The sequence below is a fragment of the Streptomyces sp. NPDC047515 genome (assembly GCF_040643055.1).
Lineage (GTDB): Bacteria > Actinomycetota > Actinomycetes > Streptomycetales > Streptomycetaceae > Streptomyces.
In genome coordinates, this window is sequence record NZ_JBEYTM010000054.1 from 1 (window position 1) to 55,842 (window position 55,842).

The following is a 55,842-nucleotide window of genomic DNA, read 5'->3' on the forward strand; positions in this document are numbered from 1 at the left end:
TGCGGTGGAGCCATGAATCCCACCGCAAGACCGCACGAGCCAACACCGTCGAGGACTACATCGCAGCGTAATCAACCGGCCACCCGACAGGCTCTCAGCCGGCCAGCGCACCGAAATCCACCATTGCAGGCCCCGGTCGGCCAACCGGCCTGAAGAACAAGCACCGTGCACGCATTCACCCAGGTCAACGGGCGAGGGCGCAGCCCCTCGACCACCGGGTCCACCTCGTGGTCGACGGGCACTCCGCACACCGCTCGAAGGCGGTCCGTGCATGGTTGACCGACCAGGCTGACTGGATCGAGCTGCACCCCCGCGGCAGATCACCACGGTCACCATGACGGCGACGGGCTGAATCGCCCTGCCCGCCGTGGTGCTCGCCACGGCGCTGGGGGGTGCCCCTGGCCCGCTGGCTGATCGACGCCCAGGGCCGAACCAGCGGGATCGGCGCCGGGATCGCCCCGGGCGCCGTCCCCCGCCCTGCTGCTGCTTTTCGGCGCCGCCCCCAGCACGGCGGCGGCCACCTCGCCGCGCACGCGGCGCGGCGACGGCTCGCGGACACGCTCAGCGCCGTCGCCTGCCCCCGTTATGTTCTTCGCGGTCCTGCAAGAGGGCCGCTGGCCTCCGGGCCCGGCATGACTGTTCCCCCTGCCGAACGGATGACCTGGGGGGTGGTGTCAGTGCGCCGTGAGGCGCTGTGAACTCGTGCGGAGGTGAGAGACCGTCGCCATCATCCCTGTCGCAGCAGGGTGATGAAGCTGGGAGCAGCCTGATCCGGGAGATGCCGGTGAGGGTGAGAGCGGCCCCGACAAAGCCGGGACGGGCCAGAACTGCCAGATGGCTTGGGCCCGGCAAGCGTGATGGAGAGGAGTACGAGAGGAACCAGCGTTTACGTCTCTCAACCCCCCGCCGGCTCAAACCTGTGCAGATATGGGCCGGGTGCGGTGCGTCCTCGAACCGGGTGACTGGAACGGGGAACTCCTGGGCGGGCTTTGACATGTCTGTCGGGAGGCCACGGTGAATTGCTGCGGGGTAGCCGTGGCGATGCCGCAGGGACAGAGCTGGGCTCCTACTTCGTCGAGCGAGTTGCAGTGAACACGGGAACCGTTCCGGCTCACGCCCTCTGTCAGGGATCCGTCCTGGTGGACGGGCTGGGTTCATCGTCAGCCGATCGGGCCGGGACGGGGCGGAGCCGCCGTAGTACTTCGAGCGCGCGAGAGGCGCGTACATGGGGAAGGGCGGCAGCGGTATCGAGAAGGGAAGGAGGCTGCAATGCCGAAAGGCGCACCGCTGAACGGCGGTGCCCCAACGGTCGAGGACCCGGAAGAGTCTGGTGGGCGGGTATCGGGGATGCAGGCCAAGCTTCACCGTTGGGCGGCGGCCGATCCTGGCCGCAGGTTCGACGACCTGTTCAATTTCGTGAACGACCCGATGACGCTGCGATACGCGTTCTACCGGGTCGTAGGTAACAAGGGGGCCCGGACTGCGGGCATGGACGGCGTCACCGTCGCCCATGTCGAAGAGCAGATCGGGGTCCACCGGTTTCTGGACGACCTGCGGACCAGTCTCAAGGATGGTTCGTTCCGGCCCCAGCCAGTGCGGGAACGCAAGATCCCCAAGCCGGGCGGTTCCGGAAAGGTCCGCAGCCTCGGTATTCCGACGGTGGCGGACCGGGTTGTCCAGGCGGCGCTGAAGCTGGTGCTGGAACCAATCTTCGAGGCCGACTTTGAGCCGGTCTCCTACGGGTTCCGGCCCGAGCGGCGTGCTCACGACGCGATCGCCGAGATTCAGTTGTTCGGCTCCAAGGGCTACCGCTGGGTGCTGGATGCTGACGCCGAAGCGGCCTTCGACACCGTTTCACATTCCGCTCTCCTCGAACGGGTGCGTAAACGGGTCAAGGACAAGCGAGTCGTGGCCCTGGTGAAGGCGTTCCTCAAGGCTGGAGTTCTCACCGAACTCGGAAACCAGAGGGCCTCTGACGCTGGGACTCCGCAAGGAGGCATCCTGTCCCCGTTGCTGTTCAACATAGCCATGTCGGCGCTCGATGAGCGCCTGCAAGAGCCGTGGAAGGACAGCGGGACGATGGGAACCGCTGCCCGACGCGCCCGACGCCGGGCGAAGGGCCTGCCGAACTGGAAGGTCTGCCGCTATGCGGACGATCTTGTGGTGCTCGTGCATGGCTCCCGGGCCGACGTCGAGGACCTGAAGCACGAGGTCACTGAAGTGCTCGAACCACTCGGGTTGCGGCTGTCACCAGCCAAGACCCGGATCGTGCACATGAGTGAAGCGTTCGACTTCCTTGGGTTCCGCATCCAGTGGAAACGCAAGCGAGGAACGGACAAGTGGTACGTCTACACGTTCATCGGAGACCGGCCCATCCGGTCGCTGAAGGACAGGATTCGTGCCCCGCTCCGACATCCGGCACACCGTCCGATCCCACGAGCGCGTCATGCACCCCGGTCTGCAGCCAGTCAGCCTGGTTGCCGTCAGCCTCGGCAACCGCGAGAGCAATGAGCCTCACGGCGGCCACCGTCCCCACCCGGGTCAGGGCGTCTGCCGTCTGTCGAGTCACCGCCGTGTCCTCGACGTCCAGCAGTAACCCCACCAGCACTTCCGCAGCCTCAGGAACATCAGCCAAGGAAGCAAGATCACGCCCGGCACGAACACGTTGCGTCCACGAAGGAGAAGACGCCTCAGCCAAGGCCACCGCCAACCCACTCATCATCTCCGGCACGACCAGACACTCTCATGCCCCACGAAGAGAATCGAACCTCGGACCGAACCTGCCCACACGCTTGCCAAAGAACATAGGCACCCCCCGCCCGCGGGGACCGGGGCCGGCGACCAGGTGTGATCACCGCGCTTGCCTACCGGTACTTGACGACCAGGGCCCTCATCGACTCGTCGAGACGCGGCATCTCGGTGCCTTCGGTCAGCGCGGGCTCGACGCGCTTGGCCAGGGCCTTGCCGCGCTCGATTCGCTGGAAGGTCAACTGAAACCGACACCGCATCCTGCGCTGGAGCCGACAATTGGCTGGTGCGCCTTCGGGGTGCGGTCCCGACGCGGCTGTCACACCGCATTGCGGGAGGTGGCCCACACCTGGACCGGGACGTCCTGGCCACGCCGCGGCCCTGGCCAGCCACGCCCTGCGCCCCGCCGCCGTACAACTGCACTGCGCCCAGCCGGGGTTCAGACCGGCGCAGCGCCGTAGCTATCTACGAGACCCCCCAACTGGGGGTGGTGCGCGGCCTGCTGTGGCAGTTCTGTGGCCCACAGCTCCGTGGCTGGGGGCTTCCCCGTGGCCCTGCCCCCAGCCACGGCGGCCCGGTGAGGCTCCTTCCGCCGCGCCCCCTCACCACCTGTGCGGAATTCTTCGACGCCTGGTTCGGCGCCGCAAGGACTGGCGCGGTCATGGTGCCCACCAATCCCCTGTCCACGCCGGACAAACTCGCCTACATACTCGGCCACTCGGACTGCCGGTCGAGCCTGACCCTGCCGGACCTGCTCGCCACCGTCCAAGAGGCGGCGAAGACCACGCCGGGGTACGCAAGGCCGCTGGTCCCCGGCATCGATGAGTTCCCCTCCGCCCGTGATGCCGCAACGCCACCCGACGCTCCGAGGCCCGACAACGCGGGGGTGCCGCACAGCGCTCTGTACACCTCCGGTACTCCCAGTCGCCCGAAGGGTGTACTGGTGACACACGCGGCGCATCTGCACTCGGTTGTCGGGCTGGTGACCTGCGCGCCAATCGCGCTGGTCCCGCGGTTCAGCGCCTCGCGGTGGGCCGCACAGGCGGCAGCGCTGGAGGCGACCGGCGGTCAGCGCCCCCGTCCCGACTTCGAGCAGCTGCACTTCGACAGCTCCTGGGGCAACGGCATCCGCCGCGACCCCGCCGTCGTCGACGAGCTGACCGCTGCGGGCGTGTTCCAGAGGCCGGCGCCGCTGCCGCACCGCAGGGCTGGGGTTCACCGACGGCGACCATGCGCGCCGTGGGGGCGTGTGGTGGCCGGCCTCGTGGCGGGCGGCCACCACACGCCGTACGCCGATCGTCCGGCGAGCCGTCCTACGAGCCGCCGTCGAATGGACGGCGGCCCCAGACGCTGACCATCAGCGGTCCGAAGCCGGTGCAGTAGCCCGCCCGCCACAGGTCGTGGAGGGCGTCGAGGTCGCCCCGGGTGAGCAGCCCGCGGCTGAGCAGGCGGGGCGCCAACTGGTCGGCGAGCTGCTCCCAGGCAGGCTGGCCGTGCTGGGGGCCGGACGGCAGCGGCGTCGAGACGGCCCGAATGCCCATGTCGGTGAGCCCTGCCTCCCTCAGGAGCCGCGGCAGCTTCCTGCCGTAGTCGGGTTGGTACGGAGTTGGTGGTGAACAGCGCCTGGCAGGCCGAGATGACCCGCTCGTGGGCATCGGCGGGCGGTCTACGGCGAGCGCGGCGGCCCGGTCCAGGTCCTCCACCACGACCGAGCCGCCCGGCCGGGCCGTGCCCTCATGGCGCGGAGCACGGCTTCGGATGCGGGAAGGTGCTCGAGGAGCAGCCTCGCGTGGACGAGGACGAGGCGCCCCTGGGGCAGCGGCTCCACGGTGACGTCCGATGACAGGACCGTGATCGTGTCGTCCGCGAGCTGTTCCAGGAAGCGGGTGTCGGCGTCGACGGCGAGCACCTCGCCCTGGGAGCCGACCCATTCGGCGAACATCCTGGCCACGCTGCCGGTGCCGGGCCCATGTCCAGGCAGCGTCGGCCCGGGCCGCGGCCGGGCTGTTCGCAGATGGCCGTGGTGCCCGGGTCGTACAGGGCGCAGAGGTTCTCCAGTCGGCTGAGCTCGACGTGCCAGGCCGGGTCCAGGACGTAACTGCTCATGTCGGTTCTCCGCGTTCGAAGGTGATGGCCGGCCAGGGGCAGGAGGACTCGGCCTCCGCCATGTGTTCGGGGTCGGCTGCGGCGAGGTCCGGGCCGTCGGCCGGCCAAGCCATGCGGCTTTCGACGCGGAAGACGTCCGGGGCGATCTCCTGGCAGCGGCCGGTGCCGCTGCACAGTGCATGGTCAACCGTCAGGCGCCTTTTCTCGTCATGGAGTTGGGTGGTCTTCATGCCGCGTCCGTCCGGGGCCGGACCGGGCCGTCGTACGTCATCTCCAGAGCGCCCCAGGCCCGCATGATCGGGCCGGGGACCTGCACCGGCTGAAAGCCGGGCCGGATCCGCAGTCCGGGCAGACGCCGGTAGAGAGTGGCGAGCGCCACCTCCGCCTGCAGCCGGCCGAGGTTCATGCCGAGGCAGTGGTGCACGCCGTAGCCGAAGGCCAGGTGCGAGGGCAGGTTCTTCCAGTCACGGTCGATAATGAACTCGTCCGGGCGGTCGTAGACCTCGGGGTCGTGGTTCGCGGCTCCGAGGGAGAAATAGATGCGGTCACCGGGGCGGGCCGTGACGCCGTGCCCGATTTCCGCTTCCTTGAGCGTCATGCGGTACAGCCCGAAGATCGGTCCGTCGTAGCGGAGCCCCTCCTCCACCAGTGACGAGGTGAGGCCGTCGATGTCGCCGGTGTACTTTGTCTTCTGCTCGCGGTGCTGCTCCAGGGTGCAGGCGATGTTGACGACGGCCGAGGCGGTGGAGGACGTCCCGGCGATCAGCCCCATGATGATGAGCGCGATCTCGTTCCCGTCGAAGCGGTCGCCGTCCTCCTCCTCGGCGAAACACAGCTGGGTGATCAGGTCGTCGTTCTCCGGGCCGGCCTCACGGCGGGAGCGCACTTCGTCGAGGAGGTGGCGCCGCCACTCTTCCATTGCCGCGCTCGCGATGCCCTCGCGGTTGATCGTTGCCGTGCTCTCCTGGAAGCGGTGGGACATGCGCAGGAAGTACGCCCGGTCGTCCTCGGGGATGCCGAGCAGTTCGGTGATGTGCGCCTCGCTCATCGGCACGGCGAACTCGGCGCCCAGGTCGAAGGCGCCCCCCTGACCGGCGATGGCGTCGATCAGGTCGTTGACCACGCGTTCGGTGAACGGCCGCATGCGCGCGACACGCGAGGCCGACAGCGCCTTGACGACCAGGCGGCGCTGGCGGGTGTGCCGGGGCGGGTCGCTGAGGATGAAGACCTGCATCTCCTCGGGCACCGGCTCCTCCAGCGGCCAGGCCGCGCTGTAGGTGGAGGAGAATGCCCCGTGGTTGCGGTTCACCTCCTTCACAGCCTCGTACTCCGTGACCTGGATCGACTCCAGGAACTTGGAGTGGGCCACCGGACAGCGGGCGCGGTCCCGGGCCAGCTCCTCCCAGGGGGAGTCGGCCTTGCCTTCGTACGGCTTGAAGGAGGGCTGGGCCTCTTCGGCCGACGACTGGGCTGTATTCTGCGGCATTTCGGTCTCTTTCCTCGGAGTGGGAAGGTGCGGTGAGAACCGGGTCAGTTGACGGCCCGGTCGAGCTCGGTCCAGAAGCGGTCGCGCAGGACACGGCGGAGGATCTTGCCGCTGGGGTTGCGCGGGACCTTGTCGATGAACTCGTACTTGGTGGGGATCTTGAAAGTGGCGAGCCGGTCACCGAGGAAGGCCCTGAGCTGGTGGGGCGCGACGGAGGCATCCGGGCGCAGTACGACAAAGGCGTGCACCGCCTCGCCCCAGCGGTCGTCCGGGACGCCGATCACGGCCACATCCAGGACCGCCGAGTGGGCGCTGATCGCGTTCTCCACCTCGGCCGGGTAGATGTTCTCGCCGGCCCGGATGATCATTTCCTTGATGCGGTCCTGAATGAACAGGTATCCGGACTCGTCCGTGCACCCGGCGTCGCCGGTGTGGACCCAGCCGTCGACGAGGGTCTTGCCGGTGGCCTCCGGCAGGTTCCAGTACTCCAGCATCCGGGCGGGGGTCTTCAGGCACACCTCCCCCACCTCCCCGGGCGGCAGCGGCAGCCCATCCACATCGATGATCTTGAGTTCGATACCAGGGTAGGGCCGCCCGGCCGCCCGCAGCCGGGGGCTTCCCAGTACGTGGTCGGCGGGCGGCAGGCACACCGCGGTATTCCCGGTCTCGGTCAGACCGTAAATCTGCGCGAGGTCGCACTTCATGACCTCCATGCACCGCTGGAGCAGCGTCTCAGAGATCGGCGACCCGCCATAGATGGTCTTGCGCAGGGTGACGAAATCGGCACTGGAGGCGCCCGGTTCGGACAGCAGCATCAGCAGCATCGCCGGAACCATGAACGCCGTGGTGATGCCGGCCGTCCGGATCAGTCCCAGTACGTCCTTGGCGCTGAAGGACCGTACGGCAATGTTGGTGACGCCCGCGTTGAACCCCTGGGTGGCCCACCACAGCCCGCCGATGTGCGAGCCGGAGATCCCGATGAGACTCTTGTCGTCCGGCCGCCAGTCGATCCAGTCCAGCCCGGAAGAGCCAGGGCGCGTTCTGCTCGTTGCTCACGACGCGGTGCTCGCGGTGCTGTTCAGCGAGTCGAAGAACGAGGCCGTCCAGAGGTGCGGGTAGCTGCAGCGGGATCCGTTGGAGCTTGATCGAGACGCCCTCGTCGTCCTGGATGACATGGGTGGTCAGGTGGCAGATGGTGGCGGCCTTCTGGGCGTAGAGCAGCACCATCAGTCCAGCGATCCGGTCTTTGAGGTCGACGGAGTCATCGTGCAGCGGGCGGCGGGCGATGGCCCGCCGTTCGTCGGAATCGAGGGTGGGCTCGCGAACGACCTTCGGGCGTGCTGGGACCCTGATTCGGCTGGCGTGCTTGTTCTTGACTGCCCAGACGACGAACGGGTGGACGCTGTAGTTGCCTTGGTCGTCGTGGTCGGTGAGCCAGAGGTCGACCAGCGCCTGTCGGCATGTCCCCAGGGTCTCGCCGTGCTCCTTGACGAAGGAGAGGTAGGCTACGGCCTTGAACGTCGAGACGCGCACGTAGTCGACCTGGGTGGAACGGATCGGCTTGCCGCGGGCTCGCCGGCGGAGTCCGCTGATCAGCGGCCAGCGGACGAATGCGGCTACCAGGTTGCGGTGGTCCGGGTCCTCGATGGTCACGATCTTCTGCTCGACCCATCGCTCGGTGCGGGCGAGGTGCTCGTCCCGGGCCGTCAGGGCGCCAGCGGCGACCAGGACGGCCCACAGGAAGTCGTTGGCCAGGCTGCCGTCTTCGTCAGTGCGACGGTCGAGGGCTTCGTGGCTGAGTTCGCAGGTGCCGTCTGCAAGGCTTTCCCGGAAGGCGGCCGCGGCGGATTCCCGGAGCCAGAGCAGGGTCCGCACGCGGCAGCGTTCCAGCGGCGCGGCCTTGACCCGGTCAAGTTCTGGCTGGTGTATGCCGTCCGGGGGTGTCAGGGAGTGCCGCAGCTGTTGCCCGCAGGCGCATCGGTTGCAGAGGCCGTGATGAAGAGCCGTTCGACGGTGCCGCACTGCTCGCAGGCTTTGCGGGACTGAGGGTCCTTTTCCCAGCAGTTCTCCTACCGGGGTGCGGGCGACGACGACCTTGTCGTGCTGGCAGCTGCTGCAGGGCTCAAGCTTGCGCGAGCAGGGTCGGCAGCGGGGCTGCCCGGTGGTCCGGACGCGGGTGAAGCAAGGGCAGATGGTGCCGCAGAAAGCGCACTTGAGGATGGTCGTCTTGTTGTACTTGTCGCAGAACGGCCCGTCCTTGGTGGTGCGGGCGACCGGTTTGAACTCCCCGCAGCCGAAGTACGCCCGCCGGTGGGCGAGCTCCTTGGCTCGGCAGCGCCCAGATGGCGGGGCTGTCGGTGTACGGGTTGTCTCACGTGTACGCCGACACGGGGCCACCGAGGGTGCCCAGCAGAGCTGATGGAGCCGGCCGTGGTTCGCCGCTGTCGTGTGCCGGACGAGGCCGGCGCACAGCGCCGACCTCGTCCTGGGCGTCAGCCGACGTTCTCGTCCGGGGCGGCTGGGTTCTTGAGCTGGTTGATGATGCCGAGCAGGTCGAAGGAAAACCAGATCTCCTTCATGGTCTTCTTGTCCTCATCCCAGTACGCCATCGTCAGTCCCGTGACGAACATCCGTTTCCCGGCAGGTTTGATGCCCATGAACTCCACGCCGTCATGTGTCGCTTCCTGGTCCCAGCGGACTATGGTTCGGTTCTCGAAGACCACGAAGTCCCGCGCCTCCATGGTCTGCTTCGGGAAGACCGCCAGGTACCCTTTGAAGAAGTCTTTGGCCGCCGCTCGTCCGTGAACGTCGCCGAGCGGGGTGTGGACCACGAGGTCCTCGTCCATCACCTCGTCGATCACGTCGTAGTTCGGGGCATTCTTCGGATACCAGATTTCGTCGATGAACCGACGGTGGTTTACCTCGAGAGCTGATGTCATCTGTTCTTCCTATCTTCTGGGATCGGATACGACACTCTCGGCGCCGCTCGGCGCCGCAGCACCGGGACCAGCCCGGCCTGCGCGATCAGATTCCGGTCATCGAACACAGCGGAGACCACCGCCGACGTATGGGAATCTTGCACCTCGGAAGTGCCTTGCTGATTGTGCGTGCTGGCAGCCTCAAGAACTCCCATCATCACAGGTCACAAGGTATTTCCTCGTTTCAGAAGCGTTATCCAGAGACATCGAATCGGTGGATCAAGGCTGCGTTCTGCGGTATTTCGGTGTCTTTCCTCGGAGTGGGAAGGTGCGGTGAGAACCGGGTCAGTTGACGGCCCGGTCGAGCTCGGTCCAGAAGCGGTCGCGCAGGACACGGCGGAGGATCTTGCCGCTGGGGTTGCGCGGGACCTTGTCGATGAACTCGTACTTGGTGGGGATCTTGAAAGTGGCGAGCCGGTCACCGAGGAAGGCCCTGAGCTGGTGGGGCGCGACGGAGGCATCCGGGCGCAGTACGACAAAGGCGTGCACCGCCTCGCCCCAGCGGTCGTCCGGGACGCCGATCACGGCCACATCCAGGACCGCCGAGTGGGCGCTGATCGCGTTCTCCACCTCGGCCGGGTAGATGTTCTCGCCGGCCCGGATGATCATTTCCTTGATGCGGTCCTGAATGAACAGGTATCCGGACTCGTCCGTGCACCCGGCGTCGCCGGTGTGGACCCAGCCGTCGACGAGGGTCTTGCCGGTGGCCTCCGGCAGGTTCCAGTACTCCAGCATCCGGGCGGGGGTCTTCAGGCACACCTCCCCCACCTCCCCGGGCGGCAGCGGCAGCCCATCCACATCGATGATCTTGAGTTCGATACCAGGGTAGGGCCGCCCGGCCGCCCGCAGCCGGGGGCTTCCCAGTACGTGGTCGGCGGGCGGCAGGCACACCGCGGTATTCCCGGTCTCGGTCAGACCGTAAATCTGCGCGAGGTCGCACTTCATGACCTCCATGCACCGCTGGAGCAGCGTCTCAGAGATCGGCGACCCGCCATAGATGGTCTTGCGCAGGGTGACGAAATCGGCACTGGAGGCGCCCGGTTCGGACAGCAGCATCAGCAGCATCGCCGGAACCATGAACGCCGTGGTGATGCCGGCCGTCCGGATCAGTCCCAGTACGTCCTTGGCGCTGAAGGACCGTACGGCAATGTTGGTGACGCCCGCGTTGAACCCCTGGGTGGCCCACCACAGCCCGCCGATGTGCGAGCCGGAGATCCCGATGAGACTCTTGTCGTCCGGCCGCCAGTCGATCCAGTCCAGCCCCTGCGCGGCCAGCAGGTCACGGACCGCGAAGAAGCTGCGGTGGGCCAGGACCACACCCTTGGGAAATCCCGTCGTGCCGCTGGTGTACATCTGGGCGAGCGGGTCGTCGGTGTGGGACGGCGCCGGTACGGCCTCGCCCGACCCGGCACGCTGCCACTCGGGGAACGCCACCCCGTCCGTCCCCGCGCAGTCCAGAAGCACCAGTTCCCGCACATCCGTTAGCTGCGGACGCAACTGACGGACCGTCGGGAGGAACTCCTCCTCCACGAAGAGCAGTTCGGCGACCGAGTCGCGCAGGATGTACGCCACTTCCTCGGGCGCAAGCCGCCAGTTCACGGGTACGAGCACCACACCGCTCATGGCGCAGGCGAAGAGGAGTTCGTAGAACCGCACCGACTCCTTGCCCAAGTAGGCGATTCGGGTCCCTCTTTCCGCGCCCGACGCCAGCAGCGCGGCAGCGCTCGCGGTGCTCTCCCGGCGCAGCTCCCCGTAACTGAGCTGGGCGCCCTCGCAGCAGATGGCGGTGCGGTCCGGCTGCTGCTCGGCGTGGAAGGCGAGCGTGGCGTCAAGCGTCCGCAGGTCCGGCGGAGGTGCGATGTGAGCGGTCATGGTTCACCCATTCCTCTGGAATCGTGTGGCCCGGAGCCAGTAGCGCCGACGCTGGAAGGCGTACGTGGGCAGGTCTACGAGGCGGGCGCCGGAACCGGAGAAGAGGTCGGCCCAGTCCACGGACTCGCCCTGGCAGTGGGCCTCGACCCGGGCGCGAAGGTCGGCCGGTGCTGATGCGCCGATGACTCCGGGCTCCGCGCGTCCCTCAGCAAGCGCGGCCAGGCCCTCCAGGAAGCCGTCGCGGTCGGCCGCCAGCACGGCAGCGCGGTGCTGGAGACCGGCACGGCTCGCAGCCAGCGAACGGGCCACGTCCCGGTCCTCCAGCTCGGGGTGTTCGGCCAGGTGGGCGTGGAGGCGGGCGGCCTGCGCGCGCAGCGCCGGCACGGACGCGGCGGACAGCAACCACGGCACGGGCGGCCGGAGGGCGGGGTCGGTGGCCGTCGTCCGGTCGGGAGAGTCCGCAGGCGGCGACTGGTCGAGCGGGCCGGGCGGCGGTGCCTGCTCGATGATGGCGTGGACGTTGGTGCCGCTGACTCCGTAGGAGGAGATGCCCGCGCGGCGCGGCCGGTCCCGCTCCGGCCACGGCACCGGCTCGGCCAGCAGCCGGACCGTACCCGCGGACCAGTCCACCATCGACGTCGGCTGCTCGGCGTGCAGCGACCTCGGCAGCAGGCCGTTCCGCATGGCCATCACCAACTTGATGATGCCGCCGATGCCGCCCGCCGCCTGCGTGTGCCCGATGTTCGACTTCAGGGTCCCCAGCCACAGGGGCTGCTCCGGCGGGCGCTCGGCACCGTAGGTGTCCATCAGCGCCTGCACCTCGATCGAGTCACCCAAAGGTGTGCCCGTACCGTGCGCCTCCACCGCGTCGATGTCCGCGGGTCCCAGCCGGGCGGCGTCGAGCGCCTCGCGGATCATCCGCCGGTGCGCCTGCCCGTTGGGCGCGGTGAGCCAATGGGACACACCGTCTTGGACGACTGCGGAACCCCGCACCACCGCGAGGATCGTACGGCCGTTGCGCCGGGCGTCCGACAGCCGTTCCAGGGCGAGCATCCCGGCGCCCTCGGACATCCCCATACCGTCCATGGCCGCGGAGAAGGACTTGCAGCGTCCGTCCGGGGCCAGCGCACGCGACCGGCTGAAGGTCACCAGCGGGCTCGGGGTCGCCATCACCGTGGCCCCGCCCACCAGCGCCAGCGAGGACTCTCCGCTGCGCAGCGACTGGATCGCCAGATGCAGCGACACGAGCGCCGAGGAACACGCCGTGTCCACCGTCACGGCCGGTCCATGGAGCCCGAACGCGTACGCGATCCGGCCCGAGGCCACACTCCCCAGGCTGCCTACCGCCAGGTCGCCCTCGAACCCCTCGGGCGGCCGGGGCACGTTTCCGCCGTAATCGTTGTAGATGACGCCGGCGAACACACCGGTCCGGCTCTCCCGCAAGGACATGGGGTCGATACCCGCCCGCTCCAGCGCCTCCCAGGCCGTCTCCAGGAGCAGCCGCTGCTGCGGGTCGACGGCCAGTGCCTCTTGCTCGGAGATCCGGAAGGGATCCGGGTCGAAGTCCGCGGCATCGTGCAGGAAGCCGCCCTCCCGGGTGTAACAGGTGCCCGGCCGGTCAGGGTCGGGATCGTAGAGGTCCTCGTCCCAGTCCCGGTCGGACGGGAACTTCGAGATGGCGTCCTCGCCGTTCTCCAGCAGCCGCCACAGGTCCTCCGGGGTCTGCACACCGCCCGGGAACCGGCAGGCCATGCCGACGATGGCCACCGGCTCGCTCTGCCGCTCCGCCGCCTCGGAGAGGTCCGCCAATTCCCGCTTGGCACGCCGGAGATCGAGCGTCACACGTTTGAGGTAGTCCCGCAGCTGGGTCTCGTTTGCCATGAGCGAGGGGAGCCTTCCCTTGAGGTCGGTCGAGGTCCGGGTCGGGCGGATCGGCGGATCGGCGGATGTCATTCCGCTCACCGGTCGGCGGCGCCGAGTTCTTCGTCGATCAGCTGCAAGAGCTGCTCGTCGGTGGCGTCCGCGATGTCGGCATCGTCGACCGCGTCGGCGTCGGAGGCGGCTGCGGGCGATGCGGACGATGCCTCTTCGGACGGGGCAGTCGCCGTCGCGCCGAAGAGCCGGGCGCCGATGTAGCGCGCCAACGCGGCCGGTGTGGGGTGGTCGAAGACGAGCGTGGCGGGCAGCCGCAGGCCGGTGGCCTCGTCGAGGACGTTTCGGAGTTGGGTCGCGGTGAGCGAGTCGAAGCCCAAATCGGCCAGGTAGTGCTCGGGCGGAATGCCGCCCGCCTCGGAGTACCTCAGCACACCGGCGATCCGGGCCCGCACCAGGTCCAGCAGCTCAGCCGCCCGCTCCGGCTCCGGCAGCCCGGCCAGCCGCGTCCGCAGACCGTCCGTGTCGGCAGATCCCGTACGCAGCGCACCGTCCTGCGGTCCGGCGGGGACCAAGGCACTCAGGAGCGGCGGCACCGATGCGCCCGAAGCGCGCAGTGCGCTCATGTCCAGCCGCGCCGTCATCAGCACCGGCGCTTCGGTGTTCGCCACCGAGTCGAAGAGGGCGAGGCCCTGTTCGGCATCCAAAGGCAGCACCCCGGTGCGGCGGAGCTGCGCGGCCAGACCGTCCCGGTCCAGCTCGCCCACCATCCCGCTGTCCGTGTCCCAGTAACCCCACGCCAGCGCGGTGCCCGGCAGCCCGGCGGCCCCGCGGTGCCACGCCAACGCCTCCAGCAGCGCGTTGGCGGCCGCGTAGTTGGCCTGCCCTGGCGCGCCGAGCGTCGCCGCCGCCGAGGAGAAGAGCACGAACCTCCGCAGGTCCAGGCCCAGTTCGCCGGCCAGTTCGTGGAGGTGGAGTGCGGCGTCGGCCTTCGGCCGGAACGCCCTGGCGATCCGGTCGGGCCCGAGCGAGCCGATCACCCCGTCGTCGAGCGCGCCGGCCGCGTGCACGACCGCGGTCAGCGGGCGCTCCGGCGACACGGTCGCCAGCAACCGCGCCAGCGCACCGCGGTCCCCGGCGTCGCACGCGGTGACGGACACCGTTGCCGCACCCAGCTCGTACAGCTCGCGCTCCAGGTCCGACGCGCCCGGCGCCTGCGCACCCTGACGGCTTATCAGCAGCAGGTGCCGTACGCCGTGCCCGCTCACCAGGCGGCGGGCGACCAGGCCGCCCAGCGCCCCGGTGCCACCGGTGATCAGCACCGTACCGTCGGGGTCCCCGAAGGTCGCGCGGTCCGGGCCACCGGGCGCGGCCGGGTCTCCTTCCGGGACATCGGCACGCACCAGGCGCGGCGCCAGGGCCTGTCCCGCCCGCACCGCCAGCTGGGGCTCGCGGGTGGCCACCGCGCCGGGAATCGCGCGGAGCGACGCACTGTCATCGTCGGTGTCCAGCAGCACGAACCGGTCCGGGTTCTCGCTCTGCGCCGAGCGCACCAGCCCCCACGACGCGGCGTGCGCCAGATCGGGCACACGCTCGTCCGCACCCGCGGCGACCGCGCCCCGCGTCACCAGCACCAGTCGGCTCTGGTTCAGCCGCTCCTGCCCCAGCCATTCCTGCAAAAGCGCCAACGCTCGGCAGGTCGCCTCGCGGGCCCGGTCGGCGAGCGCGCCCTCCCGTGTGTCCTGGGCCTGCGCCGCGAAGTGGGGTACGAGCAGCACATCCGGTGCGGAGGCGCCCTCATCCAACGCCACCAGCAGCGCGGACAGATCGTCGTAACGCTCGGCACCGGGCACGTTCAGGCCGTCCCCGAGCACCGCCCACGATCCGCTGGCACCGGCCGGCGGCACCGGCTGCCACTCGGTGCGGAAAGGCGCGTCGCGGCGGCTGTCCCTGGCCGCGGTGATCTGTTCCGTATCCACCGTAAGAAGCGTGAGCGCCTCCACCGCAGCCACCGGCCGGCCGTCGGTACCGCTCACCGTCAACGACACGGAATCGGGGCCGCCGGGCACCAGGTGGACCCGCAGTTCGGATACGCCCGCGGCCTCCCGGGTCACCTTCCGCCAGGCGGAGGGCAGCCGCAGCTCGGTGGCGTCCAGACCGAGCGGGTGCAGGGCCGCGTCGAGCAGCGCGGGGTGCACGAGGAACGAACCGGGCTTCCAGGTCGACGCCGACGGGCCGTCCATGGGGAGCTGCGGCAGGCGCACCTCGGCGAACAGTTCCTCGCCGCGCCGCCACACCGCGTGCAGTCCCCGGAACGCCGGTCCGTGCTCCGCGCCTAGAGACGTGAGCCGCTCGTACAGCCCCTCGACGGGCACCGGCTCGGCTCCCGGCGGCGGCCAGACGCCGGGGCCCTCGGGCGCCCGGCCGTCGCCGGTGGCGAGCGCCCCCCTGGCATGGCAGGTCCAGGGCTGTCCCGGTGGCGTGTCATCCGTACGGGAGTACACGGACACCGGCCGGTGTCCGGAGTCGTCCGGCTCGCCGACCGTCACCTGCACGCGGACATTGCCCTGTTCCGGCAGCACGAGCGGCGCCTCCAGCACCAGCTCGGCCAGCTCGTCGCAGCCCACCTCCTCGCCGGCACGCAGCGCCATCTCCACGAACGCCGTTCCCGGTAGCAGCACCGACCCCGCCACGGCGTGATCGGCCAGCCAAGGATGGGACTCCAGGGACAGACGCCCCGTCAGCAGTACCTCACCGGTCTCCGCCGACTCCACCGCCGCACCCAGCAGCGGATGACCGGCCGCCGCCAGCCCGAGCCCCGCCGCATCACCGGCGGCGGGCGCCACGGATGCGGGCCAGAACCGCTCCTGCTGGAACGCGTACGTCGGCAGTGCCACCCGGGCCGGGCCGGTCCCCAGAACCGCTTCCCAGTCCAGCCCGATCCCCTGCACATACGCCTGTCCCAGCGCGGTGACGAACTGCTCCAGCTCCCCCTGGTCCCGACGCAGCGACCCCAGCGCCGCCCCTTCGTGCGGCGACGCCTCCAGCACCTGCTCCACCGCGGCCGTCAGCACCGGATGCGCACTGGCCTCCACGAACACCCGGTGACCCACTGCCAGCAGCGCCTCCACACCCCGCTGGAACTCCACCGGCTCCCGCAGATTCCGGTACCAATACCCCGCATCCAGACCAGCGGTGTCGATCACCTCACCCGCCAACGTGGAGCAGAAGACAACATCGGATACCGACCGCGGCTCGATGTCCGCCAGCAGTTCCCTCAGGCGCTCCTCGACCACCTCGACATGCGCCGAATGAGACGCATAGTCGACCGGGACGCGGCGAGCCCAGATGCCCTCGGCCGCCAGGCCGTCCAGCAGCTGGTCCATCGCGTCGGCATCACCCGACACCACCGTGGACGCAGGCGAGTTGGCCACAGCAACGGACAACCTGCCGTCCCAGGCGGCCAGGCGCTCCTCGACCGCGGCCCGGCCCAGCATGACCGAGGCCATGCCGCCCTTCCCGGCCAGCTCCTTCAGCAACTGGCTGCGCAGCGCCACGATCCGTGCGGCGTCCTCCAGCGACAACGCGCCTGCCACGTAGGCCGCCGCGATCTCGCCCTGGGAGTGGCCCACCACCGCCGCCGGGGTCACACCGTAGTGACGCCACAGCTCGGCCAACCCCGTCATCACGGTGAACAGGGCCGGCTGCACGACCTCGGCGACCTGATCCAGCGAGGCCGTGCCCTCCTCTCCTCGCAACACCGCACGCAACGACCAGTCCAGATACGGCGCGAAGGCCCGCTCGCACCGGTCGACCCACTCCGCGAACACCGGGGACGAATCCAGGAGCGCCCGGCCCATGCCCACCCACTGCGACCCCTGACCAGGGAAGACCAGCACCACTCCCGGGCCTTCCGTTTCCCGGCCCGTGGCCACGTCCGGGACGGACACCCCGGCCGCCAGCGCTTCCAGCCCGGCGATCGCCGCCGTGCGGTCCTGCGCAACGACCGCGCCGCGATGCTCGAAGGCCGTACGGTGCCGGGCCAGCGCCACCGCCATCCCGGCGTCCGCGACCTCGGGTTCCGTCGTCGTGCGCAGGAAGTCCGCCAGCCGTCCCGCCTGCTCCCGCAGCGCTGCCTCCGACCGGCCGGAAACCGGCCACAGCACCCCTCCCGCGGCCGAGCCCGGCGCGACAGCTTCTTCCGCCAGCGCCCCTTCCTGCTCCTGCGGCGCCTCCTCCAAGATGAGGTGGGCGTTGGTCCCGCTGATGCCGAACGAGGAGATACCGGCCCTACGAGCCCGACCGGTCTCGGGCCACGGCACCTGCTCCGTCACCAACTCCACCGCACCGGACGACCAGTCGACGTGCGGCGAGGGCGCATCCACATGCAGCGTCGCGGGCACCACACCGTGCTGCAACGCCAGCACCGACTTGATCACACCGGCAACACCCGCCGCCGCCTGCGTATGGCCGACGTTCGACTTCATCGACCCCAGCAACAGCGGAGCGGCCTTCGGATCACGCTGACCGTACGTCGCCAGCAACGCCTGCGCCTCGATCGGATCACCCAGCGACGTCCCCGTACCGTGCGCCTCCACCACATCCACATCGCCCACCGACAGATCCGCCGCGGCCAACGCCTGCCGGATCACCCGCTGCTGCGACGGACCATTCGGAGCCGTCAGGCCATTCGACGCACCGTCCTGATTCACCGCACTGCCCCGCACCACCGCCAGCACCCGGTGCCCGTTGCGGCGCGCATCCGACAGCCGCTCCAGCACGACCATCCCCACACCCTCGCTCATAGCGGTGCCGTCGGCGGCCGCGGCGAAGGGCTTGCAGCGGCCCTCGGGTGACAGCGCCCGCTGTCGGCAGAACTCGATGTAGACGGTGGGCGTGGGAATCGCCGTCACGCCGCCCGCCAGCGCCATCGAGCACTCGCCCTGGCGCAGCGCCTGCGCCGCCAGGTGGATCGTCACCAGCGACGACGAGCACGCCGTGTCGACCGCGACCGCGGGGCCTTCGGCGCCCAGCACGTACGCCACCCGGCCCGCGGCGACACTGGTCGTGGTGCCCAGGTCGAAGTACCCCTCGACCTGGTCGAAGATCGGCTTGAGGAGCAGCGAGTAGTTCGACGGGAAGGCCCCGGTGAACACACCCGTGCGGCTGCCCCTGACCGAGCCCGGGTCGATGCCGGCCTGCTCCAGCGCCTCCCACGACGTCTCCAGCAGCAGCCGCTGCTGCGGATCCATCGCCAGCGCCTCCCGCGGCGAGATACCGAAGAACGCCGCGTCGAACTCCACGGACTCCCTGAGGAATCCGCCGTCCCGCACGTAACTCGTCCCCTGTCCCTCGGGGTCCGGGTCGTACAGCGCCTCAAGATCCCAGCCCCGGTCGTCAGGGAACGGGCCGAGCCCTTCCCCGCCGGAGGACAGCATCTCCCACAGGTCCTCCGGGGACTCCACACCGCCCGGGAAGCGACACGCCATCCCCACGATCGCGATCGGCTCCGATGCCGTGTCGCGCAGCTTCTGATTCTCCGCCCGCAACTGCTGGACCTCGGTCAGCGATGCCCGCAGGGCGCTGATGACCTTCTCGTTGGGTGCATCCATCTCGAACTCGAACCTCGCTCTTCGGTGCTTTGTGGTCAGGAGTGGTGATCGTCAAGCGCCAGTCGGACCAACTCGTCCACGTCCATCGCAGCGATGGCATCCGCCTCGGCGGTACGAGACGGCTCCTCGTTCCCGGGTCCGGCCGTCGCGGCCGCTTCGGGGAGCAGCCGCTCACGCAGGTAGCGGGCGAGCTCGGCGGGGGTGGGATAGTCGAACACCAGCGTGGCGGGCAGCCGCTGCCCGGTTGCCCGGGAAAGTCGGTTGCGCAGCTCGACGGTGGTGAGCGAGTCGAATCCGAGGTCGATGAAGCGGTGTTCCGGCCGCACGCCTTCGGGACTCACGGAACCGAGCACCGCGGCCACCTCGGCCTGTACGAGGCCGCGCAGCATCCGGTCCTGCTCGGCCTCCGTGTCGGCGGCCAGCAGATTCTGGACGAGTCCGGAGGCTGCGGTCTCCTCTCCGCTCGCCGCAGCCCGGCGACGCCGGGGCACGCGGACCAGCCCCCGCAGCAGCAGCGGCACGGCACCCGCGCCGGACCGCAGGGCGACGGTGTCCAGTGGGGTGGCCACCAGAGCGGGGTCCGCGGTGGCCGTCGCGGTGTCGAAGAGGGCGAGGCCCTGTTCGGTCTCCAGCGGCAGCACACCGATCCGGCGGAGCCGTGCCAGCATGCCGTCCCGGTCGAGGTGCCCGGTCATCCCTGTGGCCTGGTCCCAGAAACCCCAGGCCAGTGAGGTGGCGGCAAGGCCCTGTGCCCTGCGGTGTGTGGCCAGGCCGTCCAGGAAGGCGTTGGCCGCGGCGTAGTTCGCCTGCCCGGCAGTGCCGAGAATGCCGGCAACGGAGGAGAACAGCACGAACAGGGACAGGTCGTGGCCGCGGGTGAGTTCATGGAGGTTCCAGGCCGCCCGTACCTTCGGGGCCATGACGCGGGCGAGCTGCTCGGTGGTCAGCGAGGGGATGACGCCGTCGTCCAGGATGCCCGCCGCGTGGACCACAGCCGTCAGCGGATGGTCGCCGGGGATGGCGTCCAGGACTCCGGTCAGTGCCGCTCGGTCGGCGGCGTCGCACGCCGCGATGGTCACCTTGGTGCCCAGCGCCGCCAGCTCCGCTTCCAGTTCCGCCGTACCGGGGGCCTGCCGGCCGCTGCGGCTGGTCAGCACCACGTGCGCGAAGCGGTGCGTACGGACCAGGTGCCGCGCGACCAGGCCGCCCAGGGTGCCGGTGCCGCCGGTCACGAGCAGGGTGCCGGGCCGGTCCGATACATCCGGTACGTCTGGTACGAGCGCGGGCGTGTCCTGAACGTGGGGCGCCAGCCGGGGCACGAGCGCCCGCCCGCCGCGCAGCGCGATCTGAGGCTCTTCAGCCGCGATCGCCGCCGTGAGTGCGGCGGGCAACGCCGCCCAGGACGACGGGTCATCATCCATGTCCACGAGCAGGAACCGGCCGGGGTTCTCGGTCTCCGCCGAGCGCATCAGCCCCCATACCGGGGCGCAGGCCAGGCCGGTGACATCCGCGCCGGGCTCGGTAGCCACCGCACTGCTGGTGAGCACAGCCAGCCGGGAGCCGGCCCAGTGGTCGTCGGCGAGCCACTGCTGTACGAGCCCCAGCACGTCCGCCGTAACCGCCGCCGCCGACTGCGGTACGTCCACGCCGGCGGCCACGCCCGAATACGGCGCCAGTACCACGCCGGGCACACGGTCTCCGAGGGCAGCCAGGTCCGGATAGACCCCGGCTCGCACGGCCTCTCCGGCACGGGCGGCGACGTCCCGCGCGCCCAGGTCCGCACCGGCATCGATGACCGCGTACGTGTCCGTGGCCGCGACAGCCTTCGCCTCGGGCAGCGGCTGCCAGGCCAGACGGAAGAGCGCCTGCCCCGCGCCGTCACGGGCCTGGCGCAACTGCTCGACCGAGACCGGCCGGGTCACCAGCTCACGCGCCGACGCCACCGGCCGGCCCGTAAGATCGGCCAGCTCGACGGCCACTGTGCCGGTGCCCCGGGGCAGCAACCGGACCCGCAGCCCCTCGGCGCCCGTGGCGTGCAACCGGACGGCGTTCCAGGAGAACGGGAGCCAAGGCCCCTCGCCGGAGTCGTCAAGACCGCCGTTGAGCAGCATCGGGTGGAGAGCAGTGTCCAGCAGGGCAGGGTGCAGGCCGAATGCACCAGCAGCCGGACCGCCCCCGCGCGGTGCGCCGGCGGATGCCTGCGGCAGGCGCACCTCGGCGAACAGTTCCTCGCCGCGCCGCCACACCGCGTGCAGTCCCTGGAACACCGGGCCGTAGTCGTAACCGCGCCGCGCCGCCCGTGCGTAGAAGTCCTCGACCGCCACCGGCTGTGCGCCGGCCGGCGGCCACGACGCGTCGGCATCCCGTACCTCATCCGAAACCGCATCGCCGGAACCGGGCGTCACGGCCTCGACGACCAGACCGCCCGCATGCCGGGTCCACGGGTCTCCAGGGCCCGCCGACTCGTCCCGGGAGTACACGGACACCGGCCGGTGACCGGAGTCGTCCGGCTCGCCGACCGTCACCTGCACGCGGACATTGCCCTGTTCCGGCAGCACGAGCGGCGCCTCCAGCACCAGCTCGGCCAGCTCGTCGCAGCCCACCTCCTCACCGGCACGCAGCGCCATCTCCACGAACGCCGTTCCCGGCAGCAGCACCGACCCCGCCACAGCGTGATCGGCCAGCCAAGGATGAGACTCCAGAGACAGACGCCCCGTCAGCAGCACCTCACCGGTCTCCGCCGACTCCACCGCCGCACCCAGCAGCGGATGACCGGCCGCCGCCAGCCCGAGCCCCGCCACATCACCGGCAGCGGCCACCACGGATGCGGGCCAGAACCGCTCCCGCTGGAACGCGTACGTCGGCAGTGCCACCCGGGCCGGGCCGGTCCCCAAAACCGCTTCCCAGTCCAGCCCGACCCCCCGCACATACGCCTGTCCCAGCGCGGTGACGAACTGCTCCAGCTCCCCCTGGTCCCGACGCAGCGACCCCAGCGCCGCGCCCTCGTATGACGATGCCTCCAGGACCTGCTCCACCGCCGCCGTCAGCACCGGATGCGCACTGGCCTCCACAAACACCCGGTGACCCACCGCCAGCAGCGCTTCCACACCCCGCTGGAACTCCACCGGCTCCCGCAGGTTCCGGTACCAATACCCCGCATCCAGAGCAGCGGTGTCGATCACTTCACCCGCCACCGTGGAGCAGAAAACGACACCGGATGCCGACCGCGGCTCGATGTCCGCCAGCAGCTCCCTCAAGCGCTCCTCGACCACCTCGACATGCGCCGAGTGGGACGCGTAGTCGATGGGGACGCGGCGGGCCCAGATGCCCTCGGTTGCCAGACCGTCCAGCAGCTGGTCCATCGCGTCCGCATCACCCGACACCACCGTGGACGCAGGCGAGTTGGCCACAGCGACCGACAACCTGCCGTCCCAGGCGGCCAGGCGCTCCTCGACCGCGGCCCGGCCCAGCATGACCGAGGCCATGCCGCCCTTCCCGGCCAGCTCCTTCAGCAACTGGCTGCGCAGCGCCACGATCCGTACGGCGTCCTCCAGCGACAACGCACCTGCCACATAGGCCGCCGCGATCTCGCCCTGGGAGTGGCCCACCACCGCCGCCGGGGTCACACCGTAGTGACGCCACAGCTCGGCCAACCCCGTCATCACGGTGAACAGGGCCGGCTGCACGACCTCGTCACCCTGATCCAGCGAGGCCGTACCCTCCTCTCCTCGCAACACCGCACGCAACGACCAGTCCAGATACGGCGCGAAGGCCCGCTCGCACCGGTCGACCCACTCCGCGAACACCGGGGACGAATCCAGGAGCGCCCGGCCCATGCCCACCCACTGCGACCCCTGACCAGGGAAAACCAGCACCACTCCCCGGCCCGACGGCACCACGCGATCGGTCACCACCCCGGCCGACTCCGTCCCGCCCGCGAGTGCTTCCAAGCCCGCCATGGCCTCGGACCGGTCCCATGCCACCACCACGCCGCGATACTCAAAGGCCGTACGGTGCCGGGCCAACGCCACCGCGATGCCCGCGTCAGTCACTTCGGGGCCCTCGTCGTCGGATCCCACGCCGATCTGTCCCGTGCGCAGGAAGTCCGCCAGCCGTCCCGCCTGCTCCCGCAGCGCTGCCTCCGACCGGCCGGAAACCGGCCACAGCACCCCTCCCGCGGCCAGGCCCCCCTCGCCCGGCGCAACAGCTTCCGCCTGCGACTCTTCCTGCTCCTGCGGCGCCTGCTCCAAAATGACGTGGGCGTTCGTCCCGCTGATACCGAACGAGGAGATCCCGGCCCTACGAGCCCGACCGGTCTCGGGCCACGGCACCTGCTCCGTCACCAACTCCACCGCGCCGGACGACCAGTCCACGTGCGGCGAGGGCGCATCCACGTGCAGCGTCGCGGGCACCACACCGTGCTGCAACGCCAGCACCGACTTGATCACACCCGCCACGCCCGCCGCCGCCTGCGTATGACCGATGTTCGACTTCATCGATCCCAGCAACAGCGGAGCGGCCTTCGGATCACGCTGACCGTACGTCGCCAGCAACGCCTGCGCCTCGATCGGATCACCCAGCGACGTCCCCGTACCGTGCGCCTCCACCACATCCACATCGCCCACGGACAAGTCCGCCGCGGCCAACGCCTGCCGGATCACCCGCTGCTGCGACGGACCATTCGGAGCCGTCAGGCCATTCGACGCACCGTCCTGATTCACCGCACTGCCCCGCACCACCGCCAGCACCCGGTGCCCGTTGCGGCGCGCATCCGACAGCCGCTCCAGCACCACCATCCCCACACCCTCGGCGGGTCCGAAGCCGTCCGCGCTCGCGGCGAAGGAGCGGCAGCGCCCGTCGGGCGACAGCGCCCGCTGCCGGCAAAAGCCCAGGTAGACGCTGGGGCCGGAGAGCACGGTCGCCCCGCCGGCCAGTGCCAGGGAGCACTCGCCCTGGCGCAGCGCCTGCGCCGCCAGGTGGATCGTCACCAGCGACGACGAGCACGCCGTGTCGACGGTCAGCGCGGCGCCTTCCAGGCCCAGGGCGTAGGCCACCCGGCCGGAGGCCACGCTGCTGTGGGTGCCGGTCGTGTAGTACATGTCGCTCTCGGGCACGGACTTGGCGATCAGCGGGTAGTCGAAGTTGGCCACACCTGCGTACACCGCGGTCTGTGATCCCCTCAGTGACGCGGGGTCGATGCCGACCTGCTCCAGCGCCTCCCACGACGTCTCCAGCAGCAGCCGCTGCTGCGGATCCATCGCCAACGCCTCCCGCGGCGAGATACCGAAGAACGCCGCGTCAAACTCCAGGGCATGGTCGAGGAATCCGCCTTCTCGCACGTAACTCGTCCCCTGCTGATCGGGGTCCGGGTCGTACAGCGCCTCAAGATCCCAGCCCCGGTCGTCAGGGAACGGGCCGTGTCCCTCCGCGCCGGAGGAGACCAGCTCCCACAGGTCCTCCGGGGACTCCACACCGCCCGGGAAGCGGCAGGCCATCGCGACGATCGCGATCGGCTCATCGCTCACCCCCGTGGCCGTCGGCTCGGGTTCCGCAGACGCCACCGGCTCAGATTCGCCGGCGAGTTGAGTGTCGAGGAACTCGGCCAGCAGCGTCGGCGTCGGGTGGTCGAAGACCATGGTGGACGGCAGGCTCGCGCCACTGAGACCGTCGAGCCGGTCGCGCAGTTCGACCGCGATGAGCGAGTCCACGCCCAGGTCCAGGAACGTGACATCGGCCGCTATGTCCTCCGGGCCGGGGTATCCCAGCAACTCGGCCACCTGGCCGCGTACCACCTGGAGCAGGACATGAGTCCGTTCGCCGCCCGAGAGGCCGACGAGTCGCTGGGCGAGCGCCGAAGCAGAATTCATGAGATCGCACCTTCAAAATCCGCGCAAGGGAGCGCCCACGCCACTGGGCGGCGGGGAGAACCAACGAATCACAGGGAAATCCGGGCGGAATTTCCGTTGCCAACCAACAATCTGGCCCGCAGGCCGGGGTTGATACTCGTCGCGCACCGTCCCGGCCGCAAGCCTCACACGTCCTCGCGAAGCCTGCTGCGCCGCCCCCTCCGCGGCCGGTACGGCGCCGCCGGAACCGCGGTTCCGGCCGGTACGGCGCCGCCGGAACCGCGGTTCCGCAGCACATAACTGCAGCTCACGGGCGTCTCCCCAAAGGGAGGTCCAGCGAAGTCGCCACCTGGCCACGAATGCCGCGGCCAGGCTTTAGAGCGGCCTTAGACCTGCTTCAGGGATCCCGTCCATTATTGACATCGCGGTCTTTGTGCTTTTTCGTTGAAGGCGCCTCTACCGCTGACAGCGTATGGACGAAATACTTTATGCGCGTCCTGCGGATGGCATTCCCCCCAAGCGTTTTCCCTGTTTTTACAGAGGTGTCGTCGTGAGCGATTTCGGAAGACCACCCGATTCCCCCGGTTTCGAGCCGTCCATACCCGCCGATCCGTTCGGTGTGCCAGCCGGGCGGGCCGCGGTGCTATGCGGTGTCGGTGGCTGGGTCCCGCCGCGGGTCGTCACCAACGAAGAGCTCGCCGGGCGCCTCGACACCACAGACGAGTGGATCACCACCCGGACGGGAATCCGGCGGCGCCATGCCGTCGAGCCCGGGCAGGCCACCTCCGATCTCGCGGTGGAAGCCGGCCGCCGGGCGCTGAGCTCGGCCGGCGGCCCGGCCCCGGACACCGTCCTGCTCGCCACCACGACACCCGACCGCCCGTGCCCGGCCACCGCTCCCCTGGTCGCCTCCCGGCTCGGGCTGCGGGAGGCCGCCGCCTTCGACGTCTCGGCGGTCTGCACGGGGTTCGTCTACGCCCTGGCCACCGCGGCCGGTCTGATCGCGTCCGGGATCTCCGAGCGGGTCCTGGTGATCGGCGCCGATGTGTACTCCTCCATCGTCGACCCGGAAGACCGCACCAACGCCATCATCTTCGGCGATGGTGCGGGCGCCGTGGTCCTGCGCGCCGGGGACCCGGCCGAACCGGGCGCACTGGACCACTTCGACCTGGGCAGCGACGGCGCGTCGGAAGAGCTGATCATGGTGGCGGCCGGGGGCTCCCGGCAGTGGGCCGAATCCCGCCCGCCGACCCGCGGCGAACAGCACTTCGCGATGCGCGGCAAAGAGGTGTACCGGCACGCCGTCACGCGCATAGCGACCTCGGCCCGGGCCGCGCTCGCCGCCGCGGGCTGGAAGCCGGGCGACGTGGACTACTTCGTCCCGCACCAGGCCAATGTGCGCATCCTGCACTCCGTGGCCGACGACCTCGGGATCGAACGGTCCCGCTGCGCCAGCCATCTCGTCGACGTGGGCAACACCGGTGCCGCGTCGATTCCGCTGGCGCTGGCCCACGCCCACACCGAGGGCGCGCTCAAGCCCGGCCATCGGGTAGTGCTCACCGGCTTCGGCGGAGGCCTGACCTGGGGCTCCTGCGTACTGCGATGGCCCGACATCAGCCAAGGAGAGGACCGACGATGAGTAACCCCACGCACGAGCAGTTGTACGACCGACTGGTCGCTGTCCTGCAATATCTGCACGACGCACCAGCCGAGCAGCTGACGCCGGACGCGACGTACGCCGGCCTCGGTGTCGACTCGCTCACGATGGTCGAGATCTCGATGCGGCTGGAACGCGAGTTGGGCGTCGAGGTCGCCGACGACGAGCTGTCCCAGGATCTCTCCCTCGCGGAGACCGTGCGGCTGATCGAGTCCAAGCTCTCCGCCGACGGGCCGCTACACCCGACCACCGCGTAACACCATCAACCGGCAAACCGGCCAAAAGATCCGGCCGGTGAATCGCATCCGGGACATCCGACCGGGAAAGAGGACTGACACGATGCAGATCACACCGCAGACCGACGGGCACATGGGCGTGACGGTGGCGGACTTCGACCACACCGCCGCGTCGGACGCGGACATCGAAGCGCTCAAGCAGGCCGTCTACAAGCACAAGATCGCGGTACTGAAGGACCAGGACCTCACACCGACGGCCTTCCACGACCTCGGGAAGCGGCTGGGACGCCCGGAGGGGTACTACGAGCCGATGTACCGCCACCCGGACCACCCCGAGGTCTTCGTCTCCTCCAACGTCCCGGAGAACGGCAAGCAGATCGGCGTACCGAAGACCGGCAAGTTCTGGCACGCGGACTACCAGTTCATGCCGGACCCGTTCGGGATCACCCTGATCTACCCGCAGGTCATCCCCGAGCGGAATCGCGGGACGTGCTTCATCGACATGGGCGAGGCATACCGCAAGCTGCCCGAGGAGCTGAAGGAGGCGGTGTCGGGGACGTCCTGCCGGCACAGCGTCCGCAAGTACTTCAAGATCCGTCCGCAGGACATCTACCGGCCGATCTCGGAGATCCTCACGGAGGTCGACACGAAGACGCCGCCGGTGGTCCACCCCACGGTCTTCGTCCACCCGATGACCGGCGAGAAGGTGCTGTACATCAGCGAGGGGTTCACCGTCGGCATCGAGGACGCCGACGGCAACGCGCTGGACGAGGAGCTGCTCAAGCGCCTCTTCGACGCCACCGGCCAGCTCGACGAGGACCAAACCCACGAGAACATCCACCTGCAGGAGTTCGAGAAGGGTGACCTGCTCGTCTGGGACAACCGCAGCCTGATCCACCGGGCCCGGCACACCACCACGCCCGAGCCCACCGTCTCCTACCGGGTCACCGTGCACGACACCCGGAAGCTGTACGAGACCGGGGCGTAGCCGTGACAGGCGCACACGCCACGGGCGCGCACAGCATCCACGAGCACGCCACTGACGAGCAGCTCCTGGCGCGCGTACTCCAGCCGTACAAGGATCACTGCAAGTATCTGAAGTCGGCACGCGTCACCGCAGAGGGCACCGCAGGCACGGGCGTCACCGCGCACTGCACGTTCGAGATCCCCGAGTCGTGCTACATCGACGACACCGGACATCTCAACGCGGTCGAAATCACCATCTGTTACAACCAGATGATGTATTACACCGTCGCCGCTGCGATCCAGTGGGGAATCCTGGAAGCGTTTGAAGGCTGGACGATGGACGACTTCTGGAAGCGTCAGCTCCCCGACATCCTCATCGCCCGGTTCGCCAGCAAGTTCCGGCGGCCTGTCACTCCTCGCTCCTTCTCCGGCGCCATCGAGTTCCGGTCGGTGCAGCACAGATCGCCAGGCGGCGCCGCGCCCCTGCTGATCGCCGAGACGGCGTACCGCTATCACGATGCCGAGGGCGGCCGATGCGACGGTGAGGCGACGCTCGCCTTCACCGGCCTGCCAGGATGACCCGACCGCGTGCGTCGGCTCCGGTTCCGCGTTCGTGCGGAGCCGGAGCCGGCGCATGCGGCGACCGCCCCGCCGACGGCAGGAAGGAACCCAGCATGTGCATCGCCCAGGCCGGTGAGAAACCCCAATGACCGCACACCCGAACGCGTCTTCCGATGTGAGCAACCCATGGATCCGGCGGTTCGCGCCGTACGGCGATCCGTCGCCGAGCCGGGCGCGGCTGGTGTGTTTTCCGCACGCCGGAGGGGCCGCGAGCTACTACTTCCCGCTGTCCCGGCAGCTCGCGCCCACGGTGGAGACCTGGGCCATCCAGTATCCGGGGCGTCAAGACCGGCGCAAGGAGCCGTTGCTTACCAGCCTTTCCGACATGGCGGACGCCGCCTTCGAGGCGCTGCGGCCCCACATGCGGCCTCCGTACTCCTTCTTCGGGCACAGCATGGGCGCCCTTCTGGCGTTCGAGGTGGCCCACCGGTTCGAACGTCTCGGCCAGGACGGTCCGGTCCAGGTCTTCGTCTCCGGCCGCCGCGCGCCCTCAGCCGACGGCCGCGAGCGCGTGCCTCCGCGGACCGACGCCGAAGTGCTGGCGAACATCAAGGAGTTGGGCGGCACTGCACCGGGTGCGCTGGACGACGAGGGGCTGCGCACCCTGATCCTCCCCGTCATCCGGGCGGACTACCGGGCTGTCGAGACGTACGTGTGCGAGGCGGGGCGAACGCTGCGCTGCCCGCTGACCGTGCTCGTCGGCGACGAAGATCCGATGGTGACGGTCGCCGAGGCGGCTCAGTGGCGAGCCCACTCGACGGGCGCCTTCGCCCTGTCGGTGTACCCCGGCAGCCACTTCTATCTGGCCGACCAACTCGTCGATGTGGCCCGGGACATCAGCGCCTCTCTCACCGCCGCGGTCCATGCTGGTCCACTCCCCGCAGAAGCACAGCCCCGCGTGAGGCGCGGGTGATCGAGGGGTTGCTTCCGCTGTCGGTGGCCACGGTCGGGATGTACCACGACCGCGGCCGTCCGGCGCAGGTCCCAATCGAGGAACGGCTGGTGCCCACGCCTGCCGGGAGCGGCGCGAGGAGTTCGGCACGGGCCGGAAGTGTGCCCGCCGCGCGCTGACTTCGACGAGGCGGTGGTCACCGTCGACCTGGACGCGGGTTCCTTCCAGGTGCAGTTGCTATCGACCGGGCCGCTGGTGGAGGGCAGGCGGAGCGAGTGGTTCAGCGGCCGCGACGGATCCGCAACGGGCTAGTGATCACGGCGGTCACCCTGTCGCGTGCGGAAACGGGCACGGGGACGCCTGCGGGAACGGGTCGGCGTCCCGCACTGGCCCGCCACGCAGGGGCGTCGGGCCAGACCCTCCACATGGGGGTGGCGGGGCCGATGGGACGGCCAGCATCCTGTCGGTGCGCGGCCGGTCACGGAACGTATCCGTGCTCGGGGTCGATGGCGCCTTGGCCTGAGGGAGAAAGCGTCCGTGATGGGCAGTCAGTTACCTGAGAGGTACGTGTGGATGCCGGCCGACGGGACGGTTCTGGACCGTCTCACCGACCGTGAGCTCCAAGTCCTCCTGCTGCTGACGCAAGGCATGTCGAACGCGGAGATCGCGGACCATCTGGTCGTCACCGAGGCCACCGTCAAGACCCACGTCGGTCGGATGCTGGCGAAGCTCGGGCTGCGGGACCGGGTCCAGGCGGTGGTCTTCGCCTACGAGACCGGGCTGGTACGTGCCGGCCAGGACCGGTCCGGCGCGTCCGGCACGCGTGACGCCGCGCGTCTTTCCTGACGTCGCAAGCACGTCCCGGGTGACATCGGCCGCGGGACACGGACAAAGGAGATACCCCTGCACCGCAACGCACGGCGGGTCGTTCACCGGGCCCCGTCCATTCCGGCCTGCACAGCCCTTGTGCCGACGGCAGTCGGTTGTTCATCCTGCGGCTCGGACCACTCGCCACCCCCGGACCGACGAACGAGCCCCGCCCGGAAGCGGCGGGCGGTCCGACGCCGCAGGCCGACCATATCCACTCCTCGCCCGCCGCGCAGGTGCCGGAGCTGGGCTCCGATGACACCGGCTCCGACACGGCGCGGGCAACGTTGCCGCCCTGGGAGGCGGCAGCGGTCAGTGATGAGAGAGACCCCGGGCGTCCCCCGTGGGCCCCTCTCCCCAAGCGTCCCACGCCGCCAGTCACACGCCCACCGGCTCCGGCTCCTCCTCTTCCGCCCGCAGGATGGTCTGCTGCAGTTCGCGCAGCGCCCGGCACGGCTCCAGCCCCAGCTCGCGACGGATCGTCTCGCGGACGCCCCGGTACGTCGTGAGCGCCTCGGCCCGGCGTCCGGACCGGGACATGCACAGGATCAGCTGCTGATAGAACGTCTCGTGCAAGGGATAGTCGACGACGAGGGACCGCAGCAGCCCGATCATCTCCTGATAGCGGCCAAGGGCCATGCTGGACTCGACGAACAGCTCGGCGCATTCGATACGAGCCTCGTCCAGCCACTTGACGAATCCGCCGATGACCGGTCCGTCCGACACCTCGCTGAGCGTAGTCCCCCGGGGGAGCGCGAACGCGGACCCCAGCACGGTAACCGCCTTGTCGTACCGCCTCGCCCGAACACTGACCCGCCCCTCGTGGAGCAGCCGCTGGAAGAGATGCAGGTCCGACTCGCCGGGGCCGACCCGCAGGAGATAGCCAGGCAACTTGGTGATGAGCGGGCCCTGGTCATGCCCGGATCCACCGTCGTGCCCCGCCCCGCTCAGGAACTTGCGCAGCTGCGATACGTACACGTGCAGGGCCGCCGTCGCCCGGCGCGGTGGCGTACCGCCCCAGAGCTCGTTGACCAGCGCTTCACGGGAGACGACATGATTCGCCCGGATGAGCAAGGTGGCCAGCAGAATCTGCATTTTCGGCGCGGTGATCGCGGAAATCCGGTTGTTATCGGTCACGCTCAAGGGCCCGAGAATTTCGTATCGCACCAACGGCTCCTCAAACTCCAACAGCACTTTTCCTGCCTTCACTTCGGGTGTACGGGCCGTCGCCGCGCTCGACTCGTATCCGCCCCGCCAGGCGTAGACCTGGAAACCGCGTCCCTGACTTCTTTCCCAGCAGCCCGCCTTCGACCATGCGCGGACAACAGGGCGTTGACCAGAAATTCCGCGCGGTCGGGCGACTTGATGACGGTTTTCCCCAGCCGCGTCCGGGCCGATGACCTGGTACGGGCGGTCGTGGCGCGTGGCGTAACCGCCCTCCTTCGCCCTCGGCGCGTACATGGGCCACCATGTACGCGCTCGGCAGTTCGAGCCTTTCGAGCTCTTCTGGTTCGGCGCCGCCCAGCACCCCCTCGGCAAGGGATCCATGTTCTTCTTCGCCTCCCCTGAAGAGCCACTTTCCTTGCCTCTTACGCTATGCAGGGCGACCGGGCCACTCAAGCCCGCCCAACCCCTAACAACCCCTATCTCGGGCCCCACAAGGGAGGGGAGACCGCCTGGCCACGCCCCCAGGGCCGTTGCGTGATCGAGATGTGTCTGGGTTTGCCAGGCTGAGGCCGAGGGCTGACATGGGCCGCTGGTAGTCGCGGGCGGTGCGCCGGAGGGCAGCGTGCGGCGTCTAACGGCCTGATCCACTCTCTCTCGTACACCAGGCCGTAAGGCCGTCGTCCCGCCCCCGTGGCGGGGAGCGGGACGATGCGGGCTGTCAGGCTGAGCGACCGGTCAGGCGCTGCACTCGAGGCTGATGGCCGCGGCGGCGTGGTGGGCGTTCTGGTATCCGGCCCCGTAATCGACGCCGCGGGTGTGCAGCTTGACGGAGAATGCGCCGTTGCTGCTGTCGAACGAGCCGCCGGACACCCATTTGCCGCGGTTGTGGACCTGGTCGACCGTGAAGTCACGGAGCTGCTTCCCCGATCCGTCCACGGTCTTGTATACGGAGTAGTGGCTCGGGTGGCCGCCGACGTGGCCGACGTTGCCGTCGCCCGGGACGAACACCTTGACTTCGCACGACCCGGATTTCACCGGCGCGGTGCGGAACGTCCACAGCGCGTAGTTGCCGTCGTCGCCGTTGTGGCCGGACATCGGTACGGACGTGAAGCGCCCGCCGCAGCCGCCCCCGGCGTAGCTGCCTTCTTGCGTCGTCCAGCCCGACTGGCCGTCGGCATACCTGCCCTGTTCCTTGTAGCCCGTGGACTTGTCCGAGCAGTACGGCCCGGCCACGGCGTAGTACGCGGGAGAAGCGGAGTGCTGGTCGTTGCCCTGGCCGCCATCCGGCGGCACCGCCCCGCCGCCGGAGGACGAGGAGTCACCGCCATGACCGCCCCCGGACGCCTCGCCCTGTGCCTGGTCCGTGCCAGGCACCAGCCCCGGGCCGCCCTGCTTCCCCGTGTAATCGTCCCCGGCCTGGGGGGAGTTGTCGTCCGAGTGGTGCCCCACGAGCCCCGCGATCAGGAACGGCGAGCAAAGCAGCAGCACCCCGGCGAGTGCCGCCGCGGCCGCCATCGGCTTGGACACCCGGCCCGTCGGACCGTCGGGGCCGTCCTTCTCCGTGGCGCCGTCCTGCCTGGGGCCGGACGACGCCACGGCGGCCGCCGACGCCGAGGCCGCCGCCCCGGACTGCGCTGCGGCTTTCGCGCCGGACTTCGCCTCGGACTTCGCCCCTGCCGCTGCCGACGCGGCGGCGGACGTGCCCTCCCGCGCACCGTCCGAAGCCGCTGCGGTATCGGAAGCCGGTGCCGCAGCCGGGTCACCGGAGACGACGGGCACCGGAGCCGACCCTGTGGACAAGGTGTTCGTCATCGGCGGCGGCGCTGCCCCGGGCCGCTCCGGTGTGCTCTGCTCCGATTCACGCGATCCCGGTTCGGGGACGGCCGACTCCGCCGACACCGCCCCGCCGCCGGCCGCCTCCTGACGCGCGCCACCGCCTTCGCGGGACTCTTCGGGTTCCCTGGGCGCCATGGTCTGCTCTCCTCTTGTTCCTCGTTGCTGCTGGGGTGTTGCCGCGCGTGTGCGAACACACTTGCGTGCCGCTGAGGTGTGGTCTCCCTAGGAGTGTGGGTCGGCGCCCGGTCGAGGATGCCGTCGGTGAGCGCACGGGCTCGGATCGGCCAGCGCCACTTCGGTACTGGCCTGGCGCATCCCCTTCAGCGCCGACACCACCGTCAAGGCCGGCCCCCGGTACCGCAGCCGACTCCTCCCCGACCAGTTCATCGGCTGCCACGCTTCAAGGTCGACCGACACCGGTGCCAGGATCTTCGACTTCGGCTCGATGCCGAGCCGCCAAGGGGCGAGCTCGGCGATGTCCGAGTCGTCGGCGTCGGCGTCGGCGTCGGCACACAGCAGCGGACGCGGACCGACCGACGACTCGGCGTGCTCCATCGGCAGCACGGCGAACCGGACGGCCCCATGACGCCACGCAACTGATTGTACGTGCGATGCCGAACGCCTGGGGCCGCGTGCCGGGCGGTCACCGCGAAACTCAGGTCGATCGCGCCATCAGTCACCTGGGCGACCGCCGAGCCCGCCGCCCGCGGGTACGTCGTCCAGCGGTGTAGGCCGGCAGCCGCGTCGCCGCGACACTCCTCCACTACTCCTCCACCACGTCCGTGGGGCGCTGGGCCGCGCCCACCTCACCATCGGACGCATCGCCGTGCGACGCATCGCCGTCGGACGACGACATCTCGCCCGACGAACCGGACGAACCGGAGGCCCCGGCCTGAGCCTGCGCCCCGCTCTCCTGGAGCCGGACGTCCTGGCCCGCCGGGGACGGACCCGCCCCCAGCCGGCGCGCAAGTCGCTGTTCCTCCGTGCCGATCCAATGCTCGCCGTTGTCGCGGGCTTCCTGCGACAGCTGTGCGGCGAGTCGTTCGGCGCCGTCGCGTCCGGCAGTCAACAGCGCTCGGCCCACCGCGCGTTCGGCCGCGGCTGCTAGCTCCCGGCGGCGCGCCGGCTCCTCGTCCATCCCGATCACGGGCGGCCACCGCAGCACACCCGATGTCAGTCGGCGCAGCCCCGCGAAGTCGTCTTCCAGCAGCCCTCTCGCCAGGGCGTGCGACGCCAGGCCGTATGCGCGCGCAAGCTCTCCAAGGGCCCACGGCACGGCCTCAATCCGCTCGGCAAGCTTCACCAGCGCGGCGCGGGCGTTGTCCATGTCCAGTTGGTGCGCCAGCTCCAGCAGCCCGTGCACGTCGAACCACGCGTGGCCGGTCAGCCTCTCGATCTGTTCCACCGACACCCCCATCTGCTCCGCCCGCCACCGATGGACATCGTCGCGGGTCGCCTCTCCCCCTACGTCCTCCAAGTCATCGACGGACAGTCCTCGGTCGTGGAGGTAGGTCAGAAACTCCCGAAGGCCGGCGATGGCGTCCGAATCGCCAAGTAGGAGACTGCCGATGTCGAAACCGAAACCCTCCAGGTAAGGCTCCAGCCGCTCCTCCTGCCAGCTCTGCGGGCTCAGTCCCTCGCCCAGCGCGGTCAGCAGGCTGCTGCGCAACCACCCGCCGAGCAAACGGTAATCCGCCGGCTCCAGCCCGAGCATGTCGCTCAGTCGGAGCAAGAAGGGTCCGAGGGCCGGCGGCACGTCCAGTTGCTGCGCCACCGCACGGATCTCCTCGGCGGGCAGCTGCCCGGTGGGGATGCTCAGCGCGAACAGGTCCGGTACGGCGTCGTCTCCCGCCCAGATCTCGTCCGCGAACTCGGCCAGCTGCTGAAGCGTCGGACCGCCGGCCGTCACCAACACGTACTCCGTGGGATCGACGCCCAGCCGCTGGGAGATCCATTCGCGGATACCGTCCATGACGGCCCGCTCGCCGGTCGCGACCTGCTCCATCTGCTGGACGGCCTGGCCGCGCTCGTGCTCGTACTCCTCTGCCGCGCGGTCCACCGCCTCCAGTACGTCGACGAAATCCAGCTGTCGGAGGCTGTCCAGGCCCCGCTCACGGCGGAAGTCACCCCACTCAAGCAGCGCGAACACCTGCGAGGGAGCCAGCCAACGGTCGTTCCAGGCCCGTGAAGCCGCGCTGCCGGGCCCCGCGAAGGTGGGGTCGGACACCAGCCGGTACAGCCACGCACGGTCCTGCGAGGTGCGCGCGCCCAGCAGCCATGCCGCGTCCCCGAGCAGGTGCCTGGCCTCCTCGGCGCGGCTCACGTCGAAGGTCGTCAGGAAGTGCCGTAGCGCCGCGCCCTCGTCCGCGAGCGACGACGGCCGCAGCGACCAGTGGACGGCCGAGGAATCCTGAGTGTCACCGCTCTCCACCAGCCGGCGCAGCTGTTCGGCGATCTGGTCGGCCGCCCAGGATGGGGCGTCTCCCACGGAGAGCGGCCGGAAGATGCGGACCAGTTCCTGCGGCTCGGCGAGCTGGTGCAGTACGTCCAGCCGGACGGGGACGAGCTCGAGCACCCGGAACAAGTCTTCGATGTCCGCCAGCCCCAGGGCCCGTGCGGACTCCCACGCGGTGACCGGCGATTCCTCGCCCGTCAGCGCGAGGAGGTTCAGCAGATCCCCCATGCGCTCCAGGCCCAACCCCTCGCCTGGCGTCTCCGGATCCTCGATGCCCAACCGCTCGCGCAGCGTCTCCAGATGCCAGATCTCGTCGGCGCTCAGGCGCATGAGCCGGTCCTCCGGTACGTTCCAGGCACGGGCCGCCCAGCCGCGCAGCGGCGGTGCCGCCGACTCGCCCGGGCCGCTGTAGGGCGGCGGTTGCACACCCTCGCGCGTACGCATCTCTGGGACGAGGTCCGCGTACCTCGGCGTTGGCTGGTAGGGCGCGGCGGCCGTTTCTTCTGTGTCCGGCTGCGTCACCGCCGCTTCCATACCGCCGTCGCTGTGCTGCGGTGCCGTCGTACCCGCGTTCGCGCCCTCGTACGTGGACAGCCACGCGGTCACCAGCTCGTTGGCGTGCTGGGGCGTCAGCCGGCTCCAGAGGATGCGCCGCACCCCTGCGTGGTCCCCCGCGTCCTGCAAGGCGTCGACGTCCTCCTGGAGGTTGTGGGGAAGGTTCGCGTGCGCTTGCTCTCGTAGATGCTGGTCGAGTGCGCCGAGCGCATGCGTATCGGTCCGTACCTGCGGCCGGGCACCCAGAGTCGTGAAGATCTCCCGGAAGAGTTCCGTCCGCGCGGGCGGCTCGTGACGCAGCGCTCCGAGGGAGAGGCCGAAGGCACTCAGGAACTGGTCGGCACGCAAGTAGCGCAGCGAGCCGAGGGCCTGCCTGGGCACATGGGGGGTCCCGTGCGGCTCGGCGCCCCAGTCGGCGTCGGACGCTGCGGGGAACTGCTCGATGAGCCGGCCGAAGCCCGCCCAGTCGGCGGGGCCCTGCAGCCCGAGTCGGCGCCACTGAGCCTGCATGAGGTCGACCCAGCGCTCCGGCACGGTCCAGTCCGTGGATTCCAACTGGTTCGCCGCCCTGCGCCACTCGTGCAGTACGGCCACATCGCGCGGGAACAGGCGCGCCAGGTCCGCCAGGTCCACGCGCAGCCGGTCCGCGGCCAGGCGCAGCGTCGATCCGGTGAACGGGGCGGCCATCAGCGTCTCGGCGAGCATGCGGTTCGCCTCGGCGGGGACGGGCCGCTGGGCCAGCCACTCGGTGACGTACGCGCCGAGGGCATCGCGGTCCTGCTGGTTGCCTTCTGCGAGGCCCCGCAGCGCCTCCAGCGACGATGGGCGTGCCTCCGCGTGACGCCGGAAGGACGCCAGGTCGCCCAGGCCCAGGTGGACGTCACGGCCCGCGAACCACCCCAGGTCCTCCGGCTGGAAGCCCACCGCGGCAAGCCGGCTGCGCAGGGCGAACGCACCCAGCTCGACCCGCTCCTCGCGGGGCACATTCCCCAGCCACGACAGCTCGCCGACCGCCGTCGCCAGGTGCTCGGGCAGCACCCCCAGGCGATCCGACAGTTCGAGGACCTCCGCCGGTCCCACCTGCCAGGTGTCGACCAGGTCCACGACCGCATGGGGGAACTGTCCCGACGCCGCCACGTGGTTCACCAGCGCAGCGGTCTGCGCGGCGTCCAACCGCCACCGGAACGCCTGCCCGATCAGTCCGGCGACGTTCACCGAACTCGGCAGCGTGTAAGGCGGCTCAAGGCCCTGCCGCCAGCCGGTCATGATCCGGCTGAACGCCTCCCGTTCGTCGACCGGACTGGTCAAGTAGGGCGCTCCGACGTCACGCACCGACGCGACGAAGCGCCTGAACCCCTCGCCCTGCGACCCCGCCTCCTCGACGCGGGCCGCCAGCTCACGGAACCAGGAGATGTCCCGGACGAACCACAGACCGTGCTGCCGTACGTGCGAGGACGCCCGCTCCCCCGCGCCGTCTACGCCGTAGTGCTGGACGAGATCGCCGAGCTGGGCCGGGTCGAAGAAGGCCAGGGGACTCAGGTCCTCACCAACGCCGGTGAGCACGATCAGATCGGTCGCTTCATCGGGACTGACATCGAGCCGCTCGGCCAGCTCCTCCTCAGTCTGCGGAACCTGGGGGGCGTCGTCGGTCGCCTCAGCCCAGACGGGCTCGTGGCGCAGCGTCCCCAGGTCGAGCCGGAGAACGTGCTGCTCCTCGAACGCCGCACTCTCCGCCTCGTCTGCCCTGTTCCGTTCGTCCAGCCACCCCCTGACCAGCTCACGGGCGTCCGCCGCACCGGATCGCAGCTCCTCCAACGCGGACCCGTTCTCCTGCACGAAACGCCGGAAACCGCGGAGGTCCTGCGGGCGCAGCTGCAACCCGGATCCCGTGAACCATCCAAGGTCCCGCGGGACGAATCCGGCCTCCGCCAGGCGCCGGCGCAGCATGTCTTCGCCTTGCGATGCCTGCTCCGCCGGCGGGACACCGTCCAGCAGCCCCGACAGCTCGTCCGACACCATCACCAGATGCTCCGGCGGCACACCCAGCCCCTGCGCCAGCGCAAAGACCTGGTCAGGGCCAATCCCCAAGCCCTGGGCCAGGCCGACGACCTCTTCGGGGAAGCGCTCCAGCGTCTGAACGTGTTCCACCAGCCTCCGGACCTGCCCCGCATCAAGCTCCCAATGGACCGCCACGTCCATCACTGCGTCGACGTCCACACCGTCCGGCAGCGGGTGCTCGGCGAAGACCCGCGCCACGTCACGGCCCATCCCCCGGAGCTCGGCGGTCACCCAGTCCTCCCCGGTGACGTCACTCGTGGTCGAAGCGGCATCAACGTCACTCATCGTCGAAGCGGCGTCGTGCCAGACCTCCTCGGTGAGGTCGCTCGTCGTCGAAGCGGCGTCGTCGGAAGCGGAGCCCGACCCGGCCGCGGATCCCGAGCCCGAGCCCGCCCCCGAAGCAGAGCCCGAGCCTGACGCAGATCCCGAGCCCGAGCCCGAGCCCGAATTCAGGAAGCGGTCGGCGCCGCCCGGTGTGCGGGCCAGCCGCTGTTCCTCCGTGCCGATCCAATGCTCGCCGTTGTCGCGGGCTTGCCGCGACAGCTGCGCGGCCAGTCGTTCGGCGGCAACGCGTCCGGAAGTCAGCCCCACCCGGCCCACCGCGTCCAAGGCCTGGGCGTGGAGTTCCCGGCGGCGCACGAACTCCTCCTCCATACCGATGACCGGCGGCCACTGCAGCGCGCTGGAACCCAGCCAGCCCTGCACCTCCTCAGTCTCGCGCAGCGCCCATCGCACAATTTCCCGCGGTGCCGTCCCGGTGTAGGTGCCGACGATTTCCACGAGACCCCACGGCATGGCCTGCAACCGCTCGGAGAGCTCGACGAGTTCCGTCAGGTCCTCGCCCACCCCGAGGCTCTCTCCCAGCTGCCGGAGCCAGTACGCGTCGAACCACGGCTCCCGCGCCAACGCCTCGTACCGTTCCGGCGACATCCCGAGCTGCTCGGCCCGCCACGTGCGCAGGAACTCGCCGTCAGGGGCCTGACCGTGAAGGAAGGACTCCCACATCCCACGCCGCTGGTCCGGAGTGAGATCGCCGTAGGCGCCCGGTGCGGCGATACCGCTCGTCACCAGCCCGGACCGCACACGCTCACCCAGGTCCGGCAATTCGTCGATGTTCAGCCCCAGCCCGTCCAGCCGCTCCAGCAGCCCCTGCACGAACCGCGTCTCAGGCTCGGATGCGTCCTCCAAGGCAACGGCATCAATGCCCTGGTCCTCCAGGAACGGCAGGAGGACCTCCTCCATCCAGGTCTGCGGCCCCTGCCCGCCGCGCAGTCTGTTCAGCAAGGACCCGCGCATCACCCGCAGGAGGTGCAGCTGCCCCGATTCCAGCCCCAGGAAGGTGGCCACCTCGAGCAGGAACGGTCCCATGGACGGCGCAAGCCCGGCCCCCTCTGCCGCCGCCCGCATCTCAACCTCGGGCAGGCGTCTCAGTTCCATTACGAGTTCGGCCAGATTCACCAGGTCGCTGGTGCCGACCTGATGGAGCGGCACACCGTCGGAGCCGAGCCCCGGGACGTCGAGGTCCACCCGCTCCATGCTGATGGCACGCAGGTAGCCCACCATCTGAACCGGCGTCACACCAAATTCACGAAGCTGATGGTATTCCACGACGCGAAGGTCCATCATGCCGGCCACCCACGCTTCGAGGTCGTCCAGCACCCTGGACGGGTCAGGGCGCTGCCCCGGCTCCGCCCAGACCGTCTGGCCCTGTGCCCTCTCCGGTGCGAACTGCTCGTCCTGCTCGAACCGCCCGGCAAGGTCGGTCAGATACCTGACGGCGGCCTCGGGCTCCATGCCACGCAGCCGCGACAGCGTCCGCCCACTCCCGAACGGACCTCCGGCCCGGATATCGGCCCAGTGCAGGACCTGGACCAGCCGGACAGGCACCAGCCAGGGCACGTGCGGCCCAGTGGGGCCGCCGAAGCCACGTTCGCCGAACGCAACCGCCGTGCGATACAGCCAATCGCGCCCGCCCGAACCCAGCGCACCCACGACAGCGGCCGCATCAGCGAACAGAACCTCAACAGGCCGGCCCATCGGCACATCGAAGACCGCCCGGAAGCGTCCGCTGCTCACCCGCTCGAAGAAGCGGTGGAAGCCCTCCGCCGTTTCCGCGGCGCCGGGGCCGACCGGAAGGTCCTCATGGACGGCCCTTCCCATGGTGTGCTCGAACTCCCCGGCCAAGTCCTCAACAGTTCCCAACGCGGTCACGAAGCTCATCTCGCGCAGGTCCGACACTCTGCGCCCGCCACCGAGGTACTCACGCAGGCCGCTGGGGTTGGCGGCGTAGTGCAGCACCGCGAGAAGCTGCGCCGGAGCCAGCCGGCGACCTGTCCACGACTGCTCACGCAGATCACCAGACCCCGCAACAGCCGGATCGGAAGCGAAACGGAAGAACCAGGCACGATCCTCTGGCGTGTCCGCGCCCGCTATCCGGGCCACATCCCGCAACAGCTCCGCAGTGACCTCGTCGTCCGGCAGGCCAAAGGCAACACGGAACGCTTCCACCGCCTCGCCCTCGTCACCCAGCAGCTCAGGACGCAACGACCAATGGACCTCATCCAGCAGATCCGACCAGTGGACCTCCTCCAGCAGATCCGCAGCCACGGTATCCGGCACCCGCTGGACCTCCGCAGCCCCCGGCTCCTGCGGCCGGTTCTCCACCAGGGCACGCAAACGGTCCGCGACCCGCTCGACCACACGGTCACGCCCCCGCTCCTCCGCGTCGTTGAGCGGCCGGAATACCTCGACCAGCTCACGCTGCACGGCCGGCCGGTGCAGCTCACCCAGCCGGACCGGAAAACGCTCCAGCACCCGGTACAGGTCCATGACGTCCCTGAGCCCCAGGACGTGCGCGGCCTCCTCCAGATCGGCGACCGACGGCACCTCCTCCATTCCCGCCACCACGCTCAGCAGGTTCTCCATCTGCTCGACCTGCTCGACGTCCAGCCGCCGCCGCAGCGCCTCCAGCGACCTGATCTCGTGGGCACTGAAATCCGCGACCCGCGCCCCCTCAACCCCCCACACACGAACCGCCCAGTCCCGCACCGCCGCCGGAGCAGGGACACGAACGGGCTTCGGATAGGCCGGCGGTGGACCACTCGGTTCCGACCCCGACCCCACCAGCGACTCCGGCTCCGACAGCGGTGCAGACTGCACCGACGCATGGGACGGGAGCCGCCCGGCCTCGGCATCATGTTCCGAGAAGTCAGGCGGCCCGTCCAGCGCGGCCCGCACACGGGGCGCGCTGTCCGTGTACGGCTCGGAGTCATCAAGGGCACCCTGGCGCTCCGCATACGCCTGCGCCCACGCACCCACCACCGGCCCCAACTGCCGGGCCGCGAGCTCATAGCTCCGCCAGCGCCATACGGTGCGTCGGTCCTGGCGCTCCAACCATTCACGGCGCTCCCGCTGCGCGTTGTCGAGCACCTCCGCGTAGAGGCGCGATTGGAGGTCGCGGAGTGCGCGCGGGTCGCTGCGCACCCCGGGCAGCTCCGACAACTTCGCCAACTCCGCGAAGAGGTGGTTCATCACCCCGGCCCACACGGGCCAGTCGCGCAGCGTCGCCAGTTTGAGCCGGAAGCTCCTCAGGAACTGATCGAGCGGCAGGTAACGGGCCGAACCAAGACCCAGATCAGGCTCAGCCCGCGAAGCCGAACCCTCCTGACCCTGCCTGGTGGCGAAGAGATCCGGGCAAGCCCTGATCAGGCGAGCGAAAGCCGCCCAGTCCTCAGCCGTGCGCAGCCCGAGCACATCGAACTGCGACCTCATGAACTCGACCCAGCTCTCCGACACCCTCCAACTCTCGTTGTGCTGCAGACCCGCCCTCGAGCGCTCCCTATACAGCGCGGCAATGTCCCGCGGGAACAACAGCGCCAAGCCCCAGGCACCCACGCCCAGCCCCTGCGCGGCCGCCCTCAGCGTCGGCCCCATGATGTGCTCGTCGGATTCGGACACCAGGGCCTCAGCCCGCGCCCGGTGCTCCCCGAACGCCACACCCGCCGCCACAACCTCCCTGTTCCGTTCGTCCAGCCATTCCCTGACCAGCCCATCGGCATCCGCCGCACCGGACCGCAGCTCCTCCAATGCGGACCGGTTCTCCCGCACGAAACGCCGGAAACCGACAAGATCCTGCGCGCGCAGCTGCAAACCGGATCCCGCGAACCATTCCAGGTCACGCGGAACGAATCCCGCCTCCGCCAGAAGCTGGCGCAGCGCGTGTGCGCCGCGCGCTACCTGCTCCGCCGACGGGACACTGCCCAGCCACGACAGCTCGTCCGACACCACCACCAGATGCTCCGGCCACACACCCAGCCGTCGCGCCAGCTCGAAGACCTGGTTGGGGCCAACGCGCAACGCCTGGGTCAGGCCGACGACCTCGGCGGGAAAGCGCCCCAGCTCCCGAACGTGCGCCACCAGCGTCGCGGCCTGCCCCACATCGAGCCGCCAGCCTTGCGCCAACTCCATCACTGCGCCGACGTCCACATTGACCGGCAACTCGGCGAATTCCCGCGCCACTTCGTCGTCCATGTCGAGGGCGTAGGCCGTCTCCCAGACCACCTCGGCGGCGTCGGACGAGCCCGACGCAGATTCCGAGTCTGCCCTGCTCCGTGCCTCCAGCCACCCCCTGACCAGCACACCGGCATCCACCGCACCGGACCGCAGATCATCCAACGCGGACCCGCTCTCCTGCACGAAACTCCGGAAGCCGACAAGATCCTGCGCGCGCAGCTGCACGTCGAATTCCGCGAACCATTCCAGGTCACGCGGAACGAATCCCGCCTCCGCCAGAAGCTGGCGCAGCGCGTGTGCGCCGCGCGCTACCTGCTCCGCCGACGGGACACTGCCCAGCCACGACAGCTCGTCCGACACCACCACCAGATGCTCCGGCCACACACCCAGCCGTCGCGCCAGCTCGAAGACCTGGTTGGGGCCAACGCGCAACGCCTGGGTCAGGCCGACGACCTCGGCGGGAAAGCGCCCCAGCACCTGAACGTGCGCCACCAGCGTCGCGGCCTGCCCCACATCGAACCGCCAGCCTTGCGCCAACTCCATCACTGCGCCGACATCCACACGCGTCGGCAACTCGGCGAATTCCCGCGCCACTGCGTTGTCCATGCCGAGGCGGGAGGCGGTCCACCTGACCACCTCGGCGGCGTCGGACGAGCCCGACGCAGATTCCGAGTCTGCCCTGCTCCGTGCCTCCAGCCACCCCCTGACCAGCCCACCGGCGTCCGCCGTACCGGACCGCAGATCATCCAACGCGGACCCGCTCTCCTGCACGAAACTCCGGAAGCCGACAAGATCCTGCGGGCGCAGCTGCAAACCGGATCCCGCGAACCATCCAAGGTCCTCCGGGACGAATCCCGCCTCCACCAGGCGCCGGCGCAGCGCGTGTGCGCCACGCTCTACCTGCTCCGCCGACGGGACACTGCCCAGCCACGACAGCTCGTCCGACACCACCACCAGATGCTCCGGCCACACACCCAGCCGTCGCGCCAGCTCGAAGACCTGGTTGGGGCCAACCCCCAAGGTCTCGCTCAGGCCGACGACCTCGGCGGGAAAGCGCCCCAGCACCTGAACGTGCGCCACCAGCGTCGCGGCCTGCCCCACATCGAACCGCCAGCCTTGCGCCAACTCCATCACTGCGCCGACATCCACACGCGTCGGCAACTCGGCGAATTCCCGCGCCACTGCGTTGTCCATGCCGAGGCGGGAGGCGGTCCACCTGACCACCTCGGCGGCGTCGGACGAGCCCGACGCAGATTCCGAGCCCGACGCAGATCCCGAGCCCGAGCCCGATCCCGAATTCAGGAACTGGTCGGCGCCGCCCGGTGTGCGGGCCCGTCGCTGTTCCTCCGTGCCGATCCACTGCTCGCCACTGTCGCGGGCTTCCCGCGACAGCTGCGCCGCCAGTCGTTCAGCGGCACCGCGTCCGGAAGTCAACCTCGCCCGGCCCACCGCATCCACGGCCTGGGCGTGGAGTTCCCGGCGGCGGACGGACTCACCGTCCGTACCCATGACCGGCGGCCACCGCAGCACACCAGAACCCAGCATGCGCTGCACCTGCTCGGTCCCGCCCAGCACCCTGTACACCACTTCCTGCGGTGGCGTCTCGGGATAGGTGCCGACAATTTCCACGAGACCCCACGGCATGGCCTGCAACCGTTCGGCGAGCTCGACGAGTTCCCTCAGGTCCTCGCCCACCCCGAGGCTCTCTCCCAGCTCCCGGAGCCAGTACGCGTCGAACCACGACTGCCCCACCAGCGCGTCATACCGTTCCAGCGACACACCGAGCTGCTCGGCCCGCCACGTGCGCACGAACTCGCCGTCAGGGGCCTGACCGTCAACGAAGGACTCCCACATCCCACGACGCTGGCCCGGAGTGAGATCGCCGTAGGCACCCGGTGCGACGACACCGCTCGTCACCGGCCCGGCCAGCACACGCTCGCCCAGGCCCGGCAGTTCGTCGATGTTCAGCCCCAGCCCGTGCAGCCGCTCCAACAACACCCGCACGAACCGCGCCTCAGGCCCGGATCCGTCGTACAAGGCAGCGACACTGATGCCCTGGTCCTCCAGGAACGGACGGAGGACCTCCTCCAACCAGGTCTGCGGCCCCTGCCCGCGGCGCAGGCCGTTCAGCAAGGGACCGCGCACCACCCGCAGGAGGGGGAACTGCCCCGGTTCCAGCCGCAGGATGTTGGCCAGCCGGAGCAGGAACGGTCCCATCGACGGCGCAAGCCCAGCCCCCTCTGCAGCCGCCCGCATCTCGCCGTCAGGCAGGCATTCCAGGACGATTGCCATGTGGGCTATATCCATCAGATCGGCGGTGCCGACCTGATGGATCGGCACGTTGTCGGCGCCGAGCCCCGGGCCGTCGAGGTCCACCCGCTCCATGCTGACGGCACGCAGGTGGCCCATCATCTGAACCGGCGTCACATCTTCACGAAGCCCGCGGTATGCAACGGCTTCGAGGCCCATCAGGCCGAACACCCACGCTTCGAGGTCGTCCAGCACCCTGGACGGGTCAGGGCGCTGCCCCGGCTCCGACCAGACCGTCCCGCCCTGTTCCCCCTCCTGTGCGAACTGCTCGTCCTGCTCGAACTGTCCGGCGAGGTCGGTCAGATGCCTGACGACGGCCTCGGGCTCCATGCCACGCAGCCGCGACAGCGTCCGCCCGCTCCCGATCGGCCCTCCGGCCCGGGTATCGGCCCAGTGCAGGACCTGGATCAGCCGGGCAGGCGCCAGCCAGCGCACGTGCGGCCCAGGACCGCCGAAGCCGCGCTCACCGAACACGACGGCCGTGCGATACAGCAATTCCAGCCCGCCCGGGGTCAGCACACCCGCAACAGCCGCCGCATCGGCGAACAACTCCTCCAAGAGCAAGTTCTCCGGCATCTCGAAGACTGTCCGGAAACGTGCGCTGCTCAGACGCTCGAAGAAGTCGTGGAAGCCCTCCACCGCTTCCTCGGCGCCGGAGCCGACCGGAAGGTCCACATGAACGGCCCTTTCCATGAAGTTCTCGAACTCCCCGACCAAGTCGTCCAGAGCACCCAGCGCGTTCTCGAAGCCCATCTCACGCAAGTCCGACACGCGGCGCCCGCCACCGAGGTAGTCACGCAGGCCGCCGGGGTTGGCGGCGTAGTCCAGCACCACAAGGAGCTGCGCCGGAGCCAGCCAGTGCCCCGTCCACGACTGCTCACGCAGATCACCAGGCCCCGCAACAGCCGGATCGGAAGCGAAACGGAAGAACCAGGCACGGTCCTCAGGCGTGTCCGCGCCCGCCACCCGGGCCACATCCCGCAACAACGCCCCAGTGACCTCACCATCCGGCAGACCAAAAGCAACACGGAACGCTTCCACCGCCCCACCCTCGTCACCCAGCAAGTCAGGACGCAGCGACCAGTGGACCTCATCCAGCACGAGCAGGTCCGCAGCCACGGTGTCCGGCACGCGCTGAACCGCCGCATCCCCTGCCAACCCGCCCAGCACCTGCTCGACCTCCATGTCCCCTGCCGACCCGCCCGGCACGTGCTCGACCTCCATGTCCCCTGCCGACCCGCCCGGCACGTGCTCGACCTCCATGTCCCCTGCCGACCCGCCCGGCACGTGCTCGACCTCCATGTCCCCTGCCGACCCACCCGGGGCGGCCTCTGCGGCGAACACCTGACCCGGCTCGCTGGACAGGCCGGTCCCGCCGGTGGGCCCGGACCCGTGCTGCGGCCGGTTCTGTACCAGGTCACGCAAACGGTTCGCGACCTGCTCGACCACGCGGTTACGCTCCGGCGCCCCCGCGCCGTTGAGCGGCAGGAACACATCGGCCAGCTCACTCTGCCCGGCCAGCCAGTACAGCTCGTCCATCCGGGCCGGAAAACGCTCCAGCACCCGGTACAGGTCCATGACGTCTGTGATCCCCAGGACGCGCGCGACATCCACCAGCGCGGAGACCGACGGCACCTCCCCCATCCCCGCCACCACACTCAGCAGGTTCTCCATCTGCCCAACGTTTAGCCGCTGCCGCAGCGCCTCCAGCGACCCGACCTCGTCGACACTGAACCCCTCGACCTGCTCCCGCGAAACCCCCCACACGCGGACCGCCCAGTCCAACGCCGGAGCAGGAACATCAACGCGCGCCCGGTAAGCCGGCGGTGGATCACTCGGTTCCGACCCCGATCCCGACAGCGACTCCGACAGCGGTGCAGGCTGCATCGACGCCTGGGACGGGAGCGGCCCGGCCTCGGCGTCATGTTCCGAGTAGTCAGGCAGCCTTTCCAGCCCGTCCAGCGCGGCCCGTACACGGGGCGCGCTGTCCGTGTACGGCCCGGAGCCATCAGGGACACCCTGACGATCGGCATACGCCTGCGCCCACGCGCGCACCACCGGCCCCAACGGCCGGGCCGCGAGCTCATAACCCAACCAGCGGCTTACGGTGCGTCGTCGGTCCTGGCTACCCAACCGGGGCCCTGGCTGCACGCTGTCGGCCACCGCCTCCGCGATGAGGCGCCTGCGGAGGTCGCGGAGTGCGTGTGGGTCGCTGCGCAGCCCGGGCCACTCCGCCATCTCCACGAAGAGGCGGTTCATCACCCCGGCCCACACGGGCCTGTGGCGCAGCTCCACCAGGTCGAACATGTAGATGTGTCTCAGGAACTGGTTGAGCGGCAGGTAACGGGCCGAACCAAGGCCCGGATCGGGCACAGCCTGCGAACTCGAACCCTCCTGACCCTGCCCCGGCCTCGACCCGGTGGCAAAGAGGTCCGGGCAAGCCTCGATCAGGCCGGCGAAAGCCGCCCAGTCCTCAGCCGTGCGCAGCCCGAGCGCATCGAACTGCGACCTCATGGACTCGACCCAGCCCTCCGGCACCTCCCATCCCGCATTGTCCTGCAGACCCGCCCTCCAGCGCTCCCCATACAGCGTGGCAATGTCCTGCGGGAACAACAACGCCAGGTGCGCGGCATCCACGCCCAGCCGCTGCGCGGCCGCCCTCAGCGTCGGCGCCCTGCCCGCGTCGGACACCAGGGCCTCAGCCCGCGCCCGGTGCTCCCCAAACGCCACAACCGCCGCAGCGGCTGCCCCTCTCCGCGCCTCCAGCCACCCCCTGACCAGCACACGGGCATCCACCGCACCGGACCGCAGCCCCTCCAACGCGAACCCGTTCTCCAGCACGAAACGCCGGAAACCGCGGAGGTCCTCCCGGCGCAGCTGCACCCCGGATCCCGCGAACCATCCAAGGTCCTGGGCGCGGAATCCCGCCTCCGCCAGGCGCTGGCGCAGCACGTCTACGCCGCGCGCTACCTGCTCCGCCGGCGGGACACGGTCCAGCCCCGACAGCTCGTCCGACACCGTCACCAGATGCTCCGGCGGCGCACCCAGCCCTCCCGCCAGCTCGAAGACCTGGTTGGGGCCAACCCCCAACGCCTGGGTCAGGCCGATGACCTGGGCAGGGAAGCGCCCCAGCTCCCGAACGTGCGCCACCAGCGTCAAGGCCTGCTCCGCATCGAGCAGCCAGTGGTGCGCCCACCTCATCACGTTGGCGACGTCCACACCGTCCGGCAACGGATGCCCGGCGAAAACCGTCGCCACTTCGTGGTCCATGCCGAGGAAGACGGCGTTATCCCAGACCACCTCGGCGTCGACGGACGAGCCCGACGCAGTTCCCGAGCCCGAGCCGGAGCCCGACGCAGATCCCGAGCCGGAGCCCGCCCCCGAGCCCGAATTGAGGAACTGGTCGGCGCCGCCCGATGTGCGAGCCTGCCGCTGTTCCTCCGTGCCGATCCACTGCTCGCCGCGCTCGCGGGCTTGCCGCGACAGCTGCGCGGCCAGTCGTTCGGCGGCCGCGCGTCCGGAAGTCAGCCCCACCCGGCCCACCGCATCCACGGCCTGGGCGTGGAGTTCCCGGCGGCGGACGGACTCACCGTCCGTACCTATGACCGGCGGCCACCGCAGCACACCAGAACCCAGCATGCGCTGCACGTCCTCGGTCTCGCGCAGCGCCCTGTACACAAGTTCCCGCGGTGGCGTCTGGATGTAGGTGCCGACGATTTCCACGAGACCCCACGGCATAGCCCGCAACCGTTCGGCGAGCTCGACGAGTTCCCTCAGGTCCTCGCCCACCCCGAGGCTCTCTCCCAGCTCCCGGAGCCAGTACGCGTCGAACCACGACTGCCCCACCAGCGCGTCATACCGTTCCAGCGACACACCGAGCTGCTCGGCCCGCCACGTACGCACGAACTCGCCGTCAGGGGCCTGACCGTCAACGAAGGACCCCCACACCGCACGACGCTGGCCCGGAGTGAGATCGCCGTAGGCACCCGGTGCGACGACACCGCTCGTCACCGGCCCGGCCAGCACACGCTCGCCCAGGTCCGGCAGTTCGTCGATGTTCAGCCCCAGCCCGTGCAGCCGCTCCAACAACACCCGCACGAACCGCGCCTCAGGCCCGGATCCGTCGTACAAGGCAGCGACACTGATGCCCTGGTCCTCCAGGAACGGACGGAGGACCTCCTCCAACCAGGTCTGCGGCCCCTGCCCGCGGCGCAGGCCGTTCAGCAAGGGCCCGCGCACCACCCGCAGGAGGGGGAACTGCTCCTGTTCCAGCCGCAGGGCGTAGGCCAGCCGGACCAGGAACGGTCCCATGGACGGCGCAAGCCCGGCCGCCTCTGCCACCGCCCGCATCTCACCCTCAGGCAGGCGTCCCAGGGCCATGACGAGGTTGACCAGATCCATCAGGTCGCCGGTGCCGACCTGATGGAGCGGCACACCGTCGGCGCCGAGCCCCGGGACGTCGAGGTCCACCCGCTCCATGCTGATGGCACGCAGGTAGCCCACCATCTGAACCGGCGTCACACCAAATTCGCGAAGCTGATGGTATTCCACGTCGCTCAGGTCCATCAGGCCGGACACCCACGCTTCGAGGTCGTCCAGCACCCTGGACGGGTCAGGGCGCTGCCCCGGCTCCGACCAGACCGTCCCGCCCTGTTCCCCCTCCTGTGCGAACTGCTCGTCCTGCTCGAACTGTCCGGCGAGGTCGGTCAGATGCCTGACGGCGGCCTCGGGCTCCATGCCACGCAGCCGCGACAGCGTCCGCCCGCTCCCGATCGGCCCTCCGGCCCGGGTATCGGCCCAGTGCAGGACCTGGACCAGCCGGACAGGCGCCAGCCAGCGCACGTGCGGCCCGGTGGGGCCGCCGAAGCCGAGCTCACCGAACGCGACAGCCGTGCGATACAGCCAATCGCGCCCGCCCGGGGTCAGCGCACCCACGACAGCGGCCGCATCAGCGAACAGACCCTCAACGGGCCGGCCCATCGGCACGTCGAAGACCGCCCGGAAGCGTGCGCTGCTCAGACGCTCGAAGAAGCGGTGGAAGCCCTCCACCGTTTCCTCGGCGCCGGAGCCGACCGGAAGGTCCTCATGGACGGCCCTTTCCATGGAGTTCTCGAACTCCCCGGCCAAGTCGTCCAGAGCACCCAGCGCGTTCTCGAAGCCCATCTCACGCAAGTCCGACACGCGGCGCCCGCCACCGAGGTAGTCACGCAGGCCGCCGGGGTTGGCGGCGTAGTCCAGCACCACAAGGAGCTGCGCCGGAGCCAGCCAGTGCCCCGTCCACGACTGCTCACGCAGATCACCAGGCCCCGCAACAGCCGGATCGGAAGCGAAACGGAAGAGCCAGGCACGGTCCTCAGGCGTGTCCGCGCCCGCCACCCGGGCCACATCCCGCAACAGCGCCACAGTGACCTCACCATCCGGCAGACCAAAGGCAACACGGAACGCTTCCACCGCCCCACCCTCGTCACCCAGCAAGTCAGGACGCAGCGACCAGTGCTCCACGTCCAGCACGAGCAGGTCCGCAGCCACGGTGTCCGGCAGGTGCTGGACCCCCGCGTCCCCCGCCAACCCGCCCAGCACCTGCTCGACCTCCATGTCCCCTGCCGACCCGTCCGGTACGTGCTGGGACAGGGCCGACGGGGAGTCGCCGGCCCCTGCCACGGACACCTGACCCGAGTACTCCGGCGGCGCCACGTCGTCCGCGTAGCCCGGCAGCCCGTCCAGCGCGGCCCGTACGCGGGGCGCGCTGTCCGTGTACGGCTCGGAGTCATCAGGGACACCCTGACGATCGGCATACGCCTGCGCCCACTCGCGCACCACCGGCCCCAACGGCCGGACCGCGATCTCATAGCCCAACCAGCGGCTTTCGGCGTACCGGTCCTGGCGATCCAGCCATTCACGCAGCTCCGGCCGCACGTTGTCGTACACCTCCGCGAGGAGGTGGTCGCTGAGGTCTTGGAGTGCGCGCGGGTCGCTGCGCAGCCCGGGCAGCTCCGCCATCTCCGCGAAGATGCGGTTCATCGCCTCGACCCACACAGGCCAGTCGCGCAGCGCCGCCAGGTTGAGCCGGAAGTTCCTCAGGAACTGATTGAGCGGCCGGTAACGGGCCGAACCAAGGCCCAGATCGGGCACAGTCTGCGAACCCGAAGCCTCCTGCCCCTGCCCCTGCCCCTGCCACGACCCGGTGGCGAAGAGCTCCGGGCAGGCCTCGATCACACGGGGGAAAGCCGCCCAGTCCTCAGCGGTACGCAGCCCGAGCACATCGAACTGCAACCTCATGGACTCGACCCAGCCTTCCGGCACCTCCCAATCCACGTCGTCCTGCCGGCCCGCCCCGCGACGCTCCTGATACAGCGCGGCAATGTCCTGCGGGAACAACAACGCCAGGTGCGCGGCATCCACGCCCAGCCGCTGCGCGGCCGCCCTCAGCGTCGGCGCCCTGCCCGCGTCGGACACCAGGGCCTCAGCCCGCGCCCGGTGCTCCCCAAACGCCACACCCGCCGCAGCGGCTGCCCCTCTCCGCGCCTCCAGCCACCCCCTGACCAGCACACGGGCATCCACCGCACCGGACCGCAGCCCCTCCAACGCGAACGTGTTCTCCAGCACGAAACGCCGGAAACCGAGGAGGTCCTGCGGGCGCAGCTGCAGCCCGGATCCCGCGAACCATCCAAGGTCCTGCGCGCGGAATCCCGCCTCCTCCAGGTACTGGCGCAGCGCGTCTGCGCCGCGCGATGCCTGCTCCGCCGGCGGGACACGGTCCAGCCCCAGCAGCGCGCCCGGCACCATCACCAGATGCTCCGGCGACACATCCAGCAGCCCCGCCAGCTCGAAGACCTGGTTGGGGCCAACGCGCAACGCCTGCGTCAGGCCGACGACCTCGGCGGGGAAGCACCCCAGCTCCCGAACGTGCGCCACCAGCACCGCGGCCTGCTCCGCATCGAGCCCCCAATGGTGCGCCCACCCCATCACTTCGATGACGTCCACACCGACCGGCAACGAGCGCTCGGCGAAAACCGTCGCCACTTCGCGGTCCACGCCGAGGAAGACGGCGTTATCCCAGACCACCTTGGCGTCGACGGACGAGCCCGACTCCGACAGTGGTGCAGGCTGCATCGACGCATGGGACGGGAGCGGCCCGGCCTCGGCGTCATGTTCCGAGTAGTCCGGCGATGTCTCGTCCAGCGCGGCCCGTACGTGGGGGGCGATGTGCGTGTTTGGCCCGGAGCCGTCGGGGGCACCCTGACGATCGGCATACTCCTGCGCCCACGCGCGCACCACCGGCCCCAACGGCCGGCCCGCGAGTTCGTAGCCCAACCAGCGCAGTACGGTGCGTCCGTCCCTCCGATCCACCCATTCACGGAGCCCCGGCTGCACGTTGCCGGCCACCAGCTCCGCGACGAGGCGCCTGCTGAGGTCCTGGAGTGCGCGCGGGTCGCTGCGCAGCCCGGGCAGCTCCGCCATCTCCGCGAAGATGCGGTTCATCGCCTCGGCCCACACGGGCTCGCGACGCAGCGCCGCCAGGTCGTGCTGGAGGAAGTTCCTCAGGAACTGATCGAGCAGCCGGTAGCGGGCCGAACCAAGGCCCAGGTCGGGCACAGTCTGCGACCCCGAAGCCTCCTGCCCCTGCCCCGATCCGGTGGCGAAGAGCTCCGGGCAGGCCTCGACCAGACCGGCGAAAGCCGCCCAGTCGTCAGCGGTACGCAGCCCGAGCACATCGAACTGCGTATTCATGGACTCGACCCAGCCCTCCGGCACCTCCCAATCCACGTCGTGCTGCCGGCCCCCCCTTCCGCGCTCCCCATACAGCGTGGCAATGTCCTGCGGGAACAACAACGCCAGGTCCGCGGCATCCACGCCCAGCCGCTGCGCGGCCGCCCTCAGCGTCGGCGCCCTGCCCGCGTCGGACACCAGGGCCTCAGCCCGCGCCCGGTGCTCCCCAAACGCCACACCCGCCGCAGCGGCTGCCCCTCTCCGCGCCTCCAGCCACCCACTGACCAGCACACCGGCATCCACCGCACCGGACCGCAGCCCCTCCAACGTGAACCTGTTCTCCAGCACGAAACGCCGGAAACCGCGGAGGTCCTCCCGGCGCAGCTGCACCCCGGATCCCGCGAACCATCCAAGGTCCTGCGCGCGGAATCCCGCCTCCTCCAGGTACTGGCGCAGCGCGTCTGCGCCGCGCGATGCCTGCTCCGCCGGCGGGACACGGTCCAGCCCCGACAGCTCGTCCGACACCGTCACCAGATGCTCCGGCTCCACACCCAACCGTCCCGCCAGCGCGAAGACCTGGTTGGGCCCAACCCCCAAGACCTCGGTCAGGTCGACGACCTCGGCGGGGAAGCGCCCCAGCTCCCGAACATGCGCCACCAGCACCGCGGCCTGCTCCGCATCGAGCCGCCAGTCGCGCGCCAACTCCATCACTGCGGCAACGTCCACACCGACCGGCAACGGGTACTCGGCGAATTCCCGCGCCACTTCGTTGTTCATGCCGAGGAGGTAGGCGTTCTCCCAGACCACCTCGGCATCGTCGGACGAGCCCGACCCCGACGCAGATTCCGAGCCCGAGTCCGAGTCCGAATCGTAGGCCGGGGTGCCCAGGACCTGCGGTGAACCGCTCGGTTCCGACCGCGAGAGCGACGGCGACTCCGCCACCACGACCACCCCGCTCCGTTCGTCCAGCCACCTCCTGACCAACCCATCGGCATCCACCGCACCGGACCGCAGCCCCTCCAACGTGAACCTGTTCTCCAGCACGAAACGCCGGAAACCGCGGAGGTCCTCCCGGCGCAGCTGCACCCCGGATCCCGCGAACCATCCAAGGTCCTGCGCGCGGAATCCCGCCTCCTCCAGGTACTGGCGCAGCGCGTCTGCGCCGCGCGATGCCTGCTCCGCCGGCGGGACACGGTCCAGCCCCGACAGCTCGTCCGACACCGTCACCAGATGCTCCGGCTCCACACCCAACCGTCCCGCCAGCGCGAAGACCTGGTTGGGCCCAACCCCCAAGACCTGGGTCAGGTCGACGACCTCGGCGGGGAAGCGCCCCAGCTCCCGAACATGCGCCACCAGCACCGCGGCCTGCTCCGCATCGAGCCGCCAGTCGCGCGCCAACTCCATCACTGCGGCAACGTCCACACCGACCGGCAACGGGTACTCGGCGAATTCCCGCGCCACTTCGTTGTTCATGCCGAGGAGGTAGGCGTTCTCCCAGACCACCTCGGCATCGTCGGACGAGCCCGACCCCGACGCAGATTCCGAGCCCGAGTCCGAGTCCGAATCGTAGGCCGGCCCCGAGCCCGATCCCGCCCCCGATCCCGACGCAGATCCCGATCCCGAGCCCGAGCCCGAATTCAGGAACCGGTCGGCGCCGCCCGGTGTGCGGGCCCGCCGCTGTTCCTCCGTGCCGATCCACTGCTCACCGTTGTCGCGGGCTTCCCGCGACAGCTGCACGGCCAGTCGTTCAGCTGCACCGCGTCCGGAAGCCAACATCTCCCGGCCCACCGCCTCCGAGGCCCGGGCGTGGAGTCGCCGGCGGATGACGGACTCGTCGTCCGTGCCCAAGACCGGCGGCCACCGCAGCACACCAGAACCCAGCCAGCCCTGCACCTGCTCGGTCTCGCGCAGCGCCGTGTTCACAAGTTCCCGCGGTGGCGTCTCGGTGTAGGTGCCCACGAGTTCCACGAGACCCCACGGCATGGCCTGCAACCGTTCGGCGAGCTCGACGAGTTCCGTCAGGTCCTCGCCCACCCCGAGGCTCGCCCCCAGCTGTCGGAGCCAGTACGCGTCGAACCACGACTGCTCCACCAGCGCGTCATACCGTTCCGGCAACACCCCCAGCTGCCCGGCCCGCCAGGTACGCACGAACTCGCCGTCAGGGGCCTCACTGTAAAAGGAGGACCGCCACGTCAGACGCCGCTGGCTCGGAATGAGATTGCCGTAGGCGTCCGGTGCGACGATATTGCTCGTCGGCCCGGACAGCACACCCTCGCCCAGATACGGCAGTTCGTCGATGTTCAGCCCCAGCCCGTCGAGCCGCTCCAACAGCATCCGCACGAGCCGCGCCTCAGGCTCGGATCCTGCGCGCAAGGCCTCGGTATCGATGCCCTGGTCCGCCAGGAACGGCAGGAGAACGTCCTCCAGCCAGGTCTGCGGCCTCTGTCCGCCGCGCAGGCTGTTCAGCAAGGGCCCACGCACCACCCGCAGGAGGGGGAACTGCCCCGGCCCCAGCCGCAGGATGTTGGCCAGCCGGAGCAGGAACGGTCCCATGGACGGCGCAAGCCCGGCGCCCTCTGCCGCCGCCCGCATCTCGCCGTCAGGCAGGCGTCGCAGGGCGAGTACGAGGTGGACCAGATCCACCAGGTCGGCGGTGCCGACCCGGTGGAGCGGCACGACGTCGGCGCCGAGCCCCGGGACGTCGAGGTCCACGGGCTCCATGCTGATGGTGCGCAGGTAGCCCATCATCTGAACCGGCGTCACGCCAAATTCACGAAGCTGATGGTATGCCACGTCGCTGATGTCCATCATGCGGGACACCCACGCTTCGAGGTCGTCCAGCACCCTGGACGGGTCAGGGCGCTGCCCCGGCTCCGACCAGACCGTCTGGCCCTGTGCCCTCTCCGGTGCGAACTGCTCGTCCTGCTCGAACCGCCGGGCGAGATCGGTCAGATGCCTGACGGCGGCCTCGGGCTCCATGCCACGCAGCCGCAACAGCGTCCGCCCACTCCCGAACGGACCTCCGGCCCGGATATCGGCCCAGTGCAGGACCTGGACCAGCCGGACAGGCGCCAGCCAGGGCACGTGCGGCCCAGTGGGGCCACCGAAGCCACGTTCACCGAACGCAACCGCCGTGTGATACAGCCAATCGCGCCCGTCCGGGCTCAGCGCACCCGCGACAGCGGCCGCATCAGCGAACAGACCCTCAACAGGCCGGCCCATCGGCACATCGAAGAGCGTCCGGAAGCGTGCGCTGCTCACCCGCTCGAAGAAGTCGTGGAAGCCCCCCACCGTGCCCGCGGCACCGGAGCCGACCGGAAGGTCCTCATGGACGGCCCTTCCCGTAGCGACCCGGAACTCCCCGGCCAAGTCCTCCACAGCACCAAGCGCTTCCACAAAGGGCATCTCGCGCAGGTCCGACACGCTGCGCCCACCACCGAGGTACTGACGCAGGCCGCTGAAGTTGGCGTAGTGCAGCAC

At 69.9% G+C, this 55,842-nt stretch carries 23 protein-coding genes and 1 pseudogene; 9 read left to right on the forward strand and 15 right to left on the reverse strand.

Annotation, left to right across the window (positions count from 1 at the left end; translation table 11 throughout):
* Positions 1-1,269: 1,269 nt before the first annotated feature.
* Positions 1,270-2,511, forward strand: coding sequence for a group II intron reverse transcriptase/maturase (ltrA, locus tag ABZ826_RS31335; protein ID WP_361455772.1), 1,242 nt, complete (start codon positions 1,270-1,272; stop codon positions 2,509-2,511).
* A gap of 353 nt (positions 2,512-2,864) precedes the next feature.
* On the opposite strand, the gene ABZ826_RS31340 is transcribed toward ltrA, so the two are convergent.
* Entirely contained in the window at positions 2,865-2,990 is a 126-nt protein-coding gene (locus tag ABZ826_RS31340; protein ID WP_361455838.1) for a hypothetical protein, read from the reverse strand.
* A gap of 335 nt (positions 2,991-3,325) precedes the next feature.
* Between ABZ826_RS31340 and ABZ826_RS31345 the strand changes: the two genes are divergently transcribed.
* Complete coding sequence (locus ABZ826_RS31345; RefSeq protein WP_361455775.1) at positions 3,326-4,102, forward strand: AMP-binding protein; 777 nt, start codon at positions 3,326-3,328, stop codon at positions 4,100-4,102.
* Here ABZ826_RS31345 and ABZ826_RS31350 read toward each other — a convergent pair.
* From ABZ826_RS31350 to ABZ826_RS31395, 10 genes are all read right to left on the reverse strand, one after another.
* Positions 4,062-4,289, reverse strand: coding sequence for a hypothetical protein (locus tag ABZ826_RS31350; RefSeq protein WP_361455778.1), 228 nt, complete (start codon positions 4,287-4,289; stop codon positions 4,062-4,064). The two genes, ABZ826_RS31345 and ABZ826_RS31350, sit on opposite strands and share 41 nt — an antisense overlap.
* A 125-nt stretch (positions 4,290-4,414) precedes the next feature.
* Complete coding sequence (locus tag ABZ826_RS31355; protein WP_361455826.1) at positions 4,415-4,828, reverse strand: class I SAM-dependent methyltransferase; 414 nt, start codon at positions 4,826-4,828, stop codon at positions 4,415-4,417.
* A gap of 22 nt (positions 4,829-4,850) precedes the next feature.
* Positions 4,851-5,084 (reverse strand): ferredoxin, encoded by a 234-nt coding sequence (locus ABZ826_RS31360; RefSeq protein WP_361455781.1) that lies wholly within the window; start codon positions 5,082-5,084, stop codon positions 4,851-4,853.
* Positions 5,081-6,340, reverse strand: coding sequence for a cytochrome P450 (locus ABZ826_RS31365; RefSeq protein ID WP_361455784.1), 1,260 nt, complete (start codon positions 6,338-6,340; stop codon positions 5,081-5,083). Before ABZ826_RS31365 ends, ABZ826_RS31360 begins: the two co-directional genes overlap by 4 nt.
* A 44-nt stretch (positions 6,341-6,384) precedes the next feature.
* Complete coding sequence (locus ABZ826_RS31370) at positions 6,385-7,359, reverse strand: AMP-binding protein (protein ID WP_361455829.1); 975 nt, start codon at positions 7,357-7,359, stop codon at positions 6,385-6,387.
* A gap of 1,473 nt (positions 7,360-8,832) precedes the next feature.
* Positions 8,833-9,279, reverse strand: coding sequence for an ester cyclase (locus tag ABZ826_RS31375; RefSeq protein ID WP_361455787.1), 447 nt, complete (start codon positions 9,277-9,279; stop codon positions 8,833-8,835).
* Between the two features lie 324 nt (positions 9,280-9,603).
* Positions 9,604-11,190, reverse strand: a complete 1,587-nt coding sequence (locus ABZ826_RS31380) for a long-chain-fatty-acid--CoA ligase (RefSeq protein ID WP_361455790.1) — start codon at positions 11,188-11,190, stop codon at positions 9,604-9,606.
* A gap of 3 nt (positions 11,191-11,193) precedes the next feature.
* A complete protein-coding gene (locus ABZ826_RS31385; RefSeq protein WP_361455793.1) occupies positions 11,194-13,071 on the reverse strand; it encodes a beta-ketoacyl synthase N-terminal-like domain-containing protein in 1,878 nt (625 codons plus the stop codon).
* A 77-nt stretch (positions 13,072-13,148) separates the two neighbouring features.
* Positions 13,149-18,674 (reverse strand): type I polyketide synthase, encoded by a 5,526-nt coding sequence (locus ABZ826_RS31390; RefSeq protein ID WP_361455796.1) that lies wholly within the window; start codon positions 18,672-18,674, stop codon positions 13,149-13,151.
* Between the two features lie 35 nt (positions 18,675-18,709).
* Positions 18,710-24,541, reverse strand: coding sequence for a type I polyketide synthase (locus ABZ826_RS31395; protein WP_361455799.1), 5,832 nt, complete (start codon positions 24,539-24,541; stop codon positions 18,710-18,712).
* A gap of 577 nt (positions 24,542-25,118) precedes the next feature.
* Between ABZ826_RS31395 and ABZ826_RS31400 the strand changes: the two genes are divergently transcribed.
* The 7 genes and pseudogenes from ABZ826_RS31400 to ABZ826_RS31430 all read left to right on the forward strand — a co-directional run.
* On the forward strand, positions 25,119-26,159 hold the full coding sequence (locus ABZ826_RS31400; protein WP_361455832.1) for a beta-ketoacyl-ACP synthase III: 1,041 nt from the start codon (positions 25,119-25,121) through the stop codon (positions 26,157-26,159).
* Complete coding sequence (locus ABZ826_RS31405) at positions 26,156-26,434, forward strand: acyl carrier protein (protein WP_361455802.1); 279 nt, start codon at positions 26,156-26,158, stop codon at positions 26,432-26,434. Before ABZ826_RS31400 ends, ABZ826_RS31405 begins: the two co-directional genes overlap by 4 nt.
* Before the next feature lie 82 nt (positions 26,435-26,516).
* On the forward strand, positions 26,517-27,401 hold the full coding sequence (locus tag ABZ826_RS31410; RefSeq protein WP_361455805.1) for a TauD/TfdA family dioxygenase: 885 nt from the start codon (positions 26,517-26,519) through the stop codon (positions 27,399-27,401).
* Positions 27,402-27,403: 2 nt separating this feature from the next.
* Positions 27,404-27,958 carry an FcoT family thioesterase gene (locus ABZ826_RS31415; RefSeq protein WP_361455808.1) on the forward strand — a complete coding sequence of 185 codons (555 nt, stop codon included), beginning with the start codon at positions 27,404-27,406 and terminating at the stop codon, positions 27,956-27,958.
* Between the two features lie 157 nt (positions 27,959-28,115).
* Positions 28,116-28,913, forward strand: a complete 798-nt coding sequence (locus ABZ826_RS31420; protein WP_361455811.1) for an alpha/beta fold hydrolase — start codon at positions 28,116-28,118, stop codon at positions 28,911-28,913.
* Between the two features lie 138 nt (positions 28,914-29,051).
* A complete protein-coding gene (locus tag ABZ826_RS31425; protein ID WP_361455814.1) occupies positions 29,052-29,204 on the forward strand; it encodes a hypothetical protein in 153 nt (50 codons plus the stop codon).
* 282 nt (positions 29,205-29,486) lie between these two features.
* A pseudogene (locus tag ABZ826_RS31430) lies at positions 29,487-29,738 on the forward strand (helix-turn-helix transcriptional regulator); the annotation flags it as partial.
* A gap of 399 nt (positions 29,739-30,137) precedes the next feature.
* Here the strand turns inward: ABZ826_RS31430 and ABZ826_RS31435 are convergent.
* The 4 genes from ABZ826_RS31435 to ABZ826_RS31450 all read right to left on the reverse strand — a co-directional run bounded on the left by ABZ826_RS31435 (position 30,138) and on the right by ABZ826_RS31450 (position 55,785).
* Positions 30,138-30,896 carry an AfsR/SARP family transcriptional regulator gene (locus tag ABZ826_RS31435; RefSeq protein ID WP_361455835.1) on the reverse strand — a complete coding sequence of 253 codons (759 nt, stop codon included), beginning with the start codon at positions 30,894-30,896 and terminating at the stop codon, positions 30,138-30,140.
* 765 nt (positions 30,897-31,661) lie between these two features.
* The gene (locus ABZ826_RS31440; protein ID WP_361455817.1) at positions 31,662-32,897 is read right to left on the reverse strand and encodes a hypothetical protein; all 1,236 of its coding nucleotides are present in this window, start codon (positions 32,895-32,897) and stop codon (positions 31,662-31,664) included.
* 87 nt (positions 32,898-32,984) lie between these two features.
* Positions 32,985-33,317 carry a hypothetical protein gene (locus ABZ826_RS31445; RefSeq protein ID WP_361455820.1) on the reverse strand — a complete coding sequence of 111 codons (333 nt, stop codon included), beginning with the start codon at positions 33,315-33,317 and terminating at the stop codon, positions 32,985-32,987.
* Between the two features lie 208 nt (positions 33,318-33,525).
* A complete protein-coding gene (locus ABZ826_RS31450; protein WP_361455823.1) occupies positions 33,526-55,785 on the reverse strand; it encodes a hypothetical protein in 22,260 nt (7,419 codons plus the stop codon).
* Positions 55,786-55,842: the final 57 nt, after the last annotated feature.

What these genes read in the sequence shown, in the direction of transcription:
- ABZ826_RS31360 (WP_361455781.1), bottom strand. Translation starts at nt 5,084, where the DNA reads ATGAAGACCACCCAACTCCATGACGAGAAAAGGCGCCTGACGGTTGAC.
- ABZ826_RS31385 (WP_361455793.1), bottom strand. Translation starts at nt 13,071, where the DNA reads ATGGCAAACGAGACCCAGCTGCGGGACTACCTCAAACGTGTGACGCTC.
- ABZ826_RS31365 (WP_361455784.1), bottom strand. Translation starts at nt 6,340, where the DNA reads ATGCCGCAGAATACAGCCCAGTCGTCGGCCGAAGAGGCCCAGCCCTCC.
- ABZ826_RS31445 (WP_361455820.1), bottom strand. Translation starts at nt 33,317, where the DNA reads ATGGAGCACGCCGAGTCGTCGGTCGGTCCGCGTCCGCTGCTGTGTGCC.
- ABZ826_RS31350 (WP_361455778.1), bottom strand. Translation starts at nt 4,289, where the DNA reads ATGGGCATTCGGGCCGTCTCGACGCCGCTGCCGTCCGGCCCCCAGCAC.
- ABZ826_RS31395 (WP_361455799.1), bottom strand. Translation starts at nt 24,541, where the DNA reads ATGAATTCTGCTTCGGCGCTCGCCCAGCGACTCGTCGGCCTCTCGGGC.
- ABZ826_RS31390 (WP_361455796.1), bottom strand. Translation starts at nt 18,674, where the DNA reads ATGGATGCACCCAACGAGAAGGTCATCAGCGCCCTGCGGGCATCGCTG.
- ltrA (WP_361455772.1), top strand. Translation starts at nt 1,270, where the DNA reads ATGCCGAAAGGCGCACCGCTGAACGGCGGTGCCCCAACGGTCGAGGAC.
- ABZ826_RS31440 (WP_361455817.1), bottom strand. Translation starts at nt 32,897, where the DNA reads ATGGCGCCCAGGGAACCCGAAGAGTCCCGCGAAGGCGGTGGCGCGCGT.
- ABZ826_RS31380 (WP_361455790.1), bottom strand. Translation starts at nt 11,190, where the DNA reads ATGACCGCTCACATCGCACCTCCGCCGGACCTGCGGACGCTTGACGCC.
- ABZ826_RS31375 (WP_361455787.1), bottom strand. Translation starts at nt 9,279, where the DNA reads ATGACATCAGCTCTCGAGGTAAACCACCGTCGGTTCATCGACGAAATC.
- ABZ826_RS31410 (WP_361455805.1), top strand. Translation starts at nt 26,517, where the DNA reads ATGCAGATCACACCGCAGACCGACGGGCACATGGGCGTGACGGTGGCG.
- ABZ826_RS31405 (WP_361455802.1), top strand. Translation starts at nt 26,156, where the DNA reads ATGAGTAACCCCACGCACGAGCAGTTGTACGACCGACTGGTCGCTGTC.